Source organism: Plantactinospora sp. ZYX-F-223, assembly GCF_039649625.1.
Lineage (GTDB): Bacteria > Actinomycetota > Actinomycetes > Mycobacteriales > Micromonosporaceae > Plantactinospora.
The window spans coordinates 1-57671 of sequence record NZ_JBDJAV010000018.1 but is presented as its reverse complement, the minus strand read 5'-3'; the positions used below and the strand labels follow the sequence as shown (position 1 = coordinate 57671).

The following is a 57671-nucleotide window of genomic DNA, read 5'->3' as shown; positions in this document are numbered from 1 at the left end:
GGCCGCTGACCACCAGCAGGTGCCGGTACGCGCAGCCGAGGTGGCACAGGTAGACGGTGCCGACCGTGTGCGACGGGTCGTACGCCACCCGGTCGTGCAGCTCCCAGTAGGCGTCCTCGGCCGCGTTGAACTCCTCGACCGTGCCGAAGTCCTCCTCGTCCGGCGGCTCCGGCAGCTCGGCCGCCGGGTTGAACGGGCCGGTGTGCGGAAACGGCTCGGCGAGGGTCGCGAGCTCGGTGAGGTCGGCACCGTCACCCTCCCAGCGCCAGCGACCGTCCACCCGGCGCAGCGGAAAGAGGCCGTAGAACGGGCCCGCCCCGCCCCGGCTCACCTCCAGCAGGAAGCCACGGTAGTCCTCCGGCAGCCGCACGCCGAGCTGCTCCTCCAACTCCGCCAGCTCGGCCGGGCGGAGCGGTGGTTCGAGCCGCCATCCGTGTCCGTTCGCGCCGAAGACCTTGGCGTCGGGCGTACGGGAGAGCGCGGCCACCCGGTCGCGTACCCCGGACCAGTCGATGTTCGTCACGGGCCGGACCCTATCGGGGCGGTCCGACGGATCCGCGGCCCCTCGGCCGGCGCCCCCGCCCGTCGTCGCGGCCCGGACCCGGTCAGAGTCCGCGCTGGGCGGCGAGCCGGTCCACCGCCTCCTTCGCCTCCCGCAGCCCGTCGCCGGTGGCCTCCCGGTACGCCTTGACGGCCGCGATCTTCTCTCCCCGCTCCAGGTGCGCCACCACCTGCGGCAGCGCCGGCTCGGGCAGGGCGAGGCCGAGATGCCCGAGCACCAGGTCGAGTTTGGTCTCGACCCGGCGGAGCCGGGCGGTGGTTTCCCGCTGGCGCCGGGCGGCCGACGACATCTCGGTCAGCACCAGCACGAGCAGGGGGAGCGCGACGACAGGAACCAACCAGGAATCCATGGCACGGTATTCAAGCAGAGGACGTCGGCGGTGTCTCCGGTCGGCTGCGCCGGCTCTCGGCGAGGTTGGCCAGCGCGGTGACCGTGTGCGGGTGCTCCTCGCCCAGGGCGTGCCGCAGCCCCTCGGCCGCCTCCTCGTGCAGTTGCCGGGCCAGCGCGAGGTCACCGCGGGCGCCGGCGAACACGCCCAGGTTGTCGATCGCGATCAGCGTGTCGGGATCACCCGCGCCGCGTACCTCCCGGGACAGCCGGACCGCCTCGGCGGCCAGCTCGTACGCCGCGTCGACCTCGCCCAACCGGAACAGGCACTGGGCGAGGTTGTCCATCGAGGTGAGCGTCTCGGGATGGGTCGTGCCGCGCAGCCGGCGGGCGGCGGCCAGCTCCCGCTCGTGCAGCTCGCGGGCCCGGGGCAGGTCGCCGGACGCCTGGAGCACCAGGGCCAGGTTGTTGACCGCGTACCAGGTCACCGGGTGGTCGTCGCCGAGCACCCGGCCGGAGAGTTCCACCACGCGCTCGCCCAGCTCGCCCGCCTCCGCCAACTCGCCGAGCCCCCGCCGTACGTCGACCAGGTTGCTCAGCAGCGCGATCGACTGCGGGTTGGCGTCCCCCCACTGCCGCTGGGCCAGCGAGACCGCTTCGGTCAGCGCCTCGGCGGCGGCGGCGAGCTGCCCGCGGGCGACCAGAGCAGCGGCCCGCCGGCCGCGCCGGTGCACCCGGAACATGGTCGTCCAGTCCCGCAACCCCGCCACGGTCACCTCCGGCCTCCGGGGAATCGGCGCGGATCACTCTACGCGCCCCCGGCCAGTACGGCGGGGGCCCGTCCGATGTGGACGGCGCCGCCGCCGGTGCCCGGGTCACGGGGCCGGCGGCGGCGACTCGTCGGAGCCGTTTCAGCGGGTCCGCAGCCCGTACCCGTACGGGAAGAGCGGGCGGTAGTCCCGGTCGCCGACGTTGATCGGCACCTGCGCCTCGCTGCGCGGCCAGCTCACCGAGAGCCTGCCGGTGAACGGGCGACGACCGAAGAGGACGTCGGCCACGCCGGCACCCTCGCTGCCGGGCAGCCAGGAGGCGACCAGCGCGTCCATCTGACCGAGCTGGTCGGTGAGCACCTGCGGCCGGCCCGAGACGACGAGCACCACACAGGTGTCGATCGCGCCGCAGACCTTGTCGACGACCGCCTTGTCGCCGGGCTGGAGGGAGAGCGACTTCGCCTCCTGCTGCGGCGTCGTGCACCAGGTGCACTCCGGCCCGCCGACGTCACCGAAGCCCTCGGTGTACGGCGTCTCGCCGACCACCACGACGGCGACATCCGAGCCGGCGGTCGGGGCGGAGCCGTCCGCGCTGTACGTGACCTGGGCGCGCGGCGCCACCTCACGGATGCCCTCCAGGATGGTGGTACCCGGGATGATGTCGCCGGAGGCGCCCTGCCAGGTGATGGTCCAGCCGCCGGCCTGGTTGCCGATGTCGTCGGCGTTCCGGCCGGCGACGTAGATCTTGGCGTCCTTACGCAGCGGCAGTGCCCGGTCGCTGTTCTTCAGCAGTACCTGCGACTCGGCGACCGCCCGCCGGGCCAGTGCCCGGTGCTCGCGGCTGCCGACCTCGTCGACGTCGTCGGCGGAGGCGTACGGGCGCTCGAAGAGGCCGATCTCGAACTTGGCCCGCAGGATCCGGCGTACCGCGTCGTCGATCCGGGCCTGGCTGACCCGGCCGGCCCGCACCTCGGCGAGGAGCAGGTCGATGAACTGCTTGGCGTTGTTCGGCACCATGAACATGTCGATGCCGGCGTTGACCGAGGTCCGCACCTTGTACGCGGTCAGCCCGGCCACGGTCGGCTCGTCCGGGTCGGGGATCTGGTGGATGCCCTCCCAGTCCGAGATGACGAAGCCCTTGAACCGCTGCGCCCCCTTGAGCACGTCGGTGAGCAGCTCCTTGTGCGCGTGCATCTTGACCGGGTTGCCGACGCCGTCCTCGATCCAGTCCACACTGGAGAAGGACGGCATCACGCTGTCCACGTCGTGCCGGCGCAGCGCGGTCCAGAATGGCGCGAGGTTGGTCCGGGCGAAGTCGGCCCGGGTGGTGACGGTGACGCCCTGGTCGATGACGTACCGCTGGGAGCCGGACGGCAGGCTCTCGTTGGCGTCGGCGGCGGCCTGGTCGTACTCGGTGTCGCCGTCCCCGGCGTAGTGCTTGATGGTGGCCAGCACCCCGGCGTCGCGCAGCCCGTCGACGTAGCTGCTCATCTCGCCGACCAGCCCCGGTTCCTCGCTGAACGCCTCGTAGGCCCGGCCCCAGCGCTCGTCCCGGGAGACGCAGAGGCAGGGGGCGAAGTTCCACGGTATGCCGGTCGCCTTCACCTCCTCGCCGGTGGCCTTGCCGATCTGCCGGACGAGTTCCGGGTTCCGGGTCGCGCCGAGACCGATGTTGTGCGGGAAGACGGTGGCGCCGTAGACGTTGGAGTGCCCGTGCACCGCGTCGACGCCGTAGATGATCGGGATGCCCAGCCGGGTGCTCAACGCCTGCCGCTGGAAGCTGTTGATCATCGACACCCAGGCTTCCGGGGTGTTCGGGGTGGGGATGGAGCCGCCGCCGGAGAGCAGCGAGCCGAGGCCCCACTGGGCGACCAGCGTCGGGTCGGCGTCCACCGCCAGCCGCTCGGCCTGGGCCATCTGGCCGACCTTCTCCGGCAGGGTCATCCGGCCGAGCAGGTCGTTGACCCGCCGGTCGATCGGCAGCCTCGGATTGCGGTAGTCGGGCTTGCCGCCGTGGCCGCCGGAGCCGGCGACGGAGGCGGGGTCGGTGGACCCGGCGGGCGCCGCTGACGCCGCGCCGGTGGGCGGCAGCGAGACGACGAGCAGGCCGGTGAGCAGGGTTATCAGTGGTGTTCGGGATCGCGAGTGTGGACGCATGTCGAGCCCTCCAGAACGAAGTCGGGGTGCGCGCCAGGCCCGATCCTCCCGGTGACCATAAGACGGCGTCAATATCGGATGGTAAAGGTTCCTTCGTGAGAGCGCTCTATCCAGTGTGTTTCGTCCATCTTCATGGTTATTCATGCTGCCGTTGCTTTCCTGCCGGTAGTGGTGCAAGTCAGCTTCGCTCGCTCGCTTGCGGACGGACCCCGTTGTGCGCCGCCGCGCGACCCGGTGCCCGCACCGCTGGCATCGGATTGCCCCGGCCGGTGGGCTGGCCGGGTAACCCGCTCGGGGGTCCGGGATAGCTCCCCGGAGGGAGGTGCCGGATCGCCGGTACCGGGACCGTGGACCTCCGGAACGCCCGAACGGGCGACGAGCGAGGAGGACGCGATGAGGACGACGGGATATCGAATCGGGGCGGTGGCGGCAGCGGTCGCCATCGTGGTGACCGGGTCGGCGGCGTCGGCCGCACCCGGGCACCCGCCGGCACCGGTGGCCCGGGTGACGGGATCGGCGCAGATCTCGCTGCCGTACTGGCCGGACAGCGACGTCCGCGTGTTCACCTTCGACGCCGTCGGCACGCCGTACAGCCGGCCGATGCCGGGCGCGCCGGAGGGCCTGGCCACCGACGCGTCCGGGACGGTGCGCATCTCGCATCGGGTGGCCGAGGCGGGGATCACGGTCGGGATGGCGGCCCGGGTCGACTGCTTGGTGACCGGACCCGGCGTCGCCACCCTGACAGCCGTCGTGACGCAGGCCGACGAGCCGGTGGCGGACTGGGTCGGCAAGCGCCTCGGCTTCAGCGTCTACGACGCGGACCGGCACGGCACCGACCGGATGGGCTTCTCCTGGTCCGTGGTGAACGGGGAGCAGAACGAGAGCGGCGAGTGGGTCGAGGCGGGGGTCGGCACCTGCATGGGGCCGGGCCCGTTCGCCCCCGTCACCCGGGGCGACTACACCGTCCGGCACCAGGACCTGCTGCCACCGCCGGTTGGGCACTGACCCTTCTCGGGTACCTCCGGTCCGCCGGCTCCGGCGCGCGCGGACCGGAGGCGGCCCGGCGGACCGGCCTGCCCCGTCCGTGCACCCAATTCGACAGTCTCCGATCCGGGGAAGACCGGCCGCCGACGGCGCCGACGGCACGTCGGCGGGATCGAGCGGCGCATCCGGGGGCGCGATCCGGATCCGGCGTACGGAGGTGTTCGTCGCAGGGAGTGGATCGACGGTTGACAGCGCGTCGGTGTTCTATCAAGATCTACTTTGTGCGAGGCGCCTTTCTGACCAAGCGGGGTCACATCGACCTCCTGCGCGTCGCCAGCGCCGCCTGTCGACCGTCCCTCTGACGCCGGGCTCCAATTCCGTTCCGCCCTGCCGGCGGCGTTTCCCGATCCGTGGGTCTCCGGCCCCTGCGGCGGCGTCCGCCCGCACGGCAATTCCCCCTCTCCTGATCGGAGTACTGTCCTTCATGCTCAGACGTCCCTATCCCCGGCTCGCCGCCGCGCTGGTCGCCGCCGCGCTGCTCGGCACGGCGGTCTGGACCGGACCGGCGTACGGGTCCGCGCTCCCGGCCGTACCGGCGCTTCCCGTCGACCTTTCCGACGTCCGGGGCTACCCCCGGCAGAACGTGCTGCCGGTCTGGCCGGACAACCCGAACGACGCCTCGATCCCGATCGGCGTCACGCCGTACGACGAGATCGCGCCCAAGCTGAACGCGTTGCAGGAGGCCAGCGACCGGGTCTCCGCCCGGGTAGCCGGAAAGTCCTCCGGGGGCCACGACCTCTACGCGGTCACGGTCACCGCGCCGGAGAGCCGTGCCGAGGCGCGCCAGCAGGAGCAGTGGAAGCGCCTGATCGAGGAGGACCCGGTCCGGGCCCGCAGCGACCGCCGGCTGCTCCGCGACTACAAGACCCCGCTCTTCGTCAACGCCAACATCCACGGCAACGAGTGGGAGGGCACCGACGCCGCGCTGCGGGTCATCGAGGAGTACGCCACCAGTACCGACCCGGCGATCGTCACGCTGCTCAAGCGGAACCGGCTGGTCTTCAACATCACCTCGAACCCGGACGGCCGGATCGCCGGCACCCGGCAGAACGCGGCCGGCTACGACCTCAACCGCGACCTGACCATCGTGTCGCAGCCGGAGACCAACCTGATCCGCGAGCTGATCATCGACACCAAGCCGATCATCACGCTCGACCTGCACGGCTACGTCAACCCGACGCTGCTGCACCCGAGCACCCCACCGCACAACGTCAACAACGAGTACGACCTCTACATCAAGCACGGGCTGCCGAACGCGCTGGCGATCGAGGAGGGGCTGCGTGCCCTCGGCTACCCGGAGACCCAGCGGGCCCGGATCCCGTTCCGGGACGACGAGCCGGGCGTCTGGGACGACTTCCCGCCGATCTACGTACCGTCGTTCGCGATGTTGCAGAGCAGCATCCCGTACACCATCGAGGCGCCGCTGAACCCGCGCGGCAACCTCAGCCCGGAGGAGAAGGTACGCCGCTCCGGCATCAACACCGACGTGCACGAGGTGGCGATCAAGACCTCGTTGCGGTACATCCAGGAGCACCGCGACCAGGTGATCTTCGACCAGGCCGAGGTCTACCGGCGCGGCTGGGCCGGTGAGCCGCTGCGCGACATCCCGGACGGCTATGTGCCGGGCTGGGGCCCGGAGGACGACTACCACACCACCTTTCCCCGGGCGTACGTGATCCCGACCGGCCCCGGCCAGCACTCCGAGACCGCCGCGGCCCGCCTGGTCGACCTGCTGGTCGGCAGCGGGGGCCGGGTCTGGAAGGCGAAGAAGGACTTCCGGGCGGACGGGAAGTCGTACCGGGCCGGCTCGTACGTGATCGACCTGCACCAGCCCAAGCGCGGCCTGGTCAACTCCCTGCTCGAACCCGGCATCGACCTGACCGGGCGGGTGGACGACCTCTACGCCGGCCCGGCCGCCTGGAGCCAGGGGCTGACCTGGGGTGCCACCGTCGACACCCTGTGGAACCGCCTCCCCGACGTACGCCTGGAGCGCACCTACGACGGCACGGCCGACGGCGACCTGCCCGAAGGCAACGTCGACCTGCGGCTGGACATCCAGGACGGCGCCGACCTGCTCGCGGTCAACTCCCTGCTGGGCAAGGGCGTCAAGGTCCACCGGCTGGCCGACGGCTCGGTGGTCGTCCCCGGTACCCCGGTCAACCGCTGGCTGGCCTGGACCGAGGCCCGCGAGCACGACGTGACCTTCACCCGTGCCCCGGCCCGCTGGCGCGGCACCCTGCTGGACGAGGTGGTCGTCGGCTACCTGGGCACGGTCGAGGACCGGGACACCCTGCTCGACACCGGCTTCGAGGCTCGCACGCTCACCGCGACCACCCTGGCCACCACCCTCACTGCCGACGTCGACGTCCTGCTGGTGGCGAGCAACGTCAACCTGGCGAACCTGACCCCGGAGAACCGCGCCGCGCTGGACGCGTTCCTGGCCCGCGGCGGCGGGGTGGTCGGGCTCGGCACCGCCGGGGCGGGCTTCGGCAACGCCGCCGGACTGCTCAGCGTCACCGCCACTGCCGGCGCCAGCCTGGCCAGCGGGGTGGCGAACATCGTCAACCGGGGCGGCCCGGTGACCGCCGGTGCTATCCCGCACGCGTTCATCAACGAGCCGGTCTGGTTCACCGACCTCGGCGCTGGAGTCACGGTCGAGCAGTCGTACGCCGCCGACCCGCTGCTCGCCGGCTGGTGGGCGGCGAACGAGGCCGGCACCACCGGCCAGGCCGCGGCGGCCGGGCAGGCCAGCATCGTGCGTACGGTCAGCCCGGGCGGCAACGGTGTGGTGCTGTTCGGCACGGACCCGACGTTCCGGCTGCACCCCAAGGGCCTGCACTCGCAGTTGGGCCGGGCCCTGCTCTGGGCGGCACAGCGCTGACCCGATCCGGATGACCGGGTGAGACCGGGGCCCGGTGTCCCGCACCCGGGCCCCGGGCGCGTCCGGCGACCGGTACGGGCCGGTCCCGGTCGGCACCGGCGGGTCTGCCCCGCAGCTTCGCAGACCCGCCGGTCCCGACCGGCACCGGCGTGGACCTGTCCGGGGGCCTACTCTCGGCAAGTGAAGCGGACCGGGGCACCACCGGGTCGGTAGCCGCGCCGCGATGGCACAAAATCGGGAAGGATGGACGCCTCCGTGAGGTCCAGACTGCGCCGGCTCTACATCCACGACCGGCAGTTCACCTGGACGGCCCGGATCGACCACGTCCGGACCGGGCAGGGAGTGCGCCGGTGCGTCCGGGTACGCGTCTGGGGTGCCGGCAAGAACAGCCGCGCCCTCCAGGTGGACCTGCTCTCCACGGCGCCGCGCTCGGCGTGGGGCGATCCGGCGGTCACCGACGGCGCGTATCCGGAGCCGAAGCACGTCCGGGCGGTGATCGAGCACGCCCTCCGGCACGGCTGGCAGCCGGACGAGATCGGCGGCACCTTCGTGCTGACCGGCTCCGGACACGCCGAGGCGCTGTCGCTGCCCGGGTTCGTCGTCACCGACCTGCTGCTGCTCGCCGAGCGCCCCGCACCCGGCGGGTAGGACAACGCCGCCGGTAGACCTCCGACAGCCGGGACCCGGCGCCGGTAGGCCCAGGATCGGCTATTCGGCGCAGGAGTCCTGGAACTGTGCATCGGCCGCATTCGGCCGATCGCAGCGCTGCTCATCGGCGGAGCAGGGCCGTCCTTGCCTCGGCACGTGCCGCCCGGCCGTCGCCGCCGCGACTCAGCTGAGGTGTAGGCGGCGGGGTGGTCGATGTGGCAGGTCGCGGGCGTTGGTGGTGCGCAGCCCGTCGAGGGCCAGTTCGAGGTAGCGGCGCCATGCCTGCGGCTGCGCGGGCAGCAGGGGCGCCGCTGTCTGGTGAATGCCGCCGAGTAGCAGCACGATGTCCGTTCCCGTGATGTCGCCGCGGACGGCGCCCTCTTCGCGCGCCCGAGCCGTGAGTGCCTCGGCGGCGTCACAGAGCCGGTCGATCGCGTCCCGCACCTCGGAATGTTGCAGCGACGGGCGTCCGATCACCTCGCAGAACGCGCGGTCCGCGGCGAGCACCTCGACGCCGTCGGTCATGAACTCCCGCAGCGCCGCTGCCGCGTCGGCGGCGCCGAGAAGGCGCTCCGCCGTGCGGACGAGCTGGTCGAGCATCTGGAGCATGATCGCCGCGAGCAGGTCTTCCTTCGAGGCGAAGTGCCGGAACACGGTGCCCTTGGCGAGACCGGCGCGTTGGGCGATCTCGCCGATCGGCACCTCCACCCCGTGCTCGGCGAACGCCGCGGTTGCGGCATCGAGCAGCAGGCGCCGATTGCGCACCATGTCCGCCCTCTGGCCCGAATTGGCTGTCGTCGCGCTCATCCGCGCCTCCTTCCGGGTCAAGCCTACCGGCGAAAATGACCAGGCGGTCAGATTAGCTGCTAGGCTAACGTGACCAGGCGGTCATATTCCGCCTCGCCCGTCCCAGGGTCGCCGACCGCCGTCCGAAGGTGGCTGCCGGTGTGTACGTGAAACCACCAACTTCAGGAGAAAACGTGAGCAACACCTTGGAAGGCACAGTGGCCCTCGTCACCGGGGCGTCCTCGGGCATCGGCCAGGCCACCGCACTCGCCCTGTCGAAGGCGGGCGCCCGAGTTGCAGTCGGGGCTCGGCGGGCCGACCGGCTGCACTCGCTGACGCAGGACGCTCCGGGCGAGATGATTGCCCTTGAGCTGGACGTCACCGACCGCCAGTCGGTGCAGGACGCGGTCGCGGCCACCGTCGAGCGGTTCGGAGCCCTCGACGTCCTGGTGAACAACGCGGGCGTCATGCTCAGCGGCCCGATCCTGGGCGCGGACACCACGGAGTGGACCCGCATGGTCGAGACCAACCTACTCGGGTCGATGTACGCGGTTCATGCCTCCCTGCCGCACCTGCTCCTGCGCAGGGGTGCCGTGGTGCAGATCTCGTCGACCTCGGGGCGTACGGCATCGGCGGCCAGCGGCGTGTACGCGGCAACCAAGTTCGGCATCACGGCTTTCTCCGAGGCGTTGCGGCAGGAGGTCACCGCGCAGGGCGTGCGGGTCATCGTCGTCGAACCCGGATTCGTCGCTACCGAGCTGGCCAGCCACATCACCGACCCGGCGATCCAGGCCGCGGCGAAGGCAATGGCCGAATCCATGCGGACTCTCCAGCCCGAGGACATCGCCAGCGCTGTGCTGTACGCCCTCACCCAGCCCGAGCACGTCGCTGTCAACGAGATCCTGATCCGACCAACTGACCAGACCCGCTGAATCCGGTGTCCGGCCAACCGGTCGACGCCCCGACGGTATTCCCCGGGCCCCGTCGGGTGGATCGATGGCGTTCCTCGGCCGGTCAGGCCGGTACGCTCCACTTCTGGTTGGCGGCGCCGGTGCAGCTCCAGAGCTGGGTCGGCGTACCGTTCGCCGGGTTGTTGTCCAGCACGTCCAGGCACTTGCTGGCGCTGGCGCTGGTCAGGTCCCGGCCGGCGGTGGCGGTCCAGCGCTGGTTCGCCGCGCCGGTGCAGGACCAGATCTGCGCCCGGGCACCGTTAGCGGTCGAGTTGTCCCGGACGTCGAGGCACTTGCCGAGCGCCCGTACCGTGCCGTCGGCGCCCAGCGTCCACTGCTGGGCGGCACTGCCGTTGCAGTCGTAGAGCTGCACGGCGGTGCCGTCCGCGCTGTTCGCGCCGGCCACGTCCAGGCACTTGCCGGCGAGCCCGACGATCTGGCCGGTACGGCCGCCGCCACCGTCGCCGGACTGGGTGCCGGACCAGGTGAAGGTCGCGGTGGTCCGGGCCGGCAGGGTGTAGGTGAAGGACTGTCCACCCCAGACCACCCGGAGCGACTGGCTGCCGGTGCCGCCGTTGTGCGCGATCAGCGCCTTGGAGCCGTCCGGGTTGCGCCAGGCGACGTTCGGCACGGCGCCGTTCGCGGTCGAGTCGATCCGGTACGCCCCCGGCTTGACGAACTTGGTCAGGTGCCCGGTGGTGTAGTACTCGATGGTGTTGTCCACCTGGCCGGCGCGCGGGCCGCCCTCCTGCACGGTGACCAGCCCGGTGCAGACGTCACAGCCGCCGTTGTGCGGGCCCATGCTCTGGTTCAGGGCGAGGCTCCACTTGACCACGCTGCCGCTCCAGTTCCGGGTGTAGTTGACGATGTCGGCCAGGTCCTCGTTGTGCTGGTTGCCGATCCAGGTGCCGCCGGAGTGCTCGGTGCTGAACTGGCGTACCGCCGGATACTGGGCGTGCACCTGGGAGCCGACGCTCGGGCTGCCGGCGTAGCCGTGCCAGGCGATGCCGGCGAAGAGCGGGTCGTTGCGCAGCGCGGCGTCGGAGACGATCCCGCTGCCGATCTGGCCCCAGTCGCCGTAGTTCCAGTCGTGGATCATCACCTTGGTGGTGATGCCGGCGGCCCGGAAGGCCGGCAGCAGGTGGTTCTTGGTGAACTCCAGCAGGCCGGAGGAGTTCCAACTCATCCCCGGGTAGTTCATCGCGGGCGGGTTGGCCGCCTGGCAGCAGTTCGGCTCGTTCTGCACCGAGACGTAGTCCACGCCGATCCCGGCGGCCTGGTACGACTGGACGTACTTCACGAAGTACTGGGCGTAGAGCGGGTAGTACTCCCACTTCAGCCAGCCCATCTGGTCCATCCGGCCGTTGTCCTTCATCCAGCCCGGCGCGCTCCACGGCACCCCCTTGACCCGCAGCGCCGGGTTGAGCTGTTTCGCCTGGGCGGTCAGCAGCCGGACGTTGGTGTCGTAACCGTTGGCGCCGAAGTCGGACAGGTCGCAGCAGGTGTCGTCCAGCGACACGTGGCCGGGCCGGGAGAGGTCGGAGGCGCCGATCGGGTTGCGGACGAAGGAGAGCCCGATCCCGTCGGTGGGGTGGAACAGCCGGCGCATCACCGCGTCCCGGGTCGCCGCGCTGATCGGCCCGCCCCGGAACAGGTAGGCGGTGGTGTCGGTGATCGAGGCGCCGCCACCTTCGAACTGCTGGTAGCGGGTGTTCTCGTCGACGGTGACGGTGTGCGTGGCGCCGGGACTGGTGGCGGCGAAGGCGATCGGCGTCTGCGGTTGCAGGCCACGGCTGACGGTCCGGCCGCCGGAGTCGGAGGTGGTGGTCAGCCAGATGTTCACCGGCTCGTTGGCCGCGTACGCCGGGGCCGGTCCGGCGACCGCGCCGACGGCGGCGACGCAGAGTGCCAGCAGCGCGGCGGCGGTACGGCGGGGCGGGGGTGTGCGGCGGCTGGTGGCCGCCGTACCTGCGGAGGACATGCGGGGGTCTCCCTCCGTGGACGGGTATCCAGGGGTCAGCGGCCGGCCGGCACTGAATAGGTAACACTCTTTAATAAAGAGTGTCAATGCGAGTTAACAAAGAGTGTCAATGCGAGGCGCGGCCGGCGGGAGCGGATCCCGGCGGAAGGGTGTGCGTGGCTCAGCGGCTGGCGGCGGTCTCGCCGTGCTCGACGCAGACCGCCGACCAGCCGGAGGGGAGCACCTGCACCTTCATCCGGCGGCGGCAGGAGGCGCAGTAGCGCGGCGGCTCCAGCGCGCGGGCGGCCCGGCAGGCGTCGTGGTCGCCGGTGGCGGCGGCCTCGCCGCACCGGTCGCACCAGTTGGCCGTCTCCGTCGACATCGTCACAGCGTCGCCGACAGCGCCTTGACCGGCATCTTCAGCTCGTCCAGCAGCGCCAGGTCCTCGCCGGCCGGGCGGCCCAGCGTGGTCAGGTAGTTGCCGACGATCACCGCGTTGATCCCGCCGAGCAGGCCGTCCCGGGTGCCGAGGTCGCCGAGGGTGATCTCGCGACCGCCCGCGTACCGGAGGATGGTCCGCGGCATCGCCAGCCGGAACGCCGCGATGGCCCGCAGCGCGTCCCGCGGCGCGACCACCGGCTGGTCGCCCAGCGGGGTGCCCGGGCGGGGGTTGAGGAAGTTCAGCGGCACCTCGTGCGGGTCCAGCTCGGCGAGCTGCGCCGCGAACTCGGCACGCTGCTTGACGGTCTCGCCCAGCCCCAGGATGCCGCCGCAGCAGACCTCCATGCCGGAGGCCCGGACCATCCGCAGCGTCTCCCAGCGCTCCTCCCAGGAGTGCGTGCTCACCACGTTGGGGAAGAAGGACCGGCAGGTCTCCAGGTTGTGGTTGTAGCGATGCACGCCCATCTCGACGAGTTCGTCGACCTGGGCCTGGGTCAGCATCCCGAGCGAGGCGGCGACCTGGATGTCCACCTCGGCTCGGATCGCGGCGACGCCCTCGCGCATCTGCTTCATCAGCCGCTCGTCCGGGCCACGGACGGCGGCGACGATGCAGAACTCGGTGGCCCCGGTGGCGGCGGTCTGCTTCGCCGCCTCGACCAGGGACGGGATGTCCAGCCAGACCGACCGGACCGGCGAGGCGAACAGCCCGGACTGCGAGCAGAAGTGGCAGTCCTCCGGGCAGCCGCCGGTCTTCAGCGAGACGATCCCCTCGACCTCGACCTCCGGGCCGCACCAGCGCATCCGTACCTCGTGCGCGAGCTGGAGCGCGGCCGAGAGGTGCTCGTCGGGCAGCCGCAGCACGGCGAGCACACCCGCCTCGTCGAGGCCGACACCACCGTCGAGTACCTGGGTACGCGCCCGGTCGAGGATTTCTGGCATGGGTCGTACCCTACAAGCGGGCCGTCCGTCGATGTGGTCCCACCCGGCCGACCTGCCCGGACGCCCCGCCGCCGGCGCACCGGTGGTGGATCGGCCGGCCCGGCGGGCCGCCGCAGACCGCGACGGATGGTATTTTCGCCGGTCGGGGCCGTCGCGCCGGGCGGCGCCGCGGGCCCGCCGAGCCCGGGCCCGGTGCGAGCCGCCCCGGGCGGGCCGGAGCCGCACAACATCCGGAGCCGCACAACATGCGGCGATCGGGTTTCCGACAGCGCCCGGGGGCGGACGCGGACCAGTGTGGGGGTGGCGGTGCCGAGCTGGCTGGAGACTCTGGACCGGCGGGCGCGGCTGCGCGCCAAGGCTGGGCTCACCCGGCGGCTGCGGCCGAGGAGCGCCGCCGAGGACGTGGTCGACCTCGCCGGCAACGACTACCTCGGACTGTCCCGGCATCCGGCGGTGGTCGCCGCCGCGGCCGAGGCGCTCACCGGATACGGCCTGGGCGCCACCGGTTCCCGACTGGTACGCGGCTCCACCGAGGCCCACCAGACGCTCGAATCCTGCCTCGCCGACTGGCTCGGCACCGGCCGGGCCCTGGTCTACTCCTCCGGCTACCTCGCCAACCTCGGTGCGGTCCGCGCCCTGGTCCAGCCCCGCACCCTGCTGGTCTCCGACGCGCACAACCACGCCTCGCTGATCGACGGCTGCCGGCTCTCCGGCGCGGAGACCCGGGTCACCCCGCACCTGGACGTCGACGCCGTCGAGGCGGCCCTGGCCGGGGCACCGGGCCGGCCGGCGGTGGTGGTCACCGAGTCGGTCTTCTCGGTCGACGGCGACCTCGCGCCCCTCGCCGAGCTGCACGCGGTGGCCCGCCGGTACGGCGCGCTGCTGCTGGTCGACGACGCGCACGCGCTCGGCGTACTCGGACCGGCCGGGGCGGGCGCGGTGGCCGGCGCCGGACTCGTCGGCGAGCCGGACGTGGTGGTGACGGCGACCCTCGCCAAGTCGCTCGGCGGAGCCGGCGGGGTGGTGGCCGGGCCGGCCGAGCTGGTCCGGCATTTGATCGACACGGGCCGCACCTTCATCTACGACACCGCGCCGCCGCCGGCGGTGGTCGCCGGGGTGCTCGCCGCGGCCGGGCTGGCCCGGGCCGGTGACGCGCTCCGGGCCGAGCTGGCCGACCGGGCCGCCACGGTTACCCGCCGGCTCGGTGCGGCCGGGCTGGCGGTCTCCGCCCCGGCCGCCGCGGTGGTCTCGGTGACCGCGCCCGGCCCGGAGACCGCGGTGGCCTGGGCGGCCGACTGCCGGGACCGGGGCGTCGCGGTCGGCTGCTTCCGGCCGCCGTCGACCCCGGACACCCGCTCCCGGCTGCGGCTGACCATCAACGTCGGGATCGATCGCGCCGACTTCGACCGGGCGCTCGAGGTGATCGTGGAGTGTGCCCCGTGACCGCGACCGGAGGTGGCTGGTGAGCGGCGTGGCGTGGCGGGGGCCGATCCTGGTCACCGGCACCGACACCGACGTGGGCAAGACGGTGGTCACCGCGGCCATCACCGCCGCGGCCCAGGCCGCCGGCCTGCGGGTCGCGGTCATCAAGCCCGGGCAGACCGGTACGGCGACCGGGGCGGAATCCGACGTCGACACGGTGAACCGGCTGGCCGCGCCGATGACCGCACGTACCCTGGTCAGCTATCCCGACCCGCTGGCACCGCTCGCGGCGGCCCGGGTCGCCCAGGCCGAGCCGCTGGAGCTGTACGCGGTCGCCGACGAGATCAGGGCCGACGCGGACAAGCACGACCTGGTGCTGGTCGAGGGGGCGGGCGGGCTGCTGGTCCCGATGGGGTTGCGCCCGTCCGGCGAGGCGTGGACGCTCGCCGACCTGGCGGTGTCGATCGGCGCCCCGGCGGTGGTGGTCACCCGGGCCGGGCTCGGCACGCTGAACCACACCGCGCTCACCCTGGAGGCGCTGGACCGGCGCGCGGTGCCCTGCGGCGTGGTGCTCGGCGCCTGGCCGGCCGAACCGGAGCTGGTGCACTGGGCCAACTTGCGGGAACTGGTCCCCAACATGGTCGGCGCGCTGCCGGACGGGGCCGGCACGCTCGAACCGGGGGTGTTCCGCCGTTCCGCGCCGGGCTGGCTCACCCCGGCCCTGTACGGCGTACTCGACGACTGGCGGGCCTGGGCCGAAGAGGTCAGCTGACCGGGCCGCGGGTGCGCCGCCGTCGATCCGGCGATTCCTGACTTTCGGCAGTAACCGGCCGGTGCCGCGGCTTGTAGCCTGGCCGGGTGATGGCCGGGCTCCGCGACGTACGGTGGTGGCGCCGGCGCCTGCCGGCCGGCAGCCGGGCCGCGCCGGTCGGGCTGCCGCGCCCCGGCGGGGCGGTGCCGCCACGACGGCGCGACCGCCTCCTCGACCTGGCGCTCTGGGTCGTGATCTCGGCGCCGATCGCGATGGCGCTGCTCACCCCGCCGTACTCGTCCTGGTTTCCCGGCCGGCTGGCCGGTTCCCTGCTGGTGACCGGGCTGGCGGTGCTGGCCAGCCGGCGGGCGCCGCTGCTCGGGCTGCTGCTGGTGGTGCTGCCGACCGCCGGGGACGGCAACTTCATGTTCGGGATCCCGGTGCTGAGCTATCTCGTCGGGTTGCGCGAGCGCCGCTCCGGCCCGGCCGCGCTGGTCTTCGCCGGGATCGGGCTCGCCGGCACGGTCCTCAACCTCGGCGTGCTCGGCACCGATGCCGAGGTCTGGTTCCTGCTTGCCAGCACGCTGCTGGTCGGCGGGGTCTTCCCGTGGCTGGTCGGCCGCTACCACCGGCAGCACCGGGCCCTGGTGCTGGCCGGCTGGGAGCAGGCCGACCTGCTGGAGCGGGAGCAGCGCGGCGCCGCCGAGCGGATCCGGATGCGGGAGCGGGCCCGGATCGCCCAGGACATGCACGACTCGCTCGGCCACGACCTGAGCCTGATCGCGCTGCGCGCGGGCGCCCTGGAGGTGGCGGCGGACCTGGACGAGCATCACCGGCGGGCCGCCGGTGAGCTGCGGGCCAGCGTGGCGCTGGCCACCGACCGGCTCCGCCAGGTCATCGGGGTGCTGCGGGAGGACGCCGAGCCGGCGCCGATCCGGCCGCCGGGGGAGCGGGTCGACGACCTCGTCGCGCGGGCCCGGGCCGCCGGGATGGCGGTACGGCTGCTGGTCGAGGGGGACTCCCCGGGTGCCGCCGTGCCGCCGATGGTGGAGCGGGCGGTCTGCTCGGTGGTGCAGGAGGCGCTGACCAACGCGACCCGGCACGCGCCCGGGGCCGCCGTGACGGTGGCGGTGCGCCGCCACGCCGACCGGATCTCGGTGCGGGTCGGCAACGAGCGGCCACCGGCCGGACCGCTGCCCGGGGTCCGGGGCGCCGGGTCCGGCCTGGTCGGGCTCTCCGAGCGGGTACGCCTGGCCGGCGGCACCCTGCGGGCCGGTCCGGACGGCGGCGGCTTCGAGGTGTACGCGGACCTGCCGGCCGTACCCCGAGTGGAGACCGGACACACCGAACCGGCCGAGCCGGGGTACCCGGTGCCGGACGTCGCCGCACCACCGGTCGGGGCGGCCACCGCGCACCGGCTGCGTTCGGCCCGGCAGCGGGTCCGGCGCAGCCTGCTCGCCGTGGTCACCGTGCCGGCCGCGATCGGCGCCCTGCTGGTCGTCGCCTACTACCCGATCGCCACCTTCGGGGCGGTGCTGGACTCCGACCGCTACGCGCAGCTCCGGATGGGGCAGGACCGGGCCGAGCTGCGCGACCTGCTGCCGGACCGGCAGGTCGTCGCGCCGTCCGGGGCCGCCGACCGGCCGGTGCCCAGCGGTGCCACCTGCGAGTTCTACTCCGACGGCGCCTTCCCGTTCGGGCAGGCGGTCTACCAGGTCTGCTTCCTGGACGGGCGGCTGGTGGTCAAGGACCGTCTCGGCGGTTGACCCGGCAACCCGTTCGTCCCGCCGACGCCGTGCCCACCCGCCCCGCCGGCCGCTACCCGAGTTGAGGAGTACGTGTGATCCCCGTCCTGCTGGCCGACGACGAGGCGATGATAAGAGCCGGTGTCCGGGCGATCCTCGCCGCCGACCCGGAGATCGAGGTGGTGGCCGAGGCCGCCGACGGGCGCGACGCGGTCGAGCTGGTCCGGGCCCACCGGCCCCGGGTCGCGCTGCTGGACATCCGGATGCCCCGGCTCGACGGGCTGGCCGCCGGAGCGGAGATCCGCCGGCTGGTACCGGAGACCGCGGTGGTCATCCTGACCACGTTCGGCGAGGACGACTACATCGCCCGGGCGCTCGGCGAGGGGATGAGCGGATTCCTGCTCAAGTCCGGCGACCCTCGGGAGCTGATCGCCGGGGTGCGGGCGGTGGCGGACGGTGCGGCGTACCTGTCGCCGGAGGTGGCACGGCGGGTGATCGAGCTCGGCGGCGGGCTGCTGGCCCGGGCACCGGTCGCCCGGGAGCGGATCGAGGGGCTGACCGAGCGGGAACGGGAGGTGCTGGCGCTGGTCGGTGCCGGGCTCTCCAACGCCGAGATCGGCCAGCGGCTCTTCCTGGTCGAGGGGACGGTGAAGAGCTATCTGAGCAGCATCTTCACCCGGCTCGGGGTACGCAACCGGGTGCAGGCGGCGATCATCGCGTACGAGGCGGGCCTGACGGCCTGAGCCCGTACGGGCGGGGCCCTCCCCGGCCGGGAAGCGCCCCGCCCCGGGATCAGGCGTCCCGGCGGCGCAGTACGGCGAGCCCGGCCAGCAGGGCCGCGACCACCCAGCCGGCGACGATCAACAGGCCGGCCGCCGCCGGGTAGGGATCGCTCTCGCCGTGCAGGAAGTGCAGGCCGGCGCTGCCGGGCAGCGCGTCGGCGATCGCGTTGAGCGGTCCGAGGTCGGGCAGCCGCAGTGTGGTCGGCACGATCGCCAGCAGCAGGAAGACCGTGACCAGGGTGCCGACCGCGCTGCGCAGCGCGGCGCCGAGACCGAGGGTGAACAGCCCGATCAGCGCCAGGTACCCGGCCAGCCCGAGCGCGTACCCGACGGTCTCGCCCAGCTCGAACCGGCCCCACTCGCCGAGCACCGGAGCGGCGACGGCGGCACCGAGCCCGCCGAGCAGGAGGCCGGTGCCGAAGGTGACCCCGGCGACCACGGTGCTCTTGGCCAGCAGCAGCCGGGCCCGGGACGGGATCCACTGCAGGGTGGTCCGGATCGTCCCGCTGCTGTACTCGCTGGTGATGACGAGCAGGGCGAGCGCGATCACCGCGAACTGGGTCAGCTCGACGGCGTCGACCGCGATCCGCCCGGCCGCCAGCACGCCCCGGTCGTTGGCCGGTTCGTCGTCGGTGTTGCCGTTCGCGACGTAGATCGCGAGTTGCCCGGCGGTGGCGCCCATCAGCAGCACGCTGGAGAGCAGGCACCACCAGACCGAGCGCACCGACCAGAGTTTCGTCCACTCGCTGGCGATCGCGCCCGGAAGTCCACCGCCGGACGGCGGGCGGCCGGCGGTCCGCCGGGCAGCGTGTGGGAGGGCGCGGTTCGGCTGCGGGAGGGTGCTGCTCATCGTGCCTCTTTCCGATCGGATCCCCGGGACCGGGTGCCGGAGTCGTGGGAGCCGCCGACCCGGGCGTCGGGGGCGCCGACCCGGGCGTCGGGGGCGCCGACCCGGGCGTCGGGGGCGCCGACCCGGGCGTCGGGGGTGGTGGCCGGCGGCGGGGCGGCGAACTCCAGGTCCCCGCCGGTGAGTTCGAGATAGGCCTGTTCGAGGGAGGCCTCCCGGGCGTTCAGCCCGTGCAGCCGTACCCCGAGATCGTGGGCCAGGTCGCCGACCTGGGCGACCGTGCTCCCGGTGACCAGCAGTTCGTCGTCACCGATCCGTTCGACGGTGGCGTGCCGGCCGACCAGCCCGTCCCGGAGCCGGGTCAGTGCGGCCGGTTCGGGGCTGACCACCCGGACGGCGGCCAGCGAACTGCCGGCGATCACCTCGGCGATGGGCGCGTCGGCGAGCAGCCGGCCGCGGCCGATCACCACGAGCTGGTCGGCGGTGAGCTGCACCTCGCTCATCAGATGGCTGGAGACGAAGACCGTACGTCCCTGCGCGGCGAGCGACCGCATCAGCTCGCGGATCCACCGCACCCCGTCGGGGTCCAGCCCGTTCACCGGCTCGTCGAAGATCAGCACGCCCGGGTCGCCGAGCAGCGCGCCGGCGATGCCCAGCCGCTGGCCCATGCCGAGCGAGAGGGTGCCGGCCCGCTTCCCGGCCACCTCGGTCAGCCCCACCGTGCCGAGGACCTCGTCCACCCGGCGTACCGGAATGCCGTTGCTCCGGGCCATCGCGGTCAGGTGGGCCCGGGCGGTCCGGCCGGGATGCACCGCCCGGGCGTCGAGCAGCGCGCCGACCTCCCGGAGCGGATGCCGGAAACTCCGGTACGGCCGGCCGCCGACCAGCGCGGTACCCGAGTCGGGCCGGTCCAGGCCGAGGATCATCCGGATCGTGGTGGACTTCCCGGCGCCGTTCGGCCCGAGGAAGCCGGTGACCCGGCCCGGCGTGATCGACAGCGAGAGCCGGTCGACCGCCGTGGTGGCGCCGAAGCGCTTGGTCAGTTCGGTTAATGTGATCATGGATCCTTCCGGTGTTCGCAGCAGCCCGGCAGCCGGTGTTCGGAGTAGCTCAACAGCGACGGTAGGAATCCGGACGGCGGTCACACAGCGGACGATCGAGGGTCGGCGGGGCCGACTTTCGTCAGGAATGCCGGCCGGTGCTCCGGGCCGGCATCCCGGTCGGCCGGCGACGTAGGCTGGGTGCCGTCCGGGCAGCCGTCGGTGCTGGAGGTCTTCTGTCATGCAGCAGGTCGAGGCGGATTCCTCGATGCCCGAAGCGGACCGGGCGGCCGGTTCCGTCCGGTGGTACCCCCGGGTGCTCACCCTGGCCGTCGTGATCGTGCTGGTGGACCAGATCACGAAATACCTGGCCGTGGCCGCGCTCTCCGACGGCGGCGTCGTACCGGTCCTCGGCGACCTGCTCAGCCTGCGGCTGCTCTACAACCCGGGCGCGGCGTTCTCGATCGGCACCGGCGTCACCTGGATCTTCACCATCATCGCCGCCGTCGCGGTGGCCGCGATCACCCGGGCCGCCTGGAAGGTCCGCAACCGGGCCTGGGCGCTCGCCCTCGGTCTGGTGCTGGGCGGCGCCACGACCCACCTGCTGGACCGGCTCTTCCGGGATCCCGGGTTCGCCCGGGGGCACGTCGTCGACTTCATCGACTACGCCGGCTTCTTCGTCGGGAACGTCGCCGACATCTGCCTGGTGCTGGGCGGTGCGCTGATCGTCCTGCTATACCTGCGCGGGATCGACATCGACGGCCGGCGCGACCGGGTGTGACCCGGCCGGGCGGAGCCGGGCCAGGCCGAGCACGGTGCCCAGCCCGGCACCGGCCATCAGCAGCATCGCCCAGGCGATCGCCGCCGGCCCGAACGCGCCGACCGCCAGCCCGATCGCCGGGGGCAGCGCGATGCCGCCGGCCATCGACACCGCGACGACGGTCGGGGTCAGCCCGGGGCGGTGCTCGGCCAGCCAGGCCAGCCCGGTGGGGAAGAGGGGACCGACCGCGGCCCCGAGCAGTCCGTACCCGACCGGTGCGATCGGGTCGGCCAGGGTGGCCGCTGCGGCCAGCACGGTCAGTCCGGTGCAGCCGAAGACGATGGCCCGGGCCGAGTAGCGGCGGCAGAGCGGCACCACCGCGAAGCGCGAGGCGGTGAAGGCCAGCCAGAACCCGGAGGTCGCGGTCGCCGCCGCTGCCGCCGGCCAGCCCGTCGCGATCAGGTGGGTGGTCTCCCAGCCGGCCGCGCCGGTCTCCAGCCCGACGTGCAGTACGAAGAAGAGCAGGAACCCCAGCGACAGTGCGGTGCCGACCGGGAACGCCCGCCGCCGTGGGCCGCTCTGGGCGGTGGAGGTGGCGGTGCCCGCCGTACTGGCCGGGTGGCGGGGCCCGGCGGTGGGCCGGGCCGGGCCGGACAGGGTACGCAGGGCCGGCAGGGCGAGGAGGGCCAGCAGGGCGCAGCCGGCGAACGACCAGCCGTACCCGGGCAGCAGCCCGACGGCGATCGGTCCGGCGACCGCGCCCGCACCGAAGCAGCCGTGCAGCAGGTTGAGCATGCCGTGGCCACCCTCGGCGTACACCTCGGTGAAGACCTGGTTGACGCCGCCGTCCAGGCCGCCGAAACCGACGCCCGCGACGAAGGCGGCGAGCAGCGCGTACGGCCAGTCCGGGGCGAGCGGGAAGGCGAGGGCGCCCAGCGCGACCCCGACCAGCGACCAGCTCAGGAAGCGTCCGTCCGGTACCCCGAGCCGGCGGGCCAGGGGCATCGCCAGTACCCCGATGATCGCGCCCGCGAAGTGCACGCTGAGCGCGGCGGCCGCCCCGGCGGCGGTGATCCCGTGCGCCTGGCGCAACTGCGGGATGGCCGGACCGTACAGCGCCTGTTGCAGGCCGATCATCGCGAAGGCGGTGACCGCGCCGAGCACCGCCAGCCGGCGCAGCCGGGGTGGCCCGGGGTGCCGGGTCGGCGTGTTCATGCCAGCACCACCGTCAGGCCCGCGTCGCGCAGCGCCGCCACCTGTTCCGGATCGGCGCCGTCGTCGGTGACGAGGACGTCGGCGAGCTGTACCGGCCCGATCCGGGCGAAGGTGGCCCGGCCGAGCTTGGTCGAGTCGGCCACCACCACCCGGCGGCGGGAGGCGCCGATGGCGGCCCGTTTGACCCGTACGTCGTCGAGGTTGAAGTCGGTCAGTCCGGTTCCCGGGTCGGCGCCGCCGACGGAGAGCACGAAGGTGTCGAACCGCAGGTCCTCGAAGATCCGCTCGGCGAGCGGCCCGACGAAGCAGTGTTCCCCGGCCCGGACGTCGCCACCGGCGGCGATCAGCCGGATCCCGGGCTCGTCGGCGAGTTCGGTGCTGGCCGGCACGCTCAGCGCGCACACGGTGAGTTGCCGGCGCCCGCGCAGTGCCCGGGCGGTGGCCAGCGCGGTCGTCCCGGCGTCGACCACCACGGTCTCGTTGGCGCCGATCAGCTCGGCGGCGGCGGCCCCGATCCGGGCCTTGACGTCGGCGTGCTGCCGGACCCGTACCGCGAACGGCGGCTCGTAGCTGCCCGAGACGGTGCTGACCGCACCGCCGTGCACCCGCTGGAGCAGCCCCTCCCGTTCGAGCAGCTCCAGGTCGCGGCGGATGGTCATCTCCGAGACACCGGCCCGGGCGGTCAACTCGGCGACCGTGACCCGGCCCGAGGTCAGCAGCGTGTCGATGATCGCCTGGTGCCGTTCCTGTGCAGACATGTGTTCGAGTAAAACACTAAATCTGTTCGAATACCAAGATCCTTTGTTCGAGTGAGCCGCGTCTCATCCCCCGACCGGCAGCGGGCGGCCGGGTGCAGAACGAATGGAACAGGGCTCAGCGGCGCGCGACGACCAGCGCGTCCGGCATCCGGAACGACAGGTTGTCCGGGCACCAGGGCGCCCGGAGCACGGTCACGTCGGCCAGCAGCGGAGCCGTCTCGGCAACCACCACCGCCGCCTCCAGCCGGGAGAGCTGGGCACCGACGCAGCGGTGCGCCCCGGCCCCGAACGCCAGGTGCCGGCGGGAGCCGCGCTGCCCGGGCACGAACGCCTCCGGTGCGGCGACCACCGCCGGATCGCGGCCGGCGCGGGCCAGCCAGAGCACCAGGCTGGTCCCCTCCGGTACGGGGGTGCCGGCCAGCTCGGTGTCCCGGGCGGCGACCCGGCGCCAGGTGACGATCGGCGGCTCCAGCCGCAGCGCCTCCTCGACCACGTCCTCGACGTCCACCGTGCCGGCACGCACTCCGGCGACCACCTCCGGGGTGCCGGTGAGCCGGTGCAGCAGCAGGGTGAGGAACTGCGAGGTGGTCTCCTGACCGGCGACCAGCAGGAAGAACAGGGCCCCGATCACGACGTCCGGCGGATGCCCGGCGGCGCGCAGCACGCCGGCCAGCCCGGCGCCGGTGGCGGCGAACTCCCGCAGTACGGCGTGGAACCGGCCCACCACGTCGGCCAGTACCCGCTGTCGGGGCAGGTCGACCGGTGCCCAGAACAGCTCCAGGGCGGCCCGGGTGAACTCCTTGACCACCTCGGCCGGCGCCTCCGGCAGGTCGACCAGCCGGGCCAGTACCAGCAGCGGCAGGTCGGCGGCGAGGTCCGCGTACAGGTCGACGGGTTCACCGGCGTCGAGCGCGGCGCCGAGCCGGCCGACCCGCTCCCGCACGAGGGTGGTCAGCCACGGCCGCTGGGCGGCGACCCGGTGCGGATGCAGCGCCTCGGCCACGATGCCCCGGATCTCCGGATGACTCGGCCCGCCGTTGTTGGCCAGGGTGGGGGGCAGCCGGAAGCCGTGCCGGGCGAGGATCCGGAGCGCGCCGACCGGGATCGGGGTCATCGCGTCCAGGGCGTTGTCCGGGCGGAACGTCTCGGGATCGGCGAGCACCTGGCGGACCAGCGCGTGCCTGGTCACCACCAGGTGCTCGACCCCGACGTGGTCCGGCACCGCGACCAGGTCCGGCCACGCCCGCTCGTCCGGCTCCTGCCAACTACGGAACAGCACCCGGTCACGCTAACCAGTACCGGCGCGGTGGCCGGTGCCGCCGGTCGTCGGGGTGACCTTCGTCAGTTCCCAGACCCGGCTGTGCTTGACCCGGACGCTCTCCAGGGCGACCGTGACCGGGATGTCGTAGCCGGCCAGCGGCTGGAACCGCTCCCTGGGCAGGTACGCCCGCTCCGGGTCGCCGACCAGCACCCGGGCGCCGGCCCGGGCCGCCCGGATCAGGAACCGGAGCACCCGGTTCGCCATCGCCTGGCTGTAGAAGACGTCGCCGGCCAGTACCACCTGGGCGCCGCCCGCGTCGCCGTCCAGGATGTCGCCGAGTTCACCGGCCACCGCCACCCCGTTGGCCTCGGCGTTGGCCTCGACGGCGGCCACCGCCATCCGGTCGATGTCGACGGCCCGGACCTGCGCGGCGCCGGCCCGGGCGGCGGCGATCGCCACCAGTCCGGAGCCGGACGCCAGGTCCAGCACCCGTCGCCCGGCGACCGCCTCCGGATGGTCGAGCAGGTAGCGGGCCAGCGCCTGGCCGCCGGCCCAGGCGAAGGCCCAGAACGGTGGCGGCTGCTCGCTGCGGAACTCGCCCTCGGTCAGCTCCCAGAGGCCGATCGGCTCGGCCGCCTGGTGCAGCCGGATCTCCGGTACCGCCGACACCGGGGTCAGGTGGGCGTACCTTCGGACGAACTCAGCCGGGCTCTCGGACACAACCGCCGATTGTGCCGGTCAGCCGGCCGGGCACCCCGTCCGCCCCCGGCGTCCCGCCCGTCCAGTCCGGTTCCCGTACCCGGGCGTGTCGCGGTGCAGTGGTAACCGGTTCAGCACTCCGCGTCAAAATCACCCTCTTCATTGCTGAATGGTGCTGATACGCCAGTCTTCCGCACATCCAGCAATGCCCATAGCGTCCATTGAGTACGCAATCGGCGCGGATGGGTGGTGGTGACGGTGTGGCGGCTCGCGACCCGGCTCGGGTCCACGCTGGTGTGCGCGACGGTGGGCTGGGCGATGCTGCCGGCCGATCCGGCCGGGGCGGCTCCCGGCTTCGACACCGCGTTGACCCGGCTACCGGGGCGGTTCGTCGCCGGTGCCGGTGCCGAGACGGTCACCGCGGTGATCTCCACCACCCTGGACGGCGAGTGCCGCAAGGTCCGCTGGTCGCTGGTGCTGCGGGCGGACGGTCTGCGGCTCGACCAGATCGGGATCGACCGCATCGAGCAGGCCGGCGTGGTCCCGATGGACGTCCGGGGCGAGGGCGGCGGGGCCAGGCTCACCGACCGGGACCTGGACCCCGGCACGCTGTGCCGGGACCGGACGGTCACCGCCCAGTACCGGCTGGCCGTCGACGACGCGGTGACGGACGGCCGGATCGAGTTGACGGTGGAGGCGTTCGACGCCCAGTCCCGGCTGCTCGACCGGCGCAGCGCCACCCGCGAGGTGATCAGCGAGCGGAGCGGAGCCCCGCCGCGGCGCGCGCCGACACCGAACACACCGGAGCGGGCCCGGCCCACCCCGACCGAGGCGGCGCCGAGCCCGACCGAGCCGGTCGAGCCGGAGCCGACCGAGTCGGTGGAGGGCGACTCACCGGTACTCGCCGAGGGGCCGGACGGGGCCGCCGGATCGGACGGGGGCGGCTCGGGCGGCGGCGAGGCCAGTGCCACCGCCGGTCGGGGCGGTACCGGGCTGACCGGGATCGGCTTCGCGGTCGGCGCCCTGCTGCTCTTCCTCGGCGCCGGCCTGCTGCTCCGGCTGCGCTTCCGCAACCGGTTCGCGGCGGCGGCGCCCGCCCCGGCGCGCCGGGGCCACCAGGCCGCCGCCCGACGCGGCCACCCGGAGGCGGTACGACGGCGCGGCGGTGCCGCCCGGCGCTATCCCGACTGGTGATTCGATCGGATACGCGGAGCGGCCCCACCCGATCCTGAACCGCGATCGGACGGGGCCGCTCTCGCCGCTTACCTGCCGAACGCCTGGAACTCCGCGATCCGGACCTGGCTGCGGGCCGGGCTGGCAGTCGTGCAGTCGGTGCTGGTCGTCGGGTCGTTGTCCTGCTCACCGGCGTACTCCGGGCCGCCGGTGCACTGGCTGTGCCGCACCTGGATCCGCAGGTGCGTGGCGACCGTACGCGGGATGTCGAACGAGCGCAGGTTGACGTCCCGCGAGTACGCCCGGTACTTCCCGCCCGGGAACGCGTCCGACCGGCTGGTGTACACCGTCCGGTAGTTGGCGTCCACGGTGCAGTCGACCCGGGTGGCGTCGCAGGCCAGTACGGCGAACGAGCGCAGCGCCGAGAGGGCGTTCTGGCTGCGCGGGTCGGCCGGGTCGGCGGCGTTCGTCGGCCGCAGGTAGGCACTCACGTTCACCCGGCGTACGGTCTGCGGCCGGTCGCCGGCGAGGTCGACGGTGACCTGCCTGCCGGCCACCCCGTCCAGGGAGGCCCAGTTGGTCGCCTCGGTGTCGTCGACCAGCTTGTCGGTGTTGACCCCGTCCCCGGCCACGGTCGCGCCGGAGGCGGCCGAGGCGAGGTTGCGGTTCAGCTCCAGCTCCAGGGTGACCGGCTTGTCGCCGTGCCGGCCCCGGCCGGGCTCGAACTCCCGGCTGAACCGGGTGTGCCCGAAGCCCGGGGCGACCGCCACGAACGAGAACCTCGTGTCCGCGATCACCTCGAAGGTGTCCGGTAGCGGGGTGGCCGGGTCGGTGTCCGCGACCGGGACGGCCCGGGCCTCGTACTCGCCGAGGTAGAGCCGGATCGGCGCGTCCCGGCTCTCGCCGTCGGCCTTGAGCTGCACCGTGACGTTGCGGGCGCGCGGCGAGGCGAAGCTCGGCGTCGGGTCGGTGTCGGCGGCGCCGAAGGTGGCGGCGTCCCGGCCCATCCCGGAGACGGCGAAAGCGTTCCAGATGATGTCCTGGTTGGCCCCGCCGAACCGGAGCTGGTCCGCGGCGAGCATGTTGTCCCGCATGTCCAGCATGCTGACCGAGCTGGCCGCCTGGAGCAGGTACGAGTCGAAGACGAGCTGGCTCCAGCGCCGGTTGCCCGGGCACTTCTGCACCGCGACCTTGCCGAGGGCGCAGTCGAGCTGCTTCGACGGCGTACCCTGGCCGTACCGCCCGACCAGCGCGGACCGGACCCGGTAGTTGGTCGCGCCCCAGATCTCGCCGTCGGCGTGCACGGCCGGGCCGGCCGTGTTGTAGCCGATGTCGGAGTAGTTCAGCGGGCTGCGGCTGAGGTCGTAGTTCCGGATGCCGCTGACGGTGTTGCCGGTGACGTAGCCGCCGATGATGAACGGCGTCTCGCCCGGGGCCCGCAGGTTGTGCTGGAAGAGATACTCGGCGGCCATCAGGTCGCTCCAGGACTCACCCATGGCGCCGCCCTGGTGGCCGCTGATGCCGCTGTTCGGGCCGCCGATCATCCGGTTGGTCACCGCGTGCATGTACTCGTGCCCGATCACCGTCATGTCGTAGTCGCCGTCCACGCAGGGCGGGTACGGGCCACCGGCGGCGGGCTGCCACAGGTACATGTTGGTGCTCGGCGGGAGGCCGTCGCGCGGGGTGCTCTGGTTGGCGTTGTTCCGGTTGCCGCTGAGCGCACCCTGCTGGGCCCGGCCCTGCTCGGCGTCGCCGCCGAGGCCGTCGGCGGTGAGGTTGACCGCCTGGAGGTTCCAGGCCGCCTCGTCGAAGCCGAGCCGGTAGGTCCAGTCGTGCATCCGGTTGTGCATCGCGAAGAGGTTGGCGATCGCCGCGTTCGCGTCGTTGTCCTGCGCGGCGGCGAAGACCGCCGGGTCGCACTTGGAGGTCTTCCACGCGTCGGTGAACGGGTAGACGTAGTCCCGGGTCGGGCTCTCGGTTGCCGGTACGGCGGGGGTGCCGCCGCCCCACGACACCACGGTGTTGGCCGAGTTGCCCCGCGCGGTGCGCGTCGGGGCACCGGTGGCCAGGTCGACGTCCCAGGCCTGCCCGCTGTTCGGGTCGCGGACCGGGCGCTCGCAGCCGCGCTCGACGGTCAGGCACCAGAGCACCCGGGAGTCCCGGCCCGGCTTGGTCCTGCTCGGCGGGGTGGCCGGGAAGACGGCCCACTTCGGGTTCTCGGAGTCGAAGTCGACCAGGTCCTCGCGGACCAGCACGGTGCTGCGCTCACCGTCGACGAAGGTGGTGAACGCGGTCGGGTGGTCGGTCCGGTCGGAGATCAGGGTGACCTCCCAGGCGGCCCGGGGCGCGGCGTCCGGCACCGGCACGGCGACCTGCCGGATGTCCCGGCTGGCCACCTCGTCGGGGGTCAGCCCGGCGTCGGCCAGCGCCACCGCGTACGCCTGGTCGGCGGTGACGGTGACCGGCTGGGGGGTTCCGGTGTTCCGGGAGAGCGAGGAGCTGACGTTGATTACTGTGCCGCCGGTGATGGCGATGCTGACCAGTCCGTCGTAGCCGGCCGGCAGGTCGCCGAAGCGCTGCCGCAGGGTCACCACGGCACCGGCGCCGATCTGCCGGACCAGCAGCTTCTCCAGGCTGGCCACGGCCGCGCCGTCCAGACCGAACAGCTCGCTGTTGCGGGCCAGGTACTGCCGCGCGGCGGTCTCCGGGTCGGCGTCCAGCCCGGTGGCGAGCGGGCCGTCGGTGGCGGTCAGCGCGTGCGGGGTGCCGAGCGCGTTCCACCGGACCTCACCGGCGACCCGGTTGGCCAGGCCGCGCTGCCGGGCGTTCGGGGCGGCCGAGCCGGCCCGATTGTCCACGTCCCGGTGGGCGTGACTGCCCCCGTACGACTCCGGGTGCTCTCCCGGCTGGGCCGTAGCGCCGGGGTCACCGGCGGGTGCCGCGTTGGCGCTGGTGGCGCCGGGCAGCAGGGCGGCGGCCAGCACGGCCGCCATCAGCGCGGGCAGCCCGCGCCGACCGGTCCAGATCGTTGATCTCCACCGGGTATGTGGCAAGGCGTCCTCCTTGGACGAGATACGACGAAGCCGACCGGTCAGGTCGGCTTACGGGTGGGGGAGTTGGATCATGAGCGCGTGTAGATACGTGAATATCAGCCGGTGCCGGGGGAAGCAAGGAAAGGTCGGGTACCGGCCACGGGGATAGGTCCCGTTCGTATAACGGTTCGGCCGGGCCGCTGGGTTTTCCGGCGTTCTCGCAGGTCCGGCCGGTCTTCGTCGCGGCGGTGTCTCTTGACAAGCGGCCCGCGTCACACCTAGCGTCCGGTTCTGTTGGATCGTTTCATTGCCGTACCGCACGACCTGCCACCGTCAATTACCGCCCCCGCGACCCGGCCCGACGTCGAGGGAGGATCCGCCGCTGCCTGCCCAGGCATCCCTGCGCCCGCTCAGGCAAGCGGTTTCCTGCCCCGACGTCCCGCACCCACCGGCCGTCGTCGCCCTCGGGAAGGAGAATGTCCATGGTGCACACCCGACGGGCCCGCCGAGCCGTGAGGGCCGCAACCCTCGCCGCGGCGGCCCTGCTCGTCCTGCCGCTGGCCGCCTGTGGCGGTGGTGACGACGCCTCGGACGGCCCGGTCACCCTCGACTTCACCTGGTGGGGCAACGAAGACCGGGCCAAGGTGACCGAGCAGGCCATCGACCTGTTCGAGAAGAAGTACCCGAACATCAAGGTGAACACCTCGTTCGGTGCCTTCGACGCGTACTTCCAGAAGCTCTCCACCCAGATCGCCGGCGGCGACGCGCCGGACGTGGTGCAGATGGACCGCGCCTACCTGCGGGAGTACGCCGACCGCAACGCGCTGCGCGACCTCACCGAGTACATCGAGGACGGCACCCTGAAGGTCGGGGACATCACCCAGACGCTGCTCCCGGCCGGCAAGGTCGGCGACGCGACGTACGCGGTGCCGATCGCGCAGAACACCCAGGGCGTCGTCTACGACCCGGCGCTCTGGCAGAAGGCCGGCGTGCCGGCGCCGAGCCCCGAGTGGAGCTGGGCCGACCTCCAGGCGGCCGGGCAGAAGCTGAGCCAGTCCAGTGGCGGCAAGGTGGCCGGCTTCGGCGACTTCGGCTTCGCCATCGACTGGTTCGACATCTGGCTGCGCCAGCGGGACAAGGCCATCTACACCGACGACGGCAAGCTCGGCTTCACCGAGGCGGAGCTGACCGAGTTCTGGACCATGACCGGCCAGATGCGCGCGGTCGGCGCGCTGGCGCCCCCGGCGCTGACCACCCAGCTCGACGGCTCGATCACCAACTCCTCGCTGATCAAGAAGGGCGTCACCGCCGAGGTCAACTACGACTCCGGGTTCACCGGCATGGTCAGCGCGTACGGCGCGCCGCTGGCCATCGCGCCGATGCCGAGCGACACCCCGAAGCGGGGGATGATCGCGGCGATGTCGATGGCCTACAGCGTCGCGCAGCGCAGCGAGCACCCGAAGGAGGCGACCATGCTGGTCGACTTCCTGATCAACGACGTCGAGGCGGGCAAGGTGCTGGCGGTCTCCCGGGGCATGCCGGCCAACGCCAAGGTGCGGGACGCGATCGCTCCGACCCTGGCCCCGAACGACAAGCTGGTCTACGAGTTCGAGCGGTCCGTCGTCGACAAGCTGCTGCCCACCCCGCCGCCGCAGCCCAAGGGCGGCGGCGCGGTCAAGGCCGAGTTCCAGCGGATCTACGACGAGGTCATCTTCGGCCGGATCCCGGTCGCCGAGGGTGCCAAGCGGGTCATTGACGAGGCCAAGAGCCAACTCGGCTGAGGCCAACCGCGGACACCGGAGGGTGCCCCCGTCCCGGATGGGACGGGGGCACCCGCGTTTCCGGCCGGCGGCCCCGGAATGCGGCGGGGCCGGGAACCCGGGTGGCCGACCCGGCCATCCGGCCGGCCGCCCGGGCGTCTTCCCGGGCTCGCGGTCGTGCGCCGCGAGTCGTTCGGGCAGCGGTCAGGACCCGGGGTGTACCGCGAACACGTGCGCCGGGGCCGGCGGCAGCGGGCCGACCGTCAGCACCGGGCCGTCCGGGCCGGGACGCCACCGGGGCTGCGCCGCCGCCGGGCCGACCGCCCGGAGCCGGGCCCCGGGCGGCAACGACAGCCCGGGTACCCCGAACTCGGGCCCCGGGTCGCCGAGCACGATGAGGTAGCGGACGTCGTCGCGCCGGGTGAACCGGACCGGTACCCCGGCACTGGTGACCGCCGCCGGCACCTCGCATGGACGGGTGCCGTAGATCGCCTCGCCGTACCCGGCCAGCCACCGGCCCACCTCGGGCAGCACCGCCCGCTGTGCGGCCGGGACGACGCCCCGGTCGTCCGGGGTGATCCCGAGCAGCAGGTTGCCGTTCTTGCTCACCACGTCGGCGAGCAGGTGCACCACCTCGGTGGCGGAGAGCAGGTGCTCCGCCGTCTCCTGCCGGTTCCAGCCGAACGACAGCCCCAGCGCCCGGACCGTCTCCCACGGCGCCGGATCGATCTCCGACCGGGTGCCGTACTCCGGGGTGCGCACGTCGGCGCGGTCGCGGGAGAAGCGGTCGTTGACCACCCCGTCCGGTACCGCCGCGTAGTAGTCCGCGACCAGCCGGTCGGGGTCACCGGCCGACGGATATCCGATGTCGTTCCAGAGCACGCTCGGCCGGTACCGGTCGATCAGCTCGCGCCAGTGCGCGTCCACGTACCGGGCGTATCCCGGCGAGTCGGGGACGCTCGCCGCCACGTCGGCCATCCGGCGGATCGGCAGGTTGCCGAAGGTCCAGTCCAGGCCGCCGGAGTAGTAGAGGCCGTAGCGCAGGCCACGCTCGCGCACCGCCGCGCCGAGTTCGCCGATCACGTCCCGCCCGGTCTGCCACCGCGGCAGGTGCGGGTTGGGGTGTGCGGAGGGCCAGAGCAGGAAACCGTCGTGGTGCTTGCTGGTCGGCACGACGTACCGGGCGCCGGCCGCCGCGCAGAGGTCGGCCCAGGGCGCCGGATCCCAGTCCCGGACCGCCGCGACGAACTCGGTGCGGAAGTCGGCGTACGGCCGGTCGCCGTGCACCCGCCGGTGGTACGCCCGGGTCGGTCCGGCCAGCAGGTAGGTGTTCTGGTACCACTCGGCGTACGAGTGCCGGGCCAGCGGGTCCGAGTGCTCCGCCGGGCCCGCGGGGCCGTCCGAAGTGGACTCGTCCGGGCCGGTCCGGCCGGCGCCGAGCAGCCGTACCACCTCGTCGTCCAGGGGCGCCCAGGCCGGGACGGAGTAGAGGCCCCAGTGGATCATGATGCCGAACTTGGCGTCCCGGTACCAGGCCGGGGTCTCCCGCTCCCCGCGCACGTCAGTCGAGTTCCAGCCGGATCGCGTCGTACGCCGCCTCGTTGCCCAGCTCCGGCGGGGTGTCCTCGTTGATCGCCAGGGTGATCTCGTTGCCGGTCCGGCGCAGCGCGCCCGCGTCGAACCGGAACTCCCGCCGGTAGTGCCGGCCGCCGCAGGCGCTGCGGTAGGTGGCGCCCCGGGCGTCGTCCGGGGCGAAGGTCCAGACCAGCCGCAGCTCGTTGACCCGGATGGTCAGGTTGCTCGGCAGCGGCGGTACGTCCCGGGCGGTGTCCATCGCCCAGGCGGCGAGCGCGACGGTCAGCGTGGCGGTCGCGCCGGGCCGCACCGGCCGGTCGAGGTCGAACCGGATCCGCCAGGGCGGCACCGGTTCCCCGTCGACCCGCTGGAACTGGAGGTAGTTCCAGTCGTCGTCACCGCTGCGCCCGACCGTGTAGACCACCCCGTCCGGGAAGTCGGCCTTGAAGAACCGCGCGGTGCCCCACTGCCGGAACTCGTCGCCGCGGCGGAACTCCGCCGAGGTGCGGTCGGGGGTACCGAGCTGGAAGACCGTCCGGCCGTTGCGGGGCGGCTCCCAGTGCAGCTCACCGAGGTCGACCCGGCCACCGGCCGGCACCGGCACGTCGTCCCGGACGTACTCGCCCCAGGTGCCGGGCCGGTAGACGGTGAGCCGGTACGTTCCGGGCCGCACGTCGGGCAGCCGGAACACCCCGCCGGGGCTCACGTCGGTCCAGTACGCGTACCCGAGCGCGGTCCGCTGGAAGTCCAGCCGGTTGTCCGAGAGCACCGCCACCGCGCCGCGCAGGTGCGGCTGGCCGGCGAGCCGGATCCGGCCGTGCACGGTGCACCGCTGCGGGCCGGGTGTCCAGCCCGGCAGCGCCACCCGGTCGTAGAAGTCCCGGTGCACGTCGAGGCGGGCGTAGCGCAGCGCCTCGGCACGCATCCGGGCCGGGTCGTCGCCCCGGCTCAGGTAGACGAAGTACGGCCCGTACGTCTTCTCCCACGCCTGGCCGGCGGCCACCCGTACCGGTGGCGAGCCGTAGTGCGTCGCCTGCGGCTCGACCAGCAGCACCGGTCGGCTGGTGGTCTGGTGCAGGGTCAGGTCCTGCCGGACCGGGCCGCCGCAGAACGCCTCCCGGTTCGGCTGGACGGCCCAGATCCCGTACCCGTTGCCGTAGAGGCCGTGCACCACGTGGTCCTTGAGGTAGGTGGCCCAGTCGTACTTGGTGTAGTAGCGCCGGGGATAGGCCGAGCCGAGGCCGGCCAGGTCGTGCGTCGCGTCCATCACCACCGGGGCGGCGGCCAGTTCGGCCGGGCTGGGCATCCGGGCGGCACCGTCCCGCCACGGTGCACCGATCGGGTCGTCCTCGACCGAGACGTGCGTGAACAGTTCGGGGTCCAGGTAGCAGACGTACCGGTGCTGGTCGGAGCGGAAGCCGTGCAGCTCGGGCGGGTGCTGGAAGACGGTGGCCAGGTGGATGCCGGGCTCACCGGCCCGGACGATGTGGTGCCGCTCCAGCCAGAACGGCCCGCCGTTGGTCGGGCTGTACCGGAAGGCGATGTCGACGAAGTCGTCCCCGCGCCGGATCTCGTACGAGTTCTGTGCCGGCGGCAACGGCAGCGGATCGCCCTCCATCGCGTTGTTCATGTCGAAGTTGCCGCGACCGCCCGCGCCGAGCAACTCCTGACCGTGCAACCGCAGCGAGGTCAGCCGGCTGGCGCTGGTCTTGCTGACGGTGATCTGGACGGGGCCGTTGTCGACGACGATCTCGGTGTCGGTCTCGGTGACCTCGCAGCTCGTTTGCGCTTCGCTCGGCTGCCCCTCGTCGAATGCCGCACCGGCGGCCGCGCTGCCGGTTGCGGCGCCGATCCCGGCGCCGAGGGCGGTCGCCGCGCTGATCCGATGAAAGTCCCTGCGTGCGATCACGTCGTGTCCTCCCGATCAGGAGCATCGGATGTCTGCCCACGATGGCCGGCCACAGCGTCCGGCCATCGCCGGCAGAACCGTCCCGGCGTGACTGCCGCCCACTCCCGGTTGAAACGAATCAATCGGATTACGACGCTATTGCGCTCCGAGTAGACCTGTCAAGGCACCGTCACCAGACATCCGATGTCAGGGCGGGATCGGGCCCGCTCTTCGGGGTAAAGTGCGACGGCGGTGCCCGGACCAGCCGCTTTCTGGTCCGGGCACCGCCGTCTTGGTGCGGGTACGGCTCAGAGCACGCCGTCGGTGAGCAGGTCGGTGGTGCCGCCCAGGTCGGCGCCGCCGACCAGCCCGGTCACGCTGCCCAGGGTGCCGCCGAGGTCGGTGACTCCGCCGACGGTGTCGGTGACGCCGCCGAGGGTGCCGTCCAGGTCGGTGACTCCGCCGACGGTGTCGGTGACGCCGCCGAGGGTGCCGTCCAGGTCGGTGACTCCGCCGACGGTGTCGGTGACGCCGCCGACGGTGCCGCCCAGGTCGGTGACGCCGCCGACGGTGCCGCCCAGGTCGGTGACGCCGCCGAGGGTGCCGCCCAGGTCGGTGACGCCGCCGACGGTGTCGGTGACCCCGCCCAGGCCGATGCCGCCGAGCGTCCCGTCGACGGTGCCGGTGACCCCGCCGACCGTGCCGGTGACGCTGTCCAGGGTGCCGTCGAGGTCCGTCACGCCGCCGAGGTCGGCGACGTTGGTCAGGTCGGTGATGGTGGTCAGGTCCGTCACGCCGCCCAGGTCGCCGGCACCGACCAGGCTGGTCGTGCCGGCCACCGTGGAGGTCACGGTGCTGGCGGCGAAGTCGGCGGTGCCGAGCACGCCGTCGACGGTGTCGACCCCGCCCGCGGTGCCCAGCACCGTCGAGTCGAGGGTGTCGGCCACGTCGTGCACGCCGGACAGATCCACGCTCAGGCCGCTGTCCAGGCCCAGCACCGGCAGGGCGGAGCTGACACCGACCTCCAGGCCGTTGGGGTCCACGCTGACGGCGCCCACGCCGGCCACGTCGACGTCGACACCGGTGCCGTAGACCCCGGCGGTGAACTGGTTGGCGACGGTCTGCACCTGGCCGACGGCGCTGGTCGGGCTGAGGCTGACCGAGCCGAGGCCCAGGCTCTCCACCGCGCCGAGGTCGGTCAGGCCCTGCAGCGGTACGGAGTCGACCACCAGCGGGAGGACGTCCGCGACGTCGGCCGGGACCACGTCGCCGAGCCCGACGCTCTCCAGCGTGCCGGTCGGGTCGAGTTCGTACGCCGTGCGCAGGTCCACGTCGGTGAGCAGGTTGACCACGAACTCCTGCAGGGTCTGGGTGGATTCCACGGCGGGAGTCGCCTCGGGGGCCGGGGCGGGGGCAGGGGCCGGGGCCGGAGCCGGGGCGGGGGTCTCCACGGTCGGTGCCGATTCCACGGTGACGATCTCCTCAGAGGTTTGGGCGGGATGATCTGGGCATGTCGTTCCAGACCTGGCGCCGACCGTACGGCGTTGCCGACGTACCGGACATCGGGGACGATCCCCGGTTCTCGCCCTAACCGGCTAGGTGCGAGGCCCCGGCTCGGGTTAGGGGCATAGGGGCTGCGGTCGGCGGGCCACCCCGAGCACGGCCCCGCTGCCGCCCCGCCACACCGGACCGGGCCGACGGATCGGCCCAGTTCACCCCGGCTGCCCTTCTGGGGTCGGGGCGCTGGCCCGGACACCCCGCAGCCGACGGGTCCGGTCGGGGAAGTCCGCGCCAGCCCTCAGCCGATCGCCACGGCGGCGCGCTGTCCGTACCGCCTGCCCTGCCCCGAGTTCGGCCGACTACTCGTTACCGTGCCAGATCTTCCACAGGGCCCGGCCCAGGTAACTGGCGATCATCCATCCGCCGATCGCGGCCAGCGGACTGCCGTCCACCTCGCCGATCACGATCCCGATCGACACGGCCAGGGCCAGGCCGCCGATGCCGAGGGTGAGCACGCCGAGCACGCCGATCCGCACGTGCCGACGGGTCATCCGACGCCGCTGCCGGGGAGCGCCGCGTCGTGACTGGGGCCGGGGGATCTGGTCCGGGTCCCGGGCTGGCAGCGGCACCTGGGCCTGCGGCGGCACCCGGTCGTCGACGCGTACCTGGTCGGCGTTGCGGTAGAGAGTCGGTTCGATGCGTACCGAGATCCCGTCCTCGCCGATCAGCAGCCGGCCCCCGTCCGGCCAGCCCAGCATCGCCGCGCACCGGTCATACCGGACGGTTGCCGGCGGAGCGCCGTCCGAGGTGACGCTCACGCCCTCGGCACCGACCACTAGGCGCTGGGTCGGGTCGCCCAGCCCGGGGTACGCCGTGCCGGAGACCGCCTCGGCCGACGTGGACGGTGCGGGGACGAAGCCCGCCCAGTCTGCGGTACACCCCACCGGGGTCATCAGCAGCGCGGACGCCAGCGCCTCGCCGGCGACCCGGTGCACCTGTTCGACGGTCACCGCCTTCAGTTCCATCGCCAGATCGTCACTGGAGCTGACCGGATAGCCGGTGAGGAGGTTGAACGCGGCGGCCGGCAACCGTGCGGCGTCGGCCTCGGCGGTGCCGAGCGCGTCCGTGGCCTTGCCGACCACGGCGGCGACCTCGGCGTCGTCGATCCGGCCCACCCGCAGTTCCGCCAGCACGTCGACGAAACCGCCGAGCACGGCGCCCTGCTTCTCCGGCAGCGCGTCGGCGAGCGCGGTGATCACGGCGAACCCGTCTCCGCGCGGCTCGTAGTCGGCCGCTGCCGTGTAGGAGAGACCGGCCTCCTGGCGCAGCGCCCGGAACAGCTTCCGCTCCAACACTCCGGTGAGGACGGTGGCCGCGGCCTGTCGGGGTACCACCGACTGGAAGCCGGTGGCCTGCGAGCCGCCGGGGAAGAAGGCCGGCGTACGGGGCAGGGCCGAGGAGGCGGCCGGTGCCGGGCACCTCTGTCCGGATGGGAGGGCGAGGGTGAGTCCGGCCGGTACGTCCTCCCCAGCGACCCAGAGCACGGCGTTCTCCCGGGTGAAGTACCGCGCTGACCATTCGCGCAGGTCGTCGACGGTGACCACCTCGAGTCCCCATTCCGGGTAGCTGACCAGGCCGTAGTCCCGGGCGCCGTACCGCCACAACGGCATCGCCGAGATGGCCGGGTTGCTCCGGCCGCTCCACTCGGTACGCAGGATCGCCCTCTCGGTCTCCAGCCGATCAGCGGCGAGCCGGTCCAGAGAGGTGCAGACGCCGGTGAGGAAGGTGACGATGTCGGCGGCCGAGCCCTGCATGTGGAAGTGGGTGACGCTGGTTCCGGTGGTGCCGTTGTAGTGGTAGTCGGCGACTCCGAGCGGGTGCAGCACCAGGTGTTCCAGCAGGTGGGTGACGCCCCGCCGGGCCAGCGTCTCGTCGGCCTGGCCAACCCGGAACATCAGGCCGGCGTGCATCGGACCGGTGGTCGGGGCGACCAGGGCCGGTACGCCGTCCACCTCCAGCTGTCGGATCACCGCACACCTGCCTTCTGGTACGCCTCGCGGCGGGCCTGCTCGAACCTGGCGATCGGGTCGCCCGACATCTCCCACGGCTCCACGCTGACGAGGTGGCCCAACCCGTCGAAGAGCCGGGCCGAGGTCCGGTGGTCGTCGACGATGGAGAGCATCATCGCGAAGGTGTTCTGCACCAGCACCCAGCCGGGCGTACGCCGGAACGCCGGGTGCAGCACGGAACGCTCCGCGGCCTCCCGCAACCGGGCGCGCACGTCCGGGTCGGTCCAGTACCGCCGCCGGTTCGCGCCCTCCAGTTCGGCAAGGTGCTCCAGTTGGGCCTCGGCCACCAGTACCGCGTTGTGCGCTCCTTCCGGCGCGGCGAGCATGGCTGACCGGGCGAAGTCGTGGATCGCCTCGAAGGATCCGCCCCACTTCGGGCAGAGCTGCTGGAGGAGCTGACGCTGTCCGGGCAGGTGGTGGGGGTCGCTCGCGGCGAGCCGGTCGTAGCGGCGCCGCGCCTCGGCGGTGCCGAGCTGTAGGCCACGGACGATGATCAATCGGAGCGTCCACAGTGTCGGATCGGTCGGATGGCGGGCGGTCGCGTCGATCAGCAGCCGTTCGGTGTGTCGGAGCATCTCGTGGAACCGGTCGAACTGCTCGCGGCTGACGTGCTGGGCGCGTTTGCGGGTGCGGACCTCCCACGCCTGACGGATGAGGAGGTCGCCGAGGAACGCGGCGGCCAGTGGCTCGTCGGGGTTGGCCTGGGCCAGCTCTTCAAGGAAACGACGGTCGCCGTACCCGTCGACGGTCAGCCGGAGCAGGGTCGTGCGGGCTCCGGGCTCCTCGGCCACAAGCCCGGCGCGTACCGCCGGCCAGTCGCCGGCCCGCAGCGCGGCGCGGAGGCCGGCCAACTGCGGATAGGCGGCGGTGGGGTCGGTGGTGAGGGCGGGGGCGGGCGCGACGGGCATGGCGGGCATCGTAACGAGATCTTGTTCCGGCCGGCTCACCCTTTCCGGTCGAGGCCGGCCGGTCCGGGAGCACTTCGTGCGGGTGACCGTGGACTACTCCGGACGCCGCGACCCGGACCGGCTCCGGGCCCGGTCCAGTCGCCCGGCCAGGACGCCGAGTTCGTCGGCCAGCTCGGCGGGTTCGAGCACGGTGAACTCGGGGCCGAGCAGGGCGAGGTGCAGCGCCAGGAAGCCGAGCCAGTCCGCTCCGGTGCTGAGCAGGCAACTGTTCCGGTCCACCGCCTCCACCAGTCCGGCCGTCGGCGGGACCCGTTCGGCGATCTCCTCGGCCGGTGCGTGCACCAGCACCCGGGCGCGGTACCGGTACGGTGCCGCCCCGACCGAGTCCGCGACGAAGGTCGCCGGGTCGGGCGGGTCGTGCGGCGTGAACCGCTGCCCGGTCGAGCGGAGCCCGCCGATCCGGTCCACCCGGAACGTACGCCAGGCGTCCCGGTCGGTGTCCCGGGCCACCAGATACCAGCGCTGGCCGGTGTGCACCAGCCGGTGTGGCTCCACCCGGCGGATGCTGGTCGTGCCGTCGCGGGTGCGGTAGTCGAAGGTGAGCCGGTGCAGGTTCTGGCACGCCTCGGCGATCGCGGTCAGCAGGTCCGGGTCGACGGTGGGTGCCCTGCCGGCCAGCGGGACGGTGGTCAGCCGCAGCGCGGCGGTGCGCTGCCGCAGCCTGGCCGGCAGGATCCGGTCCAGCTTGGCCAGCGCGCGCAGCGAGGTCTCGGCGATGCCGGTCACGCTCTGGCTGGCGGCGGTACGCAGGCTCAGCACGACCGCCACCGCCTCGTCGTCGTCGAGCAGCAGCGGCGGCAGCGTCGACCCCGCGCCGAGCCGGTAGCCACCGGCGACGCCGGGCGTGGCCCGGACCGGATAGCCGAGGTCGCGCAGCCGGGCCATGTCCCGGCGCAGGGTACGCACCGTCACGTCCAGCCGCTGCGCCAGTTCCGGGCCGGTCCACTCGGTCCGGGTCTGCAGGATGGCGAGCAGGCGCAGCAGCCGTGCCGAGGTGTCGAGCATTTTCCGAGTCTGCCAGCAAACCAGGAACGATCCTGTCCTCAATTGGGACTAGCCTGCGAAACATGGACATCGACTGGACCGGACAACTGGTCGACCAGGTGGACTGGCACTGGCAGCACCACCTGCGGCCCCGGCTCGACGGGCTCACCGACGAGGAGTACCACTGGGAGCCGGTCGCCGGCGGCTGGGGCGTCCGCCCGCGCGACGGGGTGGACGCGGCGGTGGCGCACGGCGCCGGCAGGTACGTCATCGAGTACGCGCTGCCCGAGCCGACGCCGCCGCCGGTCACCACGATCGCCTGGCGGCTGGGGCACCTCATCGTCGGAGTGTTCGGGCAGCGCAGCGCGGCGCACTTCGGCGGGCCGCCGGTCGACTACGACAGTTTCGACTACGCCGGCACCGCCGCCGAGGCACTGCACCAACTCGACACGGCGTACGCCACCTGGCGGGACGGCGTACGCGGGCTCGGCCCGGACGGGCTGGCCCGGCCGTGCGGCCCGGCCGAGGGCCCGTACGCCGAGTTCCCGATGGCCGCACTGGTGCTGCACATCAACCGCGAGACCATCCACCACGGCGCCGAGATCAGTCTGCTCCGTGACCTCTACCGGGCCCGGAGGTGACCCGAATGGCGTACGAGTTCCAGGTGACACAGGACTGTGCCGACCCGCACGTGCTCGCCGACTGGTGGGCGGAGACGCTCGGCTGGCAGGTGGAGCCCTCCGACGAGGCGTTCATCCGCCGCATGGTCGCCGAGGGGCACGCCACCGAGGACGACACCCGGACCTACCACGGGGTGCTGGTCTGGAAGGAGGGGGCGGCGATCCGGCACCCCGAGGGGACGCAGCGGGCGCCACGGGTGCTGTTCCAACTCGTTCCGGAGGCCAAGACGGTCAAGAACCGGATGCACCTCGACGTCCGTACCGGTGCCGAGGACCTCACGCCGGTGGTCGAGGCGCTGGTGGCGCGCGGCGCGAAGTTCCTGCACAACGGACGCCAGGGCCCGTACACCTGGGTCACCCTCGCCGACCCGGAGGGCAACGAGTTCTGCGTCTCCCGCTAGCCGGGCTGCCGGTGGCCGGCTCAGGGGGCGGCCGCGAGAATCCGTTCGAGCGCGCTGCGCAGCCGTGGTGCGAGCGTACCGGCGTAGGTGGCGGTGAGGTGCTGGTTGTCCCGGTAGACCAGCACTCCGCCGATGACCGGGGCGCAGCGCTGTCTGGGGCAGATCGCCCCGGTGAGGTCGATCAGGCCGACCCGGGGGAGGTCCTCCAGCGCCGCGAGCTGCGCGGCTCCGGCGCCGGTCGCCAGGGCGTCCTGCCGGTCGGCTGCGCACCGGGTCAGCCGGCGCGGGTTCGCCGACACGCATTTCGGGCTGTCGGCCGCGAGGATCGGGGTGCCCCGGAGCACCACCGTGGGCACCCCGGCCGAAACCAGGTCCGACCAGGTGCGCCGCATGCCGTCCACCAGCGCGTTCTCTGCCCGCTCGCCGTTCAGTCCCCGACCGCCGGCCATCGGCCGGTAGCGGGAACTGGTGGTCAGCAGCAGTTCGGGCCGCTCCGGGCCGGTGAGCGCGGCGCGGACGTTGCGGTACCACCCGGCGCAGGCGTCCCGCTGCGGCTGGTCTCCGGTCAGCATCTCGAGTCGGAGGAACGGGCAGTTCGGCTTGAGGTACGTCACCAGCCGCCAGCGTTTCGCCAGCGCGACCGCCTGGAGCGCCGGCACCCAGCTCGCGGCGTGGCTGTCGCCGGCCAGCGCGACGGTGAACGGGGCGTCCCGGTCGCCGTACGCGCACGCCTGGGCGGTGCCGCTGGTGACCGGGGGGAAGCAGTTGTGCCGGTAGACGTCGGGCTGGTCGGCCGCGGCGTCGGCCGGGTCCGGGGTGATCGACCGGACCCGGTCGACCGGGACGCCGGCCCGGCTCTTCTGGGGCGACCGGCCCAGCGCGGTGGCGCCCGGTGCCGCCGATGGCGCCGGGCTGGGCAGCGCTGACACCGGTGCGGCGGCGGGTGGCGGGACCGGCCGCTCGGGCGGCCAGACGGTGAGCTGGAAGAGCAGCCCGGCGAGGATTCCGGCGGTGGGGAGCAGCGCGCCGACCCGGAGTACCTGCCCTGGTGACCAGCCGTCCAACGCACCGGTCCGGGCCGGGATCTCGACGTACCGGTGGGTGAGGACGGCGAGCAGTACGGCCCCGCCGAGCACGCCGAGATCGGCTGCCAGCGGTAGGTCGCCGAACCGGGCGTGCGCGGCGACCAGCAGCGGCCAGTGCCAGAGGTAGAGCGGATAGCTGACGGCTCCCGCCGCCCGCAGCGGCCTCGCGCCCAGCACCCGGTACACCGCACCCGGCCTCGCCGGCACTGCCGCCGTACCCGTGGCACCGGCCGGCATGCCGATCGTGCCGCCGGCGATGATCGCGGCCGCGCCCAGCGCGGGCAGCAGGGCCAGCGGTCCGGGAAACTCCGGGCCGGGCCGCAGGGTGAGTACCGCGACCGCGACGGCGGCCAGTCCGGCCCAGCCGAGCAGGGTGCCGAGGCGCCGGGGCAGTCCGGCCAGTCGCGCCCCGAGCAGGGCCAGCACGGCGCCGAGGGCCGGCTCCCAGAACCGGGTGGTGGTGACGAGGAAGGCGCGCCCCGGTTCGGCGGCGGTGTGCCAGACCGACCAGGCGAACGAGCCGAGCGCGAGCAGCCCGGCGGTGAGCAGCAGCGGGCCGGCGAGCCGCACCGGGCCGCTGCCCGGCTGCCCCCGGCGGCGTACCGTCCAGGCCGCGACACCGGCCGCCAGCAGCGGCCAGACCAGGACGAACTGCGCGGCGACCCCGACCGCCCAGAGCTGGGCCAGCAGGCTGGCGTCGGCGTCCGGGACGACCGCCTGGGCGTCCTGTGCGGCGAGCCGCCAGTTCAGCACCTGACCGGCGCCGGCCAGCACGTCCCAGCCGGCCGCCGACCAGCGGCTCCGGGGCAGGCAGGCCAGCGCCAGTGGCAGTGACGCGGCGAGCACCAGCGTGCCGGCCGGCAGTGTCCGCCGGACCCGCCGGGCGAAGAATCCGGCCAGGTCGATCCGTCCGGTGCGCTGCCACGCACCGAGCAGGGCGCCGGTGACCAGGAAGCCGAAGACCACCAGGAAGACGTCAACGCCGACGAAGCCGCCGGGGACGATGCCGATTCCGGCGGCGCCCAGCAGCAGCGACCCGACGGCCAGGGCGCGCAGGCCGGTGAGGTCAGCCCGGGTCGGGCCGGCGGCGTCCGTTCGGGACCGTGGTCGCGACCGCACCATTGTTGAACCTCCGGCCCAGGTTTCTGTCCAGTTAGTCCCTTCTTAACAGATAAACATCCTGATAGACGCCTTTTGACGTTTTCGAGCGGCGTTCACCTCGGCCCGGAGCCGGTGACGCCGGGTTGGACGGTCTGCGGCTATCCGTCGGCCAGGCCGGCCCGCTCCGCCGCCGCCCGCCAGGCGGCCTCGCCGCCGGCCCGCGGCCGGTAGGTCCGGGTCGATCCGGTACGCCGCAGCAGCGCCCGCAGCTCCGTCAGCCCGCCGTCCAGTACGCCGAGCGCCCTGGCCTGCACCAGCGCGTTGCCCAGCGCCGTCGCCTCCACCGGCCCGGCCACCACCGGCAGACCACACGCGTCGGCGGTGAGCTGGCAGAGCAACTCGTTGCGGGCCCCGCCGCCGACCACGTGCAGCACGTCCACGTCCCGACCGGACAGCCGCTGCGCCTGGCGTACCGCGACCCGGTGGGCCAGGGCCAGACTGTCCAGGATGCACCGGGTCAGCGCCGCCGGTCCCTCGGGTACCGGCTCGCCGCGCCGGACGCACGCCTTCGCGATCCGGGCCGGCATGTCGCCCGGAGGCAGGAAGACCGGGTCGTCCGGGTCGACCACGGCGGCCAGCGAGGGCGCCCGGGCGGCGGCGGCGAGCAGCGTGGTCAGGTCGTCGGCCAGCCCCTGCGACCGCCACACCCGCAGCGACTCCTGGAGCAGCCAGAGCCCCATCACGTTGCGCAGGTAGCGGACCGTGCCGTCCACCCCGGCCTCGTTGGTGAAGTTGGCCGCCCGGCTCGCCTCGGTCAGCACCGGCGCGGGCAGCTCGACGCCGACCAGCGACCAGGTGCCGCAGGAGATGTAGCCGAACCGGTCGTGCTCGGCGGGTACCGCCGCGACCGCCGACGCGGTGTCGTGCGAACCGACCGCGGTCACCGGTACCGGCCGGTCGGTCCCGACCGCCTCCCGGACCTCCGGCCGCAGCTCGCCGACCGGGTCGCCGGGCCGGCGCAGCGGCCCGAACAGCCGGGCCGGCAGCCCGGCCCGGGCGATCAGGTCGGCGGACCATTCCCGGGTACGCACGTCCAGCAGTTGCGTGGTGGAGGCGTTGGTCACCTCGGTCCCGGCGACCCCGGTCAGCCAGTAACCGAGCAGATCCGGGATGAGCAGCAACGTCTGCGCCCGGTCCAGGGCCGGGGTGCCGAGTTCGGCGGTGAGCTGGAACAGCGTGTTGAACGGCAGCAGTTGCAGCCCGGTCGTCCGGTACAGATAGTCGGCGCCGAGCGCCGCCACCACCGACTCCTGCACCCCGTCGGTACGCCGGTCCCGGTAGTGCACCGGGTTGCCGACCAGCGCGCCGGTGGCGTCCAGCAGCCCGTAGTCCACCGCCCACGAGTCGATGCCGACGCTGGCCAGGTCGGGCCGGCGGTGCAGCGCGGCCCGCAGCCCGGTCAGCGTCTCGGCGTAGAGCCGGGGGACGTCCCAGTGCAGGGTGTCGAGCAGCCGGACCGGCCCGTTGTCGAACCGGTGCACCTCGGTCAGCGTCACCCCGTCCGGGGCGACCTCGGCGAGCATCACCCGGCCGCTGGCCGCGCCGAGGTCGACGGCCGCGACGGCGGTCGAACCGGTCATCGAAGGAACGCCGCGGCCACGCCGGAGTCGACGGGTACGTGCAGTCCGGTGGTGTGCGACAGCTCGCCGCCGGTCAGCGCGAAGACCGCGCCCGCGACGTGCTCCGGCAGCACCTCCCGCTTCAGCAGGGTACGCCGGGCGTAGTAGGCGCCCAGTTCCTCCTCCGGCACCCCGTACACGGCGGCGCGCTGGGCGCCCCAGCCGCTGGCGAAGATCCCGGAGCCGCGTACCACGCCGTCCGGGTTGACCCCGTTGACCCGGATGCCGTGCTCGCCGAGTTCGGCGGCGAGCAGGCGTACCTGATGCGCCTGGTCGGCCTTTGCCGCGCTGTACGCGATGTTGTTCGGCCCGGCGAAGACCGAGTTCTTGCTGGAGATGTAGACGATGTCCCCGCCGAGGCCCTGGTCGAGCATCAGCCGGGCGGCGGCCCGGGAGACCAGGAAGGAGCCCTTGGCCATCACGCCGTGCTGGATGTCCCAGTCCGCCTCGGTCGTGTCCAGCAGCGACTTCGAGATGGAGAGCCCGGCGTTGTTGACCACCAGGTCGACCCCGCCGAAGGCGAGCGCCGCCTCGGCGAAGGCGCCCTCGATCCCGGCCGCCTCGGTGACGTCCACCGCCACCGCGACCGCCCGGTCCGCGCCGCCGATCTCCCCGGCCACCGACGCCGCGCCCTCGACGTTGCGGTCGGCCACCACCACGCAGGCACCCTCGGCGGCCAGCCGACGGGCGATCGCCGCGCCGATCCCGGAACCGCCCCCGGTGACCAGCGCGACCCGGCCCGCCAGTGCCTTCGGCTTCGGCATCCGGCGCAGCTTCGCCTCTTCGAGCTGCCAGTACTCGATCCGGAACTTCTCCGCCTCGTCGATCGGGGCGTACGTCGAGACCGCCTCCGCCCCGCGCATCACGTTTATCGCGTTGAGGTAGTACTCGGCGGCCACCCGGGCGGTCTGCTTGTCCCGGCCGAAGCTGAACATCCCGACCCCGGGCACCAGCACGATCGCCGGGTCGGCACCCCGGATCGGCGGCGAGTCCGGCTCGGCGTAGCGCTCGTAGTAGGCGCGGTAGTCCTTGCGGTACTCCTCGTGCAGCTCGCGCAGCCGGGTCACCATTTCGGGTAGCGGCGCGTCCGGCGGCAGGTCGAGCACCAGCGGCCGGACCTTGGTCCGCAGGAAGTGGTCCGGGCAGGAGGTGCCGAGCGCGGCCAGCCGTGGGTGCTCGGCGCGGGACAGGAAGTCCAGCACCGCCTCGTCGTCGGTGAAGTGTCCGACCTGGAACTGCCCCTGCTGCCGGCTGTCGGTGCTGGCCAGCCCGCGCAGCGTCGGGGCCAGCGCGGCGGCCCGCTCCCGCCGCTGTTCCGCCGGCAGCGCCGCGTACCCCGCAAGCACCGCGCCGAACGGCTCCGGCCGGCCGTGCTCGGCCAGGAACCGGGTGGCGGTCTCGATGATCTCCAGCGAGCGGGCCTCGCACTCGGCGCTGCTGGCGCCCCAGGCGGTGATCCCGTGGCCGCCGAGGATCACGCCGATCGCCTGCGGGTTGTCCCGGGCGATCGCGGCGATGTCCAGGCCGAGCTGGAAGCCGGGCCGGCGCCACGGTACCCAGAGCACCCGGTCGCCGAAGCAGCGGCGGGTCAGCTCCGGGCCGTCGGCGGCGGTGGCCAGCGCGATCCCGGCGTCCGGGTGCAGGTGGTCGACGTGCGCGGCGTCGACCAGGCCGTGCATCGCGGTGTCGATCGACGGTGCCGCCCCGCCCCGGCCGTGCAGGCAGTAGTCGAAGGCGGCGACCATCTCGTCCTCGCGGTCCACCCCGGGATAGACGTCGACCAGGGAGCGCAGCCGGTCCAGCCGGAGCACCGCCAGTCCCGCCTCGGTCAGCGTGCCGATGTCCCCGCCGGAACCCTTGACCCAGAGCAGTTCGGCGGGCCCTCCGGTGACCGGGTCGGCGCCGGTCGCCTTGGCCGAGGTGTTGCCGCCGCCGTAGTTGGTGTTGCGCCGGTCGGCGCCGAGCCGGTGGCCCCGGGCCAGCAGCGCGGCGACCTCCGGATTCGTCGGTCCGGTGCTCACGATCATGCCCCCCAGCCGGCCTGCTGCCCGCCGACCCGCTCGGCGGCGATCCGCTCGGCGTAGCCGGAGCGGGCGTACGCGGCCATCGGATCCGGGTCGAGGCCCATCTCCTGACGGACCTCCGCCAGCATCGGCCGTACGTCGGTGTTGTACGCGTCCATCAGCACCCCGTTGGCGCCGAGCACGTCCCCGGCGGCCTGTGCGGCGGCCAGCGCGTCGGCGTCGATCAGCAGCGCCTTGGCGGTCGCCTCCTGGACGTTCATCACCGAGCGGATCTGGGCCGGGATCTTCGGTTCGATGTTGTGGCACTGGTCGAGCATGAAGTTGACCCCGGACTCGGCCCGCAGCGCGTCGGCCCGGACGATCTCGTGCATGATCCGGAAGAGCTGGAACGGGTCGGCCGCCCCGACCATCAGGTCGTCGTCGGCGTAGAACCGGGAGTTGAAGTCGAAGGCGCCGAGCTTCCCCTCCCGGAGCAGGAAGGCGACGATGAACTCGATGTTGGTGCCGGGGGCGTGGTGGCCGGTGTCGATCACCACCTGGGCCCGGTCACCCAGCTTGAGGCAGTGCGCGTACGCGGTGCCCCAGTCCGGTACGTCGGTCAGATAGAACGCCGGCTCGAAGAGCTTGTACTCCAGCAGCATCCGCTGTTCCGGCCCGAGCCGTCCGTAGGTGGCGTGCAGCGCCTCGGCCAGCCGGTCCTGCCGGGCCCGGATGTCGTCCTGGCCGGGATAGTTGGTGCCGTCGGAGAACCACAGCTTCAGGTCGCGTGATCCGGTGGCGTCCATGATGTCGACGCACTCCAGCAGGTGGCCCAGGGCCTTGCGCCGGATCCGTGGGTCGGGGTTGGTGACGCTGCCCAGCCGGTAGTCGTCGTCCTGGAAGACGTTGGCGTTGATGGTGCCGATCCGCACCCCCCGCTCGGCCGCGTAGGACGCGAGCTTGCCGAAGTCGTCGACCCGGTCCCAGGGGATGTGCAGCGAGACCACCGGGGCGACTCCGGTGAACGCGTGCACCTGTGCGGCGTCGGCGATCTTCTCCTCGGGATTGCGCGGCACCCCGGGCTGGCTGAACACCTTGAACCGGGTGCCCGAGTTGCCGTACGCCCAGGAGGGCACCTCGATCCGTTGCGCGCGCAGCGCCGCCCGGACGTCGGTCTCGGTCATGTCAGGCCTCCGTGGTGTCGAGCGTGGTGTTGTCCAGCGCGGTGTTGTCCAGCGCGGTGTTGTCCAGCGCGGCGAGTTGCGAGTCCAGATTGAAGATCTCGTCGAGGACGACGAACCCCTCGTCGGGGCGGCGACCGTCCAGGCCGACGAAGAAGGGGGCCATCTCGGCCTGCCACCGGGCGTTGACGTCGGTGGCCTCCATCGCGGCGAGCGACGCGGCCAGGTCCTCGGTGCGGAAGTGCCCGACCAGCAGCCCGTCGTCGTGCAGGAAGAGGGAGTAGTCGTGCCAGCCGGCCGCGTGCAGCGCCCGGAGCATCTCGGGCCAGACCGCCGCGTGTCGTTCCCGGTATTCGGCCAGCCGGTCGGGCCGGACCCGCAGGACGAAGCACACTCGCCGCATCGGCGGGCCTCCCAACAAATGAACCGTTTCAACAAGCCGCACTCAACATACGAGCGCCGTCACTGAACTGTCAAGAAACCGGGCCGGGTCCGGAGCTCAGCCCGGGGCGCGGGCGTACTGGCTGGACTCCCGGACCACCAGCTCCGGATCGAAGATCACCTGTTTGTGCTGGTGGTTCTCCGGGTCGTTCGCCTCGTCCAGCATCAACTGTGCCGCCGTCTGGCCGAGCCGCTGCCGTGGCTGGCGTACCGAGGAGAGCGGCACCGCCGCCGCGGCGGCGAAGTCGATGTCGTCGTAGCCGACCAGCGCGATGTCCTCCGGTACCCGGACCTGCTGCCGGGTCAGCTCCTGGAGTACGCCGAGCGCCAGCAGGTCGTTGGCGCAGAAGACCGCGGTGGCCCGGGCGGACCGGGGCAGCCCGAGGATCCGGGAGGCGGCGTCCCGGCCGGCCGCCACGGTCGGGCTCGGCGTCTCGAACCGGCGCAGCGTCTCCTCGGCGAGCCCGGCCTCGCGCAGCGCGTGCACGGCGCCGTGGTAGCGGTCCCGCACCTGTTCCAGCCGCCACGGCCCGCCGACGAAGGCGATCCGCCGGTGTCCGGCCTCCACCAGGTGCCGCATCGCCAGTTCGCCGCCGAGCCGGTCGTCGACCGCGACCGAGCAGACGTCCGGCCGGGTGGAGCGCCGGTCCAGCAGGACCACGAGTACGCCCCGCTCGCGGAGCCGGACCAGCCGCTCGTTGGCGTCGTCGACCGGGGTGATCAGCACCCCCTGGACCCGCTGCTCCTCCAGCAGGTCCAGATATCTGCTCTCCTTGGCCGAGTCGCCGTCGCTGTTACAGAAGATCACCGCCATCCCGGCCGCACCGGTGGCGTCCTCGACCCCCTTGGCGACATCCGTGAAAAACGGGTTCGCCACGTCCAGCACGACCAGGCCGAGGGTGCGCCCCCGGCCCCGGCGCAACTGCCGGGCGGCGTCGTTGGGCACGAAACCTAGCTCGTTGATCGCGGCGAGTACCCGGTTCCGGGTCGACGCTGCGACGATGTCGGGCCGGTTGAGCACGTTGGAGACGGTGCCCACCGACACTCCCGCCTGGCTGGCCACGTCGCGGATGCTCACCGCTGGTCCCGGCACCACCGTCTCCTTCCGCAGCCCCGACCGTCGGGCTGAAACGTGTCAAGGTTATCCGGCGGTTCCGCGCGACGGTGCGGCTGACCGCAGTCCCCGCACGGCGGCCTCCACCGCGTGCGACCGACACTAACTCCCCGGTGCACCGCACCGGGTGCACCTCGCCGGTCCGGTGCCCCGGTGCCCCGGTGCCCCGGTACCCCGATGCCCCGATGGTCACGGCCCCCAGGGCCGGCGACGATGCCGTTCGGGACCGCGGGTCCGGACGGCGCGCGGTGCGTGGTTTCCGACCGGCGGCGCCGTCGGTACCCTGTCGGGTCAGGGGAAGCGCTTTCCTGTCGGTGCCGCCGACCGGGGCACCGTGGAACCGACGCACAGAGGGCGGCGAGCATGGGCGAGGACCTGACCGGGGTACGGCTGCGGGTGCGTGGCGAGACCGTCGCGGAGTACGTCCTCGACGACCCGCACGTCGACCCGCGCTGGGGGCGCCGGCCGTACCTGCATCCGGTGCGTACCCTCGCCGGGGTCGTGGTGACCGACACGCTGCCCGAGGACCACCGCTGGCACCTTGGAGTCTCGGTCGCCATGCAGGACGTCTCGGGCACCAACCTCTGGGGAGGCCGGACCTACGTCCGGGATGCCGGCTACACCTGGCTCGACGACCACGGCCGGATCGTGCACGACGGCTGGCTGCCGGACGGATCTGTGCCGGACGGATTCGTGCCGGACGCGGACGCCGGCGACCGCGACGCGGTGGCCGAGGGCGGCTCGGGCGACGGTCCCGGTGACGGCGGGTTCGCCGAGCGGCTGCGCTGGCTCGACCCGGCCGGCGCGACCCTGCTGACCGAGGAGCGGCGGGTCGAGGCCGCCGGGGTGGCCGGCCGGGCCGACGCCTGGCTGCTCGACTTCGGGTACGTCCTGACCGCACCGGTCGACCGGGACATCCTGCTCGGCAGCCCGGCCACCAACGGCCGGCCGGAGGGCGCCGGATACGGCGGCTTCTTCTGGCGGGTCGCCCCGGGGCCCAACCGGGCCTTCACCGCGAGCGCCGAGGGGGAGGAGCGGGTCAACGGCAGCACCGAGCCCTGGCTCGCGATGGTCGGCGCGGCGGGCGGCGGCCGGCCGTACACGCTGGTCTTCGCCGGCCTGGCCGACGGCGACCACTGGTTCGTGCGGACCGGGATCTATCCCGGGGTCTGCGTTGCGCTCGCCTTCGACCGGACCCTGCCGGTCCCGGCCGGCACCTCGGTGCGGCGCCGGCACCGGATCGTGGTCTCGGACGGCGAGCTGACCCGCGACGAGGTCGAGGCGTTGGGGCCGGTCCTGACCTCCTGACCGGCCCCGCGCTCCGAACCCGAACCCGAACCCGAACCGACCCTCAGCCCTTCAGGCCGGAGGTGGCGATACCCTCCACCAGATAACGCTGGAAGGCCAGGAAGAAGAGCATCACCGGAACGATGCTCAGCACCGACATCGCGAACATCGGGCCGTACGCCGACTCGCTGGTCTGGTCGATGAAGAGCCGCAGCGCCAGCGGCAGGGTGTACGACTCCGGGTCGTTGAGGTAGACGAGCTGGCTGAAGAAGTCGTTCCAGGTCCAGATGAAGGTGAAGATCGCGGTGGTGACCAGGGCCGGCTTGAGCAGCGGCAGGATCACGTACCGGAAGGTGAGCACCGGGCCGCAGCCGTCGATCTCGGCAGCGTCGTCCAACTCCCGGGGCAGGCCCCGGATGAACTGCACCATCAGGAAGACGAAGAACGCGTCCGTGGCGAGCAGCTTGGGCAGGATCAGCGGTACGAAGGTGCCGACCAGATCCAGCTTCTGGAAGATCGTGTACTGCGGGATCAGCACCACGTGGTACGGCAGCATGATGGTCAGCAGGGTGAACGCGAACAGTGGCCCGCGCAGCCTGAACCGCAGCCGGGCGAAGGCGTACGCGGCCAGCGCGCAGGAGATCAGGTTGCCGATCACCGCGCCGACCGCCACGATCAGCGAGTTGGTGAAGAACTGCCAGACGCCGATGCCCGCGATCCCGTCCAGCGCGGCGGAGTAGTTCTGCGGCGCCAGCCGGGTCGGCAGCAGGCTCAGGCTGGACAGGATCTCGTCAGTTGGCTTGATCGAGGTGGCCAGCAGCCACACCACCGGATACAGCAGCAGGGCCAGTACGGCGATGATCAGCGTGTGCCAGCCGACCGTACGCAGCCGGGCACCGGTCGCGCCCGGCCGCCGAGCCGCCGGAGTGCGGGTCGACAGGCCGTCGGAGAGCGTGCTCACCGGTCCTCCCCCGAGTAGAACACCCAGCGGCGCGAGGTGCCGAAGAACAGTGCCGTGATGATCGCGATGACCAGCAGCAGCAGCCAGGCCATCGCCGAGGCGTAGCCCATCCGGAACTGCGAGAACCCGCGTTCGTAGAGGTAGAGCGTGTAGAACAGGGTCGAGTTGCTCGGCCCGCCCCGGCCACCGCTGACGATGAACGCCGGGGTGAACGCCTGGAACGCGTGGATCGTCTCCAGCACCAGGTTGAACAGGATGATCGGGGAGAGCATCGGCAGCGTCACCGACCGGAAGGTGCGCCAGGCGCCCGAGCCGTCGACCGCGGCGGCGTCGTACAACTCGGTCGGGATCTGCTTCAGACCGGCCAGGAAGATCACCATCGGCGCGCCGAACTGCCAGACGGCGAGGATGATCAGCACGTAGAGCGCGTAGTCCGGCTCGTTGATCCAGCCGCCGGTGTCCCAGCCGACGCTGCCGGTGACCGAGTCGACCACCCCGGCGTCGGTGAACATCGCCCGCCAGACCAGCGCGATCGCCACGCCGGTGCCGAGCAGCGAGGGCGCGTAGAAGGCCGACCGGTAGAAGCCCTGCCCGCGCCGCTTGCGGTTGAGCAGCAGGGCCACCGCGAGGGCGGCGGCCAGCTTCAGCGGTACGGAGATCAGCACGTACATCGCGGTGACCTTGGCCGAGGCGAGGAACCGCGCGTCGTCGGCGAAGAGCCGCTGGTAGTTCTCCAGGCCGACCCACTCCGGAGAGGTGAAGAGGTCGTAGTCGGTGAACGACAGGTAGAGCGAGGCGAGCATCGGGCCGACGGTCAGCAGCAGCGCCCCGACGACCCAGGGGGAGAGGAAGAGGTACGCGATCCCGGGCCGATTGCGTCGGTATCGGGGCCGGGCTCCGGCGGCGGCGCCGCCCGGTGTGGCGGGCCGGGGCGGCGGCCTGCGCAGGGTCCCAGTTGTCATGGTCGACTTTCCCATCGGCTCCTGGCGGCCACACCCTCGCCGGGTGTGTGCACGCGCCCCGGTGGTGAGGCGGTGATGAAACCATTCAACAAACCGCACGAAGGTACCGCCGGCGGGCGGGGCCTGTCAACGGAGGCTCTCCCGACCGGAGTGGAGTCCGGGCTGGTTGGAGGAATGTCCGGCTGTGGATGAATCGATTCAGGAGGACGATCGGGGCTCGGGACGCCAGCCCGTCCCGGCGCGGGTCTCGGGTCAGTCCAGTTGCGGCGGGTCTCCGGTCAGTCCAGTTGCTCGGGGAGCAGCCCGAGTTCGCGGGCGACCGAGAGCCGCACCCACTCGGTGAGCTGACGGCGTGGGACGACCCGGTCGTGCACCGCCATCTGCACGGCGAGCCCGTCGATCAGGCCGTTGATCCGCCAGGCGGCCCCGGCCGGGTCGTCGCAGCTGAACACCCCGGCCGCGACCCCGGCCGAGATCACCTCGCCGAGCCCCTCCCGCCGGCGCAGGTCCAGCCGCCGCGACACCTTCTCCAGTTCCGGCGTGCGCAGCGACTCCGACCACCCGTCGATCCACATCGCCCACGACCGGGACCGGCCCGGCAGGGTGTAGAGGCGGAGCAGTTTCTTCAACTTGACCAGTGGGGTGGCGGGAGACCGGAGCACTGCCTCCAGCCGGGCCAGATCCTGCTCCGCGGCGTACGCGAACGCCTGGGCGACCAGTCGCTCCTTCGTGGCGAAGTGGTAGAAGACCAGCGCCTGACTCACCCCGGCGGCCTGGGCCACGTCGGCGGTACGCGTGTTGGCCAGGCCCCGCGTCGCGATCACGTCGCAGGCGGTGCGTAGTAGCGCATCCAGGCGCACCTCTGCCGCACGTCTCGTCACGCGGCTACGTTAGCCCATTCCGGCCGGCACAATAAGCTATCAACACGTCGGATAAGTTACTAGCGGGTCAGACTGTCCACTAGCGCCTCAGAAGCCGCACGCCCCGGCACCGGTAGCCGAGCCGCCTGACCCCCGCCCAGCAGGGGTGCAGCGGCGGAGGGCTGCCGGGTGGGCCGGCCGGCGCAGCCAGTCAACCGCCCGGCCCGGCGGGCCAACCACCGGACGGAGAAGATCGGCAACCATCGGTACCCCGTAGTAGTGTCCGCTCATGCCAGACGGTGTGGCCGAAATCCCTCCGGCGACAGGCCCCGAACCCGGGCCGGACCGGCCGGCGGAAACCCCCGCCCGTCATCCGGACCGGCCGGCGGAAACCCCCGCCCGTCATCCGGGGCGGTCGGCGGAAACGCCCGGCCGGATCGGGCGGGACGAGCTGCCCGCGCTGGCCACCCCGGACGTCGCCACCGCCGCCGTGACCTATGACGACGAGGAGCGGCCGGCCCGGCAACTCAGCGGCCCGGTCGAGGTCGGGGTGGCGGTGGTCGCCTTCGTCGTCGCGCTGCTGGTCCTCTGGCAGGTGTTCCGGCCACTGTCCCAGGGCAGCCAGTTCTATCTGATCGTCTTCCTGACCGGCGTACTGCCACTGGTCTTCCTCGCGTACCGGTCGGGGCTGCGGCTGCCGGACCGGCTGGCGAGCCGGCTGCCGGCGGTCGCCCCGCGCCGCGTACCCGATCCGGATGCTCCGGCCGCGTCGCGCCGGGACCTGCCGACGGTGCCGGACTGGCTGCTGGCCGGGCTGGCCCTGGTCGTCTGCCTCTATCCGGTGCTGCCGGTCGCGATCGGCGACGCCGGCGGTGGCTACGACGCCTTCCTCGACCGGCAGGGGCTGCTCGCCCCGGTCGACGTGTTGATGGGCGCGCTGCTCCTGGTGCTCCTGATCGAGGCCTGCCGGCGCACCACCGGCTGGATCCTGCCGGTGGTCTGCCTGCTCTTCCTCGGCTACGGCTACTACGGCGGGCTGCTGCCGCAGAGCTGGGCGATCGCGCACGCCGGGCTCGACTTCGGACAGATCGTCGACGCGCTCTACAACTCCGGCAGCGGCTTCTACGGCACCCCGCTGGACGTCGCCGCCACCTACATCGTGCTGTTCACGATCTACGGTGCGGTACTCGACCTCTCCGGCGCCGGACGGTTCTTCGTCGACCTGTCGGTGGCCGCGTTCCGGCGGTCCCGCAGCGCCGCCGGCCGCACCGCCGTCGCCTCCGGATTCCTGCTCGGCACCGTCTCCGGCTCCGGCACCGCCACCGCGGTCAGCGTCGGCGCCGTCACCTGGCCGATCCTGCGCCGCGCCGGCTACCCCGCCGAACACGCTGGCGGCATGCTGGCGGCGGCCGGGGTCGGCGCGATCCTCTCGCCCCCGACCCTGGGCGCGGCGGCCTTCATCGTCGCCGAATACCTGGAGGTCTCCTACCTGACCGTGCTCGGCTGGGCGGTGATCCCGACCCTGCTCTACTACCTCGGCATCCTGCTCGCCGTCGAGATCGACGCCCGCCGGTTCAAGGTACGCCCGGTCGAGGTGGCCGCCGGCTCGGCGTGGCGGTTGCTGGGCCGGTTCGGCTACCACTTCTCCTCGCTGATCGTCATCGTCGTGCTGCTGGCCGTCGGGGTGAGCGCCACGCGAGCGGTCGTCTACGCCACCGGGCTGGCGGTGCTGCTCAGCTTCCTTGACCGGCGGAGCTGGCTGACCCCACGTCGGATCTTCACCGCCCTCTCCGCCGGGGTCCGCGGCGTGCTCCCGGTCGCCGCGGTCTGCGGCGCGGCCGGCATCATCACCGCCACCACCACCAAGACCGGGCTCGGCGCGCAGTTCGCCTCGCTGCTGGTCCGGGGCGCCGGGGCACTGACCGACAACCCGACCGTGGTGCTGGCGCTGACCGTGGTCTTCGCCGCGGTGGCGCTCTCACTGCTCGGGCTGGCCGTACCGGTCACCGCCTCGTTCATCATCGGCTGGGTGATCATCGGTCCGGCGCTGCTCGCGCTCGGCGTACCGGCCCCGGCGGCGGCGATGTTCGTCTTCTACTACTCGGTGCTCTCCGAGGTCACTCCGCCGACCGCGCTGGCCGCGGTGGGCGCGGCGGCGATCACCGGCGGCCGGACCGTGCCCACCATGTGGCAGGCGCTCAAGTACGCCCTGCCGGCGTTCCTCGCTCCGATCGCCTTCGTGCTCACCGGGCCGGGGGAGTACCTGCTCGGCCGGGGCTCACCGGTCGAGGTGCTCTGGGCGGGGCTGGTCGGCTGTCTCGGCGTGGCGGCGCTCGCCGTGGCCACCGGTGGCTGGCTGCTCGGCGTCGGGCCGGTCGGGGCGGTCGAACGGTCCCTCAGCGCCGTCGCCGGCCTGCTGCTGCTCTACCTGCACCCGGTGTCGATCGCGATTGGCGGCACGCTGGTCGTCGTCGCCGTGCTGGCCGCACTGGCGCGCCGGCGCCGTATGGCCGGGACCCGGTCGGTGGTCGAGGAGGTGGTGGCCGAGGAGGTCGACCCGGCGGTGCCAGGCTCCCGGGGCGGCGGTGACCGGCACGTCGAGGCCGGACCGGGCGGCGCGGACGCGCAGCGGTCGGGGCCGGAGAGCACGCCGGTGCCGGCCGCCCCGGATTCCCGGGTGGACGACGGTTCCCGGGTGGACGACGACACCGGGCCGAGGGGCCGGGGAATCGGTTCGAGCGTGGGAGAGGATGCGAAATGAGGCGTACGACGAGGATCGTGGTTGCGGTCGCCGCCGCCGGCCTGGGGCTGACCGGCCTGGCCGGCTGTGGTGGTCGGCAGGACACCGCCAGTACCGACGCGGGCGGCGACGTCACCTGTGAGGTGGGTACGGAGACCCGGATCGGAATCGCCACCGGCAACGCGACCGGGGTCTACTTCGCGCTCGGCAACGCGTACGCCGAGCAGGTCTCCAACGCGCCGGGCAGCAAGGTCAAGGCCACCGCGGCCGAGACGGGCGCCTCGGTGCAGAACATCCAGCAGCTCGTCGCCGGCACGTACGCGATGGCGTTCTCGCTGGCCGACACCGCCGCCGACGCGGTGCAGGGCACCGGCAGTTTCGAGGGGCAGCGGCAGCCGGTGCAGGCGCTGGCCCGGATCCACACGAACTTCACCCAGGTGATCGTCCGTAACGGTGCCGGGATCAACTCGGTGGCCGACATGCGGGGCAAGCGGGTCTCCACCGGTTCGCCGAAGTCCGGTACCGAGGTGATCGCGAACCGGCTCCTCCAGGCGGCCGGGCTCGACCCCGCCAAGGACATCCAGGCGCAGCGGCTGGACCTGGCCAAGACCGTCGACGGGATGAAGGACGGCTCGATCGACGCGCTGTTCTGGTCGGGCGGCCTGCCGACACCGGGCATCACCGACCTGCTCACCACGGCCAAGGGCCAGGTCAGCTTCCTGGACATCACCCCGCTGCTGGCCGAGATGAAGAAAATCAACCCGGTGTACGAGGAGGGTGCGATCCCGGCCGCCACCTACGGCACTCCGGCGGACGTCAAGACCATCGTGGTACCAAACTTCCTGCTGGTGAAGGACGACCTGGACGCGAACCTGGTCTGCGTACTGACCAAGGCGCTCTTCGACCGGAAGCCGCAACTGGAGCAGGCCAATGCGGCGGCCAAGGAGATCAGCCTGGACACCGCCCGTAAGACCGACCCGGTACCCCTGCACCGCGGTGCCGCCCAGGCCCTCGACGACCTCAACGCCGCGAAGTAACCGTCCGACGCCCGCGCCACCGCCCCTTCATTCCAGGTTCCTAGGATGCTTAGGGGCGATGGCCCGGGCCGGGGCGGACGATCAAGGCTTCGACCAGGCTGAAGTCGCCGACGTCGGGGGTGCGGGTGGGTGTCCTGGACCTGTTGACCCGCCGACCGGCCCCCGAGTTGGCATCTGTTCGCGGCCTCGGCTAAAGTTCTCATCCGTCACCAGGAAACACCGGATGACAAGCGGACGTAGCGCAGTTGGTAGCGCATCACCTTGCCAAGGTGAGGGTCGCGGGTTCGAGTCCCGTCGTCCGCTCGGAGATGCCGCCACATGTCGGGGGCTACCTCGGTGGAGTGGCCGAGAGGCGAGGCAACGGCCTGCAAAGCCGTGTACACGGGTTCAAATCCCGTCTCCACCTCGGCTACAAGCGAGGGCGATTGGCGCAGTGGGAGCGCGC

General features: G+C 72.9%; 46 protein-coding genes and 2 tRNA genes (1 of these 48 running past the window's edge). 18 read left to right on the top strand and 30 right to left on the bottom strand.

Annotated elements, in window-relative coordinates; translation table 11 throughout:
- The 4 genes from AAH979_RS19435 to AAH979_RS19420 all read right to left on the bottom strand — a co-directional run.
- Window positions 1-523 carry the 5' portion of an SMI1/KNR4 family protein gene (locus tag AAH979_RS19435; RefSeq protein WP_346259540.1) on the bottom strand. It extends 152 nt beyond the left edge of the window, so 523 of the gene's 675 nt are visible here — the first part of the coding sequence; the start codon lies at window positions 521-523; its stop codon lies beyond the left edge, outside the window.
- Between the two features lie 82 nt (window positions 524-605).
- Complete coding sequence (locus tag AAH979_RS19430; protein WP_346259539.1) at window positions 606-911, bottom strand: hypothetical protein; 306 nt, start codon at window positions 909-911, stop codon at window positions 606-608.
- 10 nt (window positions 912-921) lie between these two features.
- Complete coding sequence (locus tag AAH979_RS19425) at window positions 922-1665, bottom strand: tetratricopeptide repeat protein (protein ID WP_346259538.1); 744 nt, start codon at window positions 1663-1665, stop codon at window positions 922-924.
- Between the two features lie 135 nt (window positions 1666-1800).
- Window positions 1801-3816: a glycoside hydrolase family 3 protein gene (locus AAH979_RS19420; RefSeq protein WP_346259537.1), complete on the bottom strand. Its 2016-nt coding sequence runs from the start codon at window positions 3814-3816 to the stop codon at window positions 1801-1803.
- A 393-nt stretch (window positions 3817-4209) separates the two neighbouring features.
- Here AAH979_RS19420 and AAH979_RS19415 point away from each other — a divergent pair, with 393 nt between their 5' ends.
- The 3 genes from AAH979_RS19415 to AAH979_RS19405 all read left to right on the top strand — a co-directional run bounded on the left by AAH979_RS19415 (window position 4210) and on the right by AAH979_RS19405 (window position 8389).
- Window positions 4210-4821, top strand: coding sequence for a hypothetical protein (locus AAH979_RS19415; protein ID WP_346259536.1), 612 nt, complete (start codon window positions 4210-4212; stop codon window positions 4819-4821).
- Between the two features lie 463 nt (window positions 4822-5284).
- Complete coding sequence (locus AAH979_RS19410; RefSeq protein WP_346259535.1) at window positions 5285-7741, top strand: M14 family zinc carboxypeptidase; 2457 nt, start codon at window positions 5285-5287, stop codon at window positions 7739-7741.
- A 255-nt stretch (window positions 7742-7996) separates the two neighbouring features.
- Window positions 7997-8389 carry an integrase gene (locus AAH979_RS19405; protein ID WP_346259534.1) on the top strand — a complete coding sequence of 131 codons (393 nt, stop codon included), beginning with the start codon at window positions 7997-7999 and terminating at the stop codon, window positions 8387-8389.
- A 183-nt stretch (window positions 8390-8572) separates the two neighbouring features.
- Here AAH979_RS19405 and AAH979_RS19400 read toward each other — a convergent pair whose 3' ends face one another.
- Complete coding sequence (locus tag AAH979_RS19400; RefSeq protein ID WP_346259533.1) at window positions 8573-9217, bottom strand: helix-turn-helix domain-containing protein; 645 nt, start codon at window positions 9215-9217, stop codon at window positions 8573-8575.
- A gap of 107 nt (window positions 9218-9324) precedes the next feature.
- Here AAH979_RS19400 and AAH979_RS19395 point away from each other — a divergent pair, with 107 nt between their 5' ends.
- The gene (locus AAH979_RS19395) at window positions 9325-10107 is read left to right on the top strand and encodes an SDR family NAD(P)-dependent oxidoreductase (RefSeq protein WP_346259532.1); all 783 of its coding nucleotides are present in this window, start codon (window positions 9325-9327) and stop codon (window positions 10105-10107) included.
- A gap of 82 nt (window positions 10108-10189) precedes the next feature.
- On the opposite strand, the gene AAH979_RS19390 is transcribed toward AAH979_RS19395, so the two are convergent.
- The 3 genes from AAH979_RS19390 to bioB all read right to left on the bottom strand — a co-directional run bounded on the left by AAH979_RS19390 (window position 10190) and on the right by bioB (window position 13465).
- Entirely contained in the window at window positions 10190-12106 is a 1917-nt protein-coding gene (locus tag AAH979_RS19390; protein WP_346259531.1) for a lectin, read from the bottom strand.
- Window positions 12107-12266: 160 nt separating this feature from the next.
- Window positions 12267-12467 carry a hypothetical protein gene (locus AAH979_RS19385; protein ID WP_346259530.1) on the bottom strand — a complete coding sequence of 67 codons (201 nt, stop codon included), beginning with the start codon at window positions 12465-12467 and terminating at the stop codon, window positions 12267-12269.
- Window positions 12468-12469: 2 nt separating this feature from the next.
- Window positions 12470-13465 (bottom strand): biotin synthase BioB, encoded by a 996-nt coding sequence (bioB, locus tag AAH979_RS19380; RefSeq protein WP_346259529.1) that lies wholly within the window; start codon window positions 13463-13465, stop codon window positions 12470-12472.
- Between the two features lie 306 nt (window positions 13466-13771).
- Between bioB and AAH979_RS19375 the strand changes: the two genes are divergently transcribed.
- The 4 genes from AAH979_RS19375 (at window position 13772) to AAH979_RS19360 (ending at window position 18126) form a co-directional block, all read left to right on the top strand.
- Entirely contained in the window at window positions 13772-14908 is a 1137-nt protein-coding gene (locus tag AAH979_RS19375) for an 8-amino-7-oxononanoate synthase (protein ID WP_346259619.1), read from the top strand.
- A 46-nt stretch (window positions 14909-14954) separates the two neighbouring features.
- Window positions 14955-15659 (top strand): dethiobiotin synthase, encoded by a 705-nt coding sequence (gene bioD / locus AAH979_RS19370; RefSeq protein WP_346259618.1) that lies wholly within the window; start codon window positions 14955-14957, stop codon window positions 15657-15659.
- Between the two features lie 89 nt (window positions 15660-15748).
- Window positions 15749-17404 (top strand): histidine kinase, encoded by a 1656-nt coding sequence (locus AAH979_RS19365; RefSeq protein WP_346259617.1) that lies wholly within the window; start codon window positions 15749-15751, stop codon window positions 17402-17404.
- Between the two features lie 74 nt (window positions 17405-17478).
- On the top strand, window positions 17479-18126 hold the full coding sequence (locus tag AAH979_RS19360; RefSeq protein WP_346259528.1) for a response regulator transcription factor: 648 nt from the start codon (window positions 17479-17481) through the stop codon (window positions 18124-18126).
- 49 nt (window positions 18127-18175) lie between these two features.
- On the opposite strand, the gene AAH979_RS19355 is transcribed toward AAH979_RS19360, so the two are convergent.
- Both AAH979_RS19355 and AAH979_RS19350 read right to left on the bottom strand, forming a co-directional pair.
- Window positions 18176-19015 carry an ABC transporter permease gene (locus AAH979_RS19355; protein WP_346259527.1) on the bottom strand — a complete coding sequence of 280 codons (840 nt, stop codon included), beginning with the start codon at window positions 19013-19015 and terminating at the stop codon, window positions 18176-18178.
- The gene (locus tag AAH979_RS19350; RefSeq protein ID WP_346259526.1) at window positions 19012-20073 is read right to left on the bottom strand and encodes an ATP-binding cassette domain-containing protein; all 1062 of its coding nucleotides are present in this window, start codon (window positions 20071-20073) and stop codon (window positions 19012-19014) included. The genes AAH979_RS19355 and AAH979_RS19350 overlap by 4 nt, the downstream gene beginning before the upstream one ends.
- 220 nt (window positions 20074-20293) lie before the next feature.
- On the opposite strand from AAH979_RS19350, the gene AAH979_RS19345 reads away from it, so the two are divergent.
- Window positions 20294-20833, top strand: coding sequence for a signal peptidase II (locus AAH979_RS19345; protein WP_346259525.1), 540 nt, complete (start codon window positions 20294-20296; stop codon window positions 20831-20833).
- On the opposite strand, the gene AAH979_RS19340 is transcribed toward AAH979_RS19345, so the two are convergent.
- The 4 genes from AAH979_RS19340 to AAH979_RS19325 all read right to left on the bottom strand — a co-directional run bounded on the left by AAH979_RS19340 (window position 20786) and on the right by AAH979_RS19325 (window position 24766).
- Entirely contained in the window at window positions 20786-22027 is a 1242-nt protein-coding gene (locus tag AAH979_RS19340; RefSeq protein WP_346259524.1) for an MFS transporter, read from the bottom strand. The two genes, AAH979_RS19345 and AAH979_RS19340, sit on opposite strands and share 48 nt — an antisense overlap.
- Window positions 22024-22785 carry a DeoR/GlpR family DNA-binding transcription regulator gene (locus AAH979_RS19335; RefSeq protein ID WP_346259523.1) on the bottom strand — a complete coding sequence of 254 codons (762 nt, stop codon included), beginning with the start codon at window positions 22783-22785 and terminating at the stop codon, window positions 22024-22026. Before AAH979_RS19335 ends, AAH979_RS19340 begins: the two co-directional genes overlap by 4 nt.
- Window positions 22786-22900: 115 nt before the next feature.
- On the bottom strand, window positions 22901-24064 hold the full coding sequence (locus AAH979_RS19330; RefSeq protein WP_346259522.1) for a cytochrome P450: 1164 nt from the start codon (window positions 24062-24064) through the stop codon (window positions 22901-22903).
- 9 nt (window positions 24065-24073) lie between these two features.
- Window positions 24074-24766 carry a 50S ribosomal protein L11 methyltransferase gene (locus AAH979_RS19325; protein ID WP_346259521.1) on the bottom strand — a complete coding sequence of 231 codons (693 nt, stop codon included), beginning with the start codon at window positions 24764-24766 and terminating at the stop codon, window positions 24074-24076.
- A gap of 228 nt (window positions 24767-24994) precedes the next feature.
- Between AAH979_RS19325 and AAH979_RS19320 the strand changes: the two genes are divergently transcribed.
- Entirely contained in the window at window positions 24995-25939 is a 945-nt protein-coding gene (locus tag AAH979_RS19320) for a hypothetical protein (RefSeq protein WP_346259520.1), read from the top strand.
- A gap of 68 nt (window positions 25940-26007) precedes the next feature.
- Here the strand turns inward: AAH979_RS19320 and AAH979_RS19315 are convergent, their stop codons facing one another.
- Complete coding sequence (locus tag AAH979_RS19315; protein ID WP_346259519.1) at window positions 26008-28971, bottom strand: M36 family metallopeptidase; 2964 nt, start codon at window positions 28969-28971, stop codon at window positions 26008-26010.
- Between the two features lie 461 nt (window positions 28972-29432).
- On the opposite strand from AAH979_RS19315, the gene AAH979_RS19310 reads away from it, so the two are divergent.
- Window positions 29433-30731: an extracellular solute-binding protein gene (locus tag AAH979_RS19310; RefSeq protein ID WP_346259518.1), complete on the top strand. Its 1299-nt coding sequence runs from the start codon at window positions 29433-29435 to the stop codon at window positions 30729-30731.
- Window positions 30732-30914: 183 nt separating this feature from the next.
- On the opposite strand, the gene AAH979_RS19305 is transcribed toward AAH979_RS19310, so the two are convergent.
- From AAH979_RS19305 to AAH979_RS19280, 6 genes are all read right to left on the bottom strand, one after another.
- Window positions 30915-32270, bottom strand: a complete 1356-nt coding sequence (locus AAH979_RS19305) for an alpha-L-fucosidase (RefSeq protein WP_346259517.1) — start codon at window positions 32268-32270, stop codon at window positions 30915-30917.
- Between the two features lies 1 nt (window position 32271).
- Complete coding sequence (locus AAH979_RS19300; RefSeq protein ID WP_346259516.1) at window positions 32272-34194, bottom strand: polysaccharide lyase family protein; 1923 nt, start codon at window positions 34192-34194, stop codon at window positions 32272-32274.
- Between the two features lie 287 nt (window positions 34195-34481).
- Window positions 34482-35642, bottom strand: coding sequence for an IniB N-terminal domain-containing protein (locus tag AAH979_RS19295; RefSeq protein WP_346259515.1), 1161 nt, complete (start codon window positions 35640-35642; stop codon window positions 34482-34484).
- 390 nt (window positions 35643-36032) lie between these two features.
- Window positions 36033-37703, bottom strand: coding sequence for an insulinase family protein (locus tag AAH979_RS19290; protein WP_346259514.1), 1671 nt, complete (start codon window positions 37701-37703; stop codon window positions 36033-36035).
- A complete protein-coding gene (locus tag AAH979_RS19285) occupies window positions 37700-38650 on the bottom strand; it encodes a hypothetical protein (RefSeq protein WP_346259513.1) in 951 nt (316 codons plus the stop codon). Before AAH979_RS19285 ends, AAH979_RS19290 begins: the two co-directional genes overlap by 4 nt.
- Window positions 38651-38743: 93 nt before the next feature.
- Window positions 38744-39715 (bottom strand): YafY family protein, encoded by a 972-nt coding sequence (locus AAH979_RS19280; RefSeq protein ID WP_346259512.1) that lies wholly within the window; start codon window positions 39713-39715, stop codon window positions 38744-38746.
- Between the two features lie 62 nt (window positions 39716-39777).
- Between AAH979_RS19280 and AAH979_RS19275 the strand changes: the two genes are divergently transcribed.
- Entirely contained in the window at window positions 39778-40335 is a 558-nt protein-coding gene (locus tag AAH979_RS19275) for a DinB family protein (RefSeq protein WP_346259511.1), read from the top strand.
- A gap of 5 nt (window positions 40336-40340) precedes the next feature.
- Complete coding sequence (locus AAH979_RS19270; protein WP_346259510.1) at window positions 40341-40775, top strand: VOC family protein; 435 nt, start codon at window positions 40341-40343, stop codon at window positions 40773-40775.
- A 20-nt stretch (window positions 40776-40795) separates the two neighbouring features.
- Here AAH979_RS19270 and AAH979_RS19265 read toward each other — a convergent pair whose 3' ends face one another.
- From AAH979_RS19265 to AAH979_RS19240, 6 genes are all read right to left on the bottom strand, one after another.
- Window positions 40796-42982, bottom strand: a complete 2187-nt coding sequence (locus AAH979_RS19265) for an acyltransferase family protein (protein ID WP_346259509.1) — start codon at window positions 42980-42982, stop codon at window positions 40796-40798.
- A 137-nt stretch (window positions 42983-43119) separates the two neighbouring features.
- The gene (locus tag AAH979_RS19260; protein WP_346259508.1) at window positions 43120-44601 is read right to left on the bottom strand and encodes a rhamnulokinase family protein; all 1482 of its coding nucleotides are present in this window, start codon (window positions 44599-44601) and stop codon (window positions 43120-43122) included.
- Window positions 44598-46661, bottom strand: coding sequence for a bifunctional aldolase/short-chain dehydrogenase (locus tag AAH979_RS19255; protein ID WP_346259507.1), 2064 nt, complete (start codon window positions 46659-46661; stop codon window positions 44598-44600). The genes AAH979_RS19260 and AAH979_RS19255 overlap by 4 nt, the downstream gene beginning before the upstream one ends.
- A 2-nt stretch (window positions 46662-46663) precedes the next feature.
- Complete coding sequence (gene rhaI / locus AAH979_RS19250; protein WP_346259506.1) at window positions 46664-47827, bottom strand: L-rhamnose isomerase; 1164 nt, start codon at window positions 47825-47827, stop codon at window positions 46664-46666.
- A gap of 1 nt (window position 47828) precedes the next feature.
- Window positions 47829-48227, bottom strand: a complete 399-nt coding sequence (locus AAH979_RS19245) for an L-rhamnose mutarotase (protein ID WP_346259505.1) — start codon at window positions 48225-48227, stop codon at window positions 47829-47831.
- Window positions 48228-48323: 96 nt separating this feature from the next.
- The gene (locus AAH979_RS19240) at window positions 48324-49358 is read right to left on the bottom strand and encodes a substrate-binding domain-containing protein (RefSeq protein ID WP_346259504.1); all 1035 of its coding nucleotides are present in this window, start codon (window positions 49356-49358) and stop codon (window positions 48324-48326) included.
- 384 nt (window positions 49359-49742) lie between these two features.
- Between AAH979_RS19240 and AAH979_RS19235 the strand changes: the two genes are divergently transcribed.
- Window positions 49743-50687 (top strand): PmoA family protein, encoded by a 945-nt coding sequence (locus AAH979_RS19235; protein WP_346259503.1) that lies wholly within the window; start codon window positions 49743-49745, stop codon window positions 50685-50687.
- A gap of 43 nt (window positions 50688-50730) precedes the next feature.
- Here the strand turns inward: AAH979_RS19235 and AAH979_RS19230 are convergent, their stop codons facing one another.
- From AAH979_RS19230 to AAH979_RS19220, 3 genes are all read right to left on the bottom strand, one after another.
- Window positions 50731-51627, bottom strand: coding sequence for a carbohydrate ABC transporter permease (locus AAH979_RS19230; protein WP_346259502.1), 897 nt, complete (start codon window positions 51625-51627; stop codon window positions 50731-50733).
- Window positions 51624-52589 carry a sugar ABC transporter permease gene (locus AAH979_RS19225; protein WP_346259501.1) on the bottom strand — a complete coding sequence of 322 codons (966 nt, stop codon included), beginning with the start codon at window positions 52587-52589 and terminating at the stop codon, window positions 51624-51626. The genes AAH979_RS19230 and AAH979_RS19225 overlap by 4 nt, the downstream gene beginning before the upstream one ends.
- Window positions 52590-52867: 278 nt before the next feature.
- On the bottom strand, window positions 52868-53470 hold the full coding sequence (locus AAH979_RS19220; RefSeq protein ID WP_346259500.1) for a TetR/AcrR family transcriptional regulator: 603 nt from the start codon (window positions 53468-53470) through the stop codon (window positions 52868-52870).
- Window positions 53471-53738: 268 nt separating this feature from the next.
- On the opposite strand from AAH979_RS19220, the gene AAH979_RS19215 reads away from it, so the two are divergent.
- From AAH979_RS19215 to AAH979_RS19200, 4 genes are all read left to right on the top strand, one after another.
- A complete protein-coding gene (locus AAH979_RS19215; protein ID WP_346259499.1) occupies window positions 53739-56210 on the top strand; it encodes a TRAP transporter fused permease subunit in 2472 nt (823 codons plus the stop codon).
- Window positions 56207-57226 carry a TAXI family TRAP transporter solute-binding subunit gene (locus AAH979_RS19210; RefSeq protein WP_346259498.1) on the top strand — a complete coding sequence of 340 codons (1020 nt, stop codon included), beginning with the start codon at window positions 56207-56209 and terminating at the stop codon, window positions 57224-57226. The genes AAH979_RS19215 and AAH979_RS19210 overlap by 4 nt, the downstream gene beginning before the upstream one ends.
- A 230-nt stretch (window positions 57227-57456) precedes the next feature.
- A tRNA-Gly gene (locus tag AAH979_RS19205) sits at window positions 57457-57529 on the top strand.
- A 32-nt stretch (window positions 57530-57561) separates the two neighbouring features.
- Window positions 57562-57632 (top strand) — tRNA-Cys (locus tag AAH979_RS19200).
- Window positions 57633-57671 lie beyond the last annotated feature (39 nt).

Coding starts and splice junctions, on each gene's coding strand:
- AAH979_RS19275 (WP_346259511.1), top strand. CDS start 39,778: ATGGACATCGACTGGACCGGACAACTGGTCGACCAGGTGGACTGGCAC.
- AAH979_RS19225 (WP_346259501.1), bottom strand. CDS start 52,589: ATGACAACTGGGACCCTGCGCAGGCCGCCGCCCCGGCCCGCCACACCG.
- AAH979_RS19245 (WP_346259505.1), bottom strand. CDS start 48,227: ATGCGGCGAGTGTGCTTCGTCCTGCGGGTCCGGCCCGACCGGCTGGCC.
- AAH979_RS19340 (WP_346259524.1), bottom strand. CDS start 22,027: ATGAACACGCCGACCCGGCACCCCGGGCCACCCCGGCTGCGCCGGCTG.
- AAH979_RS19265 (WP_346259509.1), bottom strand. CDS start 42,982: ATGGTGCGGTCGCGACCACGGTCCCGAACGGACGCCGCCGGCCCGACC.
- AAH979_RS19235 (WP_346259503.1), top strand. CDS start 49,743: ATGGGCGAGGACCTGACCGGGGTACGGCTGCGGGTGCGTGGCGAGACC.
- AAH979_RS19285 (WP_346259513.1), bottom strand. CDS start 38,650: ATGCCCGTCGCGCCCGCCCCCGCCCTCACCACCGACCCCACCGCCGCC.
- AAH979_RS19420 (WP_346259537.1), bottom strand. CDS start 3,816: ATGCGTCCACACTCGCGATCCCGAACACCACTGATAACCCTGCTCACC.
- AAH979_RS19335 (WP_346259523.1), bottom strand. CDS start 22,785: ATGTCTGCACAGGAACGGCACCAGGCGATCATCGACACGCTGCTGACC.
- rhaI (WP_346259506.1), bottom strand. CDS start 47,827: ATGACCGAGACCGACGTCCGGGCGGCGCTGCGCGCGCAACGGATCGAG.
- AAH979_RS19260 (WP_346259508.1), bottom strand. CDS start 44,601: ATGACCGGTTCGACCGCCGTCGCGGCCGTCGACCTCGGCGCGGCCAGC.
- AAH979_RS19310 (WP_346259518.1), top strand. CDS start 29,433: ATGGTGCACACCCGACGGGCCCGCCGAGCCGTGAGGGCCGCAACCCTC.
- AAH979_RS19280 (WP_346259512.1), bottom strand. CDS start 39,715: ATGCTCGACACCTCGGCACGGCTGCTGCGCCTGCTCGCCATCCTGCAG.
- AAH979_RS19430 (WP_346259539.1), bottom strand. CDS start 911: ATGGATTCCTGGTTGGTTCCTGTCGTCGCGCTCCCCCTGCTCGTGCTG.
- AAH979_RS19345 (WP_346259525.1), top strand. CDS start 20,294: ATGCAGCAGGTCGAGGCGGATTCCTCGATGCCCGAAGCGGACCGGGCG.
- AAH979_RS19355 (WP_346259527.1), bottom strand. CDS start 19,015: ATGAGCAGCACCCTCCCGCAGCCGAACCGCGCCCTCCCACACGCTGCC.
- AAH979_RS19210 (WP_346259498.1), top strand. CDS start 56,207: ATGAGGCGTACGACGAGGATCGTGGTTGCGGTCGCCGCCGCCGGCCTG.
- AAH979_RS19390 (WP_346259531.1), bottom strand. CDS start 12,106: ATGTCCTCCGCAGGTACGGCGGCCACCAGCCGCCGCACACCCCCGCCC.
- AAH979_RS19410 (WP_346259535.1), top strand. CDS start 5,285: ATGCTCAGACGTCCCTATCCCCGGCTCGCCGCCGCGCTGGTCGCCGCC.
- AAH979_RS19270 (WP_346259510.1), top strand. CDS start 40,341: ATGGCGTACGAGTTCCAGGTGACACAGGACTGTGCCGACCCGCACGTG.
- AAH979_RS19215 (WP_346259499.1), top strand. CDS start 53,739: ATGCCAGACGGTGTGGCCGAAATCCCTCCGGCGACAGGCCCCGAACCC.
- AAH979_RS19350 (WP_346259526.1), bottom strand. CDS start 20,073: ATGATCACATTAACCGAACTGACCAAGCGCTTCGGCGCCACCACGGCG.
- AAH979_RS19415 (WP_346259536.1), top strand. CDS start 4,210: ATGAGGACGACGGGATATCGAATCGGGGCGGTGGCGGCAGCGGTCGCC.
- bioB (WP_346259529.1), bottom strand. CDS start 13,465: ATGCCAGAAATCCTCGACCGGGCGCGTACCCAGGTACTCGACGGTGGT.
- AAH979_RS19385 (WP_346259530.1), bottom strand. CDS start 12,467: ATGTCGACGGAGACGGCCAACTGGTGCGACCGGTGCGGCGAGGCCGCC.
- AAH979_RS19365 (WP_346259617.1), top strand. CDS start 15,749: ATGGCCGGGCTCCGCGACGTACGGTGGTGGCGCCGGCGCCTGCCGGCC.